Origin of the sequence: Microbacterium sp. USTB-Y (assembly GCF_023703415.1) — a bacterium.
In the GTDB taxonomy this organism is placed as follows: domain Bacteria; phylum Actinomycetota; class Actinomycetes; order Actinomycetales; family Microbacteriaceae; genus Microbacterium.
The window spans coordinates 507,171-563,595 of sequence record NZ_JAGMTU010000002.1; the positions used below are offsets into that span (position 1 = coordinate 507,171).

The following is a 56,425-nucleotide window of genomic DNA, read 5'->3' on the forward strand; positions in this document are numbered from 1 at the left end:
CCACCCCCGGCACGTGGGACGAGGCCCTCGTGGAGATCGGCACGTCCCCGGTGCTCGCCGACAACGGACTGCTCGTCATGCTCACGAACGGTGCGACCCGCCTGGTGCACGAGGACGGCACGGTCGACGTCGACTACCGCTGCGGGCAGATCGCCATCGACCCCGACGATCCCACGACCGTGATCGCCCGCATGCAGGAACCCTGGCTGCAGCCGCAGACCTTCGAGGACACGCACGGACTCGTGTCGAACGTGACGTTCGTGGAGGGGCTGGTGAAGTTCCGGGGCACGTGGTTCGCCTACTACGGGCAGTCCGACACGACCCTCGCCGTGGCCGTGCACGATCCGCGGAAGGCCTGGGGGCGAGCGCTGCGGGAGGTCTGAAGGGAGAGAGGCCGTGCCCGTCCGACCACCGGATACGCTGATCCCACTCCCTCTCCCGCGAACGACCGGAGCCCTCCATGCGCCTGCACGACTTCCTCCCGCCGGACACCGCAGCCACCCGGGGCGCCCGGGAGCTGGTCGCGCAGTTCCATTCGCCGGGGCTGGGAAACCACGTGCAGCGCAGCTGGCTCTGGGCGGAGGCCTTCGCGGTGATCGAGGGACGCACGGGCATCGACCACGAGCTGCTCTACACCGCCGCGCTGCTGCACGACATCGGACTCGCGCCGGCGTACGACAACCACCTGCTCGGGTACGAGGAGGCCGGCGGCTTCGTCGGCGAGGCCCTGACCGCCGGCGCCGGCTGGCCCGCCGCACGCCGCCTGCGCGTGAACGAGGTCATCGTCCGGCACAACTGGCCGTCGGTGGATCCGGCCGTGGATCCGGAGGGCTATCTGCTGGAGACGGCGACCGGGCTGGACATCTCCGGACGCCGCGACGAGGAGATCCCCGTGGACTTCCGCCGGGAGGTGCTCGCGGCGTATCCCCGCCTCGACCTCGCCGAGGAGTTCGGCGCCTGCGTGAGCGCGCAGTCGCAGCGCAAGCCGCACAGCCACGCCCGGCGGCTCGTCGACGGCGGGCTGATCGGGAAGCTCGCGGCGAACCCCCTCGAGTGCCTCTGATCCGAGCCCGGCCTCCGGCTCAGCGCCCGAGCGCCGCGCGCAGCGCCTCGGCGTAGTGCGGGGCGATCTTGTCGTGCCCCGCAGGGGTGAGATGCACGGTGTCCGCCTGCGGGGCCGAGTAGTCGCTGACCCACCCGGCGACCGAGACGGCGTACACCCCGGCGCGCCGGGCCTGCTCGGTCACGGCGGCGTCCATCGCCCGGCGTGCGGCATGGGCCGCATCGCTGCGGCTCATGACGCCGTTCACGACGATCGCCGCATTCGGGTAGGCCTGGCGGAGCAGCCCGATCAGCTGCTCCTCGGCCGCGGTCACCTCCGCGACCGGTCGTCTCTGCGCGGCGTCGTTGCCCCCGAGGGTGATGATCACCGCGCCGGGATCCCCCTCCGGAAGCAGGACACGGTTGCTCGACACGCTCTCGGTGAACCCCGCCCCGATCCCGCTGATGGGGGCGAGATACCCGGACCCGCCGAATCCGAACTTCATGACGTTCGCGAACCCCGCCCCGCGCGCGCCCTGTTCGATCCAGGAGTTGCCGCTGCACTGCGAGTCGCACAGGAGGACCGCGGTCGACGCGTCGACCGGTCTGCTCGGAACGGTGAGAAGCCGCCCCGAGCGCAGCACGGTCTGCCCCTTCTCCCAGACCTGGTGCGTCCCGCGGTCGTCGGCCCACGAGTCCTTCGCCGGCCAGCCGAACCGGGCAGGATCCGCCGACCAGATCGCGAAGCTGTCGGCGTCCAGTCGGAACACGCCGGCGCCCTCGTGCCACAGCAGCACACCGCCCGCGAAGCTCTGGTAGCGCCCGCCGGGCACGTCGACCTTGTCCCCCGTCGGCAGGCCCAGCTCGCCCTCGGGCCCGCCCAACTCCTCGTAGCGGTTCTGGATGTCGCCCGCCGTGGTGGCCCGGATCGCGTCCTCGCCGTCCGTCCGGTACAGCGCACCGCCTTGGAACGACTGCATCGCACCGCCCTCGAGCCGCGACGCCTCCGCGGTCGGCAGGCCCAGCCATCCGCCGGCGCCGCCGCGGTCCCGGTATGCGGCGAGGAAGGCGGCCTGCACCGAGACGGCGCCGGTGCCGGAGGACCACCACACCTCTCCGCCGTCGAACTCCTGCACCAGACGGTCGCCGACCGCGCGCTGAGTACTCTTCGGGTAGCCGAGGGTGCCGAAGGCTCCCCCGGCGCGACGATGGGCCGCCGCGATGTCGGAGATCGTCGGCACGGGAACACCGGAACGGAGGTAGATCCTCCCGTTGATGAAGTCCTGCACGCGGGTACCGCGGCGGTCGGAGTGCGCCGGGCCCTTCGGGAAGCCGAGGCCACCGCGCTCGTGGGCGTACCGCAGCCAGGAGTTCCAGAAGGGGCCGCGGACGAGGGTCGTCGCTCCATCGGCGGCGAAGACCCCGCCCCGCTGGAACGCCTGCCACGGCCGATCCCGCGATCCGCTCTCCGCCGCGATCGGAAGGCCGAGCACCTCGACACCGCCGAGATCGTGGAAGGTCTGGCCCACCGCGTCGTCGTGCACGATCTGCGCGAAGCCCGCGGGACCCGCATAGATCGAGCCGCGCCGGTAGTCCTGCGAGCAGACGCCCTTCGTGCACGTCTCGCGATTCCACGCCGCGCCCAGCTCGTCGCCGTGCCGGTGCCAGAGCGCGCCGACCGGGCTGGTGGTGCTGATCGGGCGCGGCAGCTGCCATGCGAGCAGCAGCCCGGCGCCGGCCAGCACCGCCACCACGACGGCCGTGCCGAGCACGCGCCGCATCACCCGGAGGGCGCGCGCTCCTTTCCCCCCGGAGCGCACGGACTCAGCCCTTGACGGCGAAGTTCACGATCTTCGGGGCGCGCACGATCACGCGCACGATCTCCTTGCCCTCGAGAGCGCGCTGCACCTTCTCGTCCGCCCGCGCGAGCGCCTCGAGCTCGGCCTCGCCGATCCTGGCGGGGACGTCGAGGGTGGTGCGCACCTTGCCGTTGACCTGCACGGCGCAGGTCGCGATGTCCTCGACGAGCAGCAGCGGATCCGCCTGACGCCAGGTGACCAGTCCCACGGAGGGCTCGTGCCCGAGGATCTCCCAGATCTCCTCCGCGGTGTGCGGGGCGACCAGGTCGAGGATCACGGCGACGGTCTCGGCGGCCTCGCGCACGGCGGGGTCCGCCGCGCCGGCACCCGTGTCGATCGTCTTGCGGATCGCGTTGACCAGCTCCATGAGCCGCGCGACCACGACGTTGAACTTGGTCTGCTCGACCAGGGCGGGCGCATCGGCCAGCAGGTGGTGCGTGACCCGTCGCAGGGCGTCGTCGCCGCCGTCGAAGACCACGTCCACCGGACTCGCGACATCATGCGCGACCCGCAGTGCGCGGGCCAGGAACTTCTGCGCACCGGTCGTCGAGACGTCCTTCCAGTCCTTGTCGTCCTCCACCGGACCCGCGAAGGCCAGGGCCACGCGCAGGGCGTCGGCGCCGTAGGCGTCCAGCTCCTCCTGGAAGAGCACCAGGTTGCCCTTGCTCTTGGACATCTTGGCGCCGTCCAGGATCACCATTCCCTGGTTGATCAGGCTCGAGAACGGCTCGGTGAAGTCGATCAGGCCCATGTCGAACAGCACCTTGGTGATGAAGCGCGCGTACAGCAGGTGCAGGATCGCGTGCTCGACACCCCCGATGTAGGCGTCGATCGGAGCCCAGCGGCGTGCCTCGTCCACGTCGAAGGCGACCGTGTCGCTGTTCGGCGAGAGGAACCGCAGGTAGTACCAGGAGCTGTCCACGAACGTGTCCATGGTGTCGGGGTCGCGCAGCGCCGGCTCGCCGGTCGTCGGGTCCACGGTGCGCACCCACGACTCCGCCGCACCCAGCGGGCTCGACCCCTTCGGCGACAGGTCCAGGCCCTCGACGCTCGGCAGCCGCACGGGCAGCTGGTCCTCGGGCACCGGGACGATCTCGCCGTCCTGTGTGTGCAGCATGGGGATCGGGGTGCCCCAGAAGCGCTGACGCGAGATCAGCCAGTCGCGCAGGCGGTAGTTCTTCGCGGCGCGCCCGGTGCCGGCCGCCTCCAGCTGCTCGATCGCACGGGCGATCGCGTTGCGCTTGGAGAGTCCGTTCAGCTCGCCCGAGTTGATCATGCGGCCGTCGCCGGTCAAGGCGATGCCGGTCTTGGCCGGGTGCTGGTCGTCGAGGGAGTCGAGCGATTCGATCGGGACGCCGTCCTCGTCGACCTCGATCACCGGCAGTGCACCCGTGATCGGCGCGGTCGTGTCCACGACGACCTTCACGGGCAGGTCGAAGGCGCGGGCGAAATCGAGGTCGCGCTGGTCGTGCGCGGGCACGGCCATGACGGCGCCGTGGCCGTAGTCGGCCAGCACGTAGTCGGCGGCCCAGATCGGCAGACGCTCGCCGTTCACCGGGTTGATCGCGAAGCGGTCGAGGAACACGCCCGTCTTCGGCCGGTCGGCCGACTGGCGGTCGATCTCGCTCGTCTTCTGCACCTGCGTGAGGTAGTCCTGGAAGCGCATCCGCACGTCCTCGGACGCGCCGGCGGCCAGCTCGGAAGCCAGGTCCGAGTCGGGCGCGACGACCATGAAGGTCGCACCGTGCAGGGTGTCCGGACGCGTGGAGAACACGGTCACCACGCCCTCGCGGCCCTCGATCGCGAAGTCCACGTCGGCGCCGATCGAGCGGCCGATCCAGTTGCGCTGCATCTGCAGCACCTTGTGCGGCCAGAAGCCCTCGAGCTGGTTCAGGTCGTCCAGCAGACGGTCGGCGTAGTCGGTGATCCGGAAGTACCACTGGGTGAGGTTCTTCTTGACGACCTCGGCGCCGCAGCGCTCGCAGCGCCCGTCGACGACCTGCTCGTTCGCGAGCACGGTCTGGTCGTTCGGGCACCAGTTCACCGGGCTCTTCTTGCGGTAGGCCAGGCCCCGCTCGTAGAGCTTCAGGAACAGCCACTGATTCCAGCGGTAGTACTCCTCGTCGGAGGTGTGCAGCTCGCGGGTCCAGTCGAACGAAACCCCGTAGGCCTGGAAGCCCGTCTTCTGCTGGGCGATGTTCTGGTAGGTCCACTCCCGCGGATCCGCTCCGCGCCGGATGGCCGCGTTCTCGGCGGGCAGTCCGAAGGAGTCCCAGCCGATCGGGTTCAGCACGTTGTGCCCGCGGTGACGCCAGAAGCGCGCCACGATGTCGCTGTAGAGGTAGTTCTCGGCGTGGCCCATGTGCAGGTCGCCGGACGGGTACGGGAACATCGCCAGGACGTACTTGCGCGGGCGCACGTCGTCCGCGCCGCCGGCCGTGAACGTCTCGTTCTCCGCCCAGTAGGTCTGCCACTTCCTCTGGAGCTCGTGCACCGACAGCGACTCGTCGTCCTTCGACGGGCTGGCGGGGTGGGACGGGTTCTCAGACAACGCGACGACCATTCTCTGCGGCAGGGGAGAAGAATGCCCGGAACAGGGCAACCTCCAGATTATCCCAGCCTGCGCGAGCCGGGCTCCCGCGGACCCCGTGCACATCCTGCGATCGGCATGAAAGAACCGGACGGGCATGAAAGACTAGGGAAGCTATGCCCTCGTCCTCATCCCGACCGGAGCGGATCCACTGGTTCGCCCGCCTGGAGCACCGCTTCCACGCGTGGCGCGAACGGCGTGCCCGCAAGCGCGGTCGCACCGCGACCGTCGTCCCCTTCCCCGGCTACGGCGGCCCCGGGTGGATCCGCGTCGTCGGACGCGTGCTGATCCTGCCGAAGACGCGGCGCGGCGGCAAGGATGCCAGCGTGCGCGGCTGGCGCAGCTTCGTGGGCATCCCGGTGAGCTTCGCGACCGTCACGATCACCGTCGCCGGCCGCACGCACGAGGTGCCGGCCGACCGCGGCGGCGTGATCGACTGCCGCATCGAGGCCGACCTCCCGAGCGGATGGCAGCAGGTCGACATGGCGGTCGAGGGCCAGGATCCGATCCCCGCCCGCGTCTTCGTCGTCGCCGACGACGTGCGCTTCGGCGTGGTCTCGGACGTCGACGACACGGTCATGGTGACCGCCCTGCCGCGCCCCCTGATCGCCGCATGGAACTCGTTCGTCGTCGACGAGCACGCCCGCACGCCCGTCCCCGGCATGGCGGTGCTGCTGGAGCGGCTCATGCGGGACAACCCCGGCTCGCCGATGATCTACCTCTCCACGGGGGCGTGGAACGTGGCGCCCACGCTCAACCGCTTCCTCTCCCGGCACCTCTTCCCTGCGGGATCCATGCTGCTCACCGACTGGGGGCCGACGCACGAGCGCTGGTTCCGCAGCGGCCGCGAGCACAAGCTGCGGAACCTCTCCCGGCTCGCCGAGGAGTTCCCGCACGTGCGCTGGCTGCTCATCGGCGACGACGGCCAGCACGACGAGGCGATCTACGGGCAGTTCCTCGTCGAGCACCCGGAGAACGTCGCCGCGGTCGCGATCCGCCGCCTCCTCCCCGCCGAGGGCGTGCTCGCCGGGCGCCGCGCAGCGGGACGCGGAGACGGCGACCCGAGCGACGCCGACGACCTCGCCCCCTGGGTGAGCGCCGAGGACGGCGCGGGCATCCTCGACGAGCTCATCGACGCCGGCGTCGTCCGCTCCGAGCCATGACGCCCGCCGTCGGTGCGCCGGCCGCCACCCGGACGGACGCGCCGGGGACGGTGCTCGACCGTGCGACCTGGAGCGCGCGTGCCGACGCCCACGCCGAACGCGCCGATGCCCTGACCGCCGCGCATCGCGCCCGGCAGGCCCGCCGCGAGAAGCACCCCGTTCACGACTTCCTCTTCACCTACTACGGCTACAAGCCGGCCCAGCTGCGCCGATGGCATCCCGGCGTCGGTGTCGTGCTTCAGGATGCGCCCGAGCGCGCGGGATGGCGCTGGTACTCCCCTGCACCGGGCTCCGGGGACGCGGCATACGCACCCGACTCGGCCGCCTATGCCGCGGACAAACCGGAGCTCGCCCGGCTGGTACGGCTGATGCTCGCCCGCACCGCCGCGCGCCCCGGGCAGTTCGGCTGCTTCGGGCTGCACGAGTGGGCCATGGTCTACCGCACCCCGGAGCATCGCCACGCGGTGCCGCTGCGGCTCGGCCAGGCAGGAACCGACGCCGTGGTGGAGCAGGGCGAGCTGCGCTGCACGCACATCGACGCCTTCCGCTTCTTCACCCCGGAGGCCGTGCCGCGCAACCGCCTGCACCCGACGCGGGAGACCCAGCCGCAGCTGGAGCAGCCGGGCTGTCTGCACGCCGGGATGGACGTGTACAAGTGGGCGATGAAGCTCGGCCCGCTCGTGCCGGGCGAACTGCTGCTGGATGCGTTCGAGCTCGCCCGCGACATCCGCGTCCTCGACATGGAGGCCGCGCCCTACGATCTGTCGGACTGGGGCGTGGAACCGGTGCGGATCGAGACGGCCGAGGGCAAGGCCGAGTATGTGCGCCGGCAGCGCGGCTTCGCCGAGCGCGGGAACGCGCTCCGGGCGAGGATCCTCGAGGCCTGGCAGGAGCCCGCGGGCTGATCCGCCCCGCGCTCGCCCCGGACGCCGGCGCGCGAGCGCGGGAGGACGGCCGCAGGTTCTACGATTTCTGATGATGTCTCCCACCGACCCCGTCTCCCCCGACGTCGCGCTCGGCGACCTCGGTGCGCTGCTGCTCGATGCGGGAGTGTCCGTCACCGATGTGCGCGGCACCCTCGAACGCGCACGCGACGCCGTCGTCCCCGGCACGGAACTCGCGTTCGCCGTGCTGCCGGAGCACGTCTTCGTCAGCCGCCCCGGGGTTCCGCGCGCGACCACCATCGCCGCGGGGGGCGGGCCGGGACTCACGTTCCGGCAGACCGCGCATGCGTCGCGCCTGGCGAGGCGGCTCGAGGCCGGCCGTGTCGCCCTGGATCAGGTCCCGGCGCACGTCTCCCACATCCGTGGTCTGGAACGCCGCCATCCTGCGCTGCAGACCGCACTCGGCGGCGCCCTCCTGTCCGCCGGACTCGCGGTGCTGTTCCGGTGCCCCTGGTGGGCGGTGGTGCTGGCGCTGCTCGTGGGAGCGCTCGTGGCGTCGATCGTCCTCCTCACCGAGCGCATCCGGGCGGCGGCCGCCGTCGTCCCCTTCGTGGCGGCGCTGATCTCGACGCTCGTCGTCGGGGTCGTGGCCGACCGGCTCGACTTCGGCGCGGTACCGCTGTTCGCCGTGTGCGCCCCGGTGGCCCTGCTCGTTCCCGGGGCGCTCATCACGAATGCGCTGCTCGAGCTCACCGCGGCCGACATCGTGACCGGAGCCTCCCGTCTCGTGTACGGGCTCATCATGCTGACGTTCATGGCGGCGGGGATCTTCGCGGGCGCGGCCGCGACCGGATTGCGGGTGGATCCGCGGTCCGCGGCCCTCGTCGGCGAGACCTCGCTCGTCACCGGGCACAGCGGCTGGGAGGCGGTGCCGCCCCTGGCCTGGAGCTGGGTCGGCGTCGTCGTGCTCGCGGTCGGGATCGGCCTGAGCTTCGGATCCGGGTTCCGGCTCACCATCGCCACCGTCGTGATCATGATCTGCACCTACGCGGCGCTGATGCTGCTGAGCCCGTTCACGGGCAGCACCATCGCCACCGGGATCACGGCGGGGCTGCTCTTCCTCGCCGCCCGCGTGCTGGAGCGGGTCACGCTGGCGGTGCCGGCGACGGTCTCCTTCCAGCCGGCGTTCCTGCTCCTCGTCCCCGGGACCGTCGGCCTCGTCGCGCTCGCATCCTTCGACGCCGCGGCTCTCGCGGCGGCGCCGATGGTCTTCATCAGCCTGTGCATCGGGACGAAGGTCGGCGCGCTCCTGGCGGACGCGCTGCGGATCACCCGGCCTGCGTCCCCTTCGACCGCGACCGGATCGATCCGCATCATCCGCTGAGCGCCCGCTCCGGCGCTCGACGCTTGCGCGGGGAGCGTCTCCCCCGCCAGGATGAGTCAACCGTTCCTCCTGCGAACGTTCCCTCCCCCGAAGGGCGCCCGTATGCCCGGTCTCAGCCGACGGCACTTCCTCGCGCATGCGACGATGCTGGCCGCCGCCTCCCGACTGCCCCTGGACGCGCTCGGGCCGCGGCTCGCGACGGCGGATCCGTCTGCCGTCCGCTCTGCCCCGGGACTGTCCGGTCCGCCTCAGGAGGCACCCAGCACGCTGCTGCAGACCATCCTGCGCGGCCCCGTCGTGCAGGGCAGCTACCGCCGGCTCTCGACGGGGCCCGGCGAACCGCACCTCCCCCGCTTCGACGTGCTGCGCCGGGTCGCGGACGACGCGCGGAAGACCTCCCGGCGCTCGCTGCTCTATCTCGGGCACCTCTCCGACCTGCACGTGATCGACGCGCAGTCCCCGGGCCGCATCGAGCCCATGATCACGCAGGACCACTCGGCCTGGGGATCCGCGTTCCACCCGCAGGATCCGCTCAGCCCGCACACCGTGGCCGCCATGGTGCGCGCGTTCTCCGATGCGCGCTACAGCGCCGTGACCGGGGCCCCGATGGGCGCCGCCGTGGTCACGGGCGACAGCGCCGACATGCACTCCCACCTCGAGCTGCGCTGGTACATCGATCTCATGGACGGGCTCGCCGTCGATCCCGCGACGGCGGGTGCGACCTACCGCGGCGTGCAGGCGTGGTCGGAGGCGACCTGGGCGTACCGGCCCGGCGACCCCCGCGGAGGCGCGTTCGGCGACTACGGGTTCCCTCGCCTCCCGACGCTCCTCGCCGATGCGATCGCCTCGAAGGTGCCGTCTCCCGGGCTTCCCGCGCCCTGGTACGCGGTGTACGGCAACCACGACACCCTGCTCCTGGGCACCTTCGGGCTGACGCCCCAGTTGCGGGCGCTCGCCACCGGAGGGCAGAAGGCGTACACGCTCGAGGCGACGGCGGGCACCGCGCTCGGCGGATACGCCTCGTCGAGCGGACTGCTGCAGCAGATGATCGACGGCCTCGGCCTCGCGCTCGGCAGGCCGGGGTTCCGCACGGTGCCGCCCAATCCGGAGCGCTTCCTGTTCGAGCAGCGCGAGTTCATGGCCGAGCACTTCCGTACGGAGAAGAACCCGGGGCCGGTCGGCCATGGGTTCACCCAGCACAACCTCGACACCGGGGAGACCTGGTGGAAGGCCGACCTCAGCCCGCGCGTGCGCGCCCTGGGCCTCGACACCTGCAACGCGGTCGCCGGACCCGACGGCGCCGTGCCCGACGTGCAGTTGCGCTGGCTGGAGCAGGAGCTCGCACGCGCCGAGCGCGAGAACGTCCTGGTCCTGGTGATGAGCCACCACAACAGCCTGACCCTGGAGAACCGCGCCCAGCGCCCCGGCGACACGAGCGTACTGCACGGCGCGGATGCGCTCATCGACGTGATGCTGCGCCATCCGGTCGCGGTCGGCTGGCTCAACGGGCACACCCATCTCAATCAGGTCCTCGCGCACACCTCGGCCACGGGCGGGTTCTGGGAGATCACCACCGCCTCCTGCATCGACTTCCCGCAGCAGCAGCAGGTGATCGAGATCGTCGACAACCGCGACGGCACGCTCTCCCTGTTCGCGACGGTGCTCGACCACGCGTCGGACGCGAGGCCCGGATCCGGCGGCTCCTCCGACGACCTGGCCTCCCGCGCGCGCGAGTTCTCTTTCAACGACTGGGCCGAGTCGCCGACGATGCGCCGCGGCTCACCGCTGGACCGCAACGTCGAGCTGCTGCTCCCCGCCCCCTTCGATCTGTCCACGATCTCGGACGCGGCGCTCGAGGCGCAGCGCATGACGGAACAGACCCGCATGCTCGCCTACGAGCAGAGGCTCCGCGCATGAGGCGCCGGACGTCGCGCCCGTTCCGCGCCCGCGCCGCCGTGGTGCTGGTGCTGGCGGGCCTGTGCCTGACCGGCTGCTCGCAGGCGCAGGCGCTCGCGCCGGTCGGCGGCGACCGACTCGCGGCGGTGCGCTTCGGCACGCTCGACGCACTCGTGGAGGCGGAGGTGGAGGTCCGCTCGGCGCCGACCTGCGAGCAGAAGCCGGACGACACCGTCTCCTGCACGGGCACCGCGAGCGACGGGCGCGAGATCAGCGCGATCTCGCGCGGTACCTCGGCCGACATCGAGGTCGTCGTCGGCGGGGAGACGGTGTACTCCGGATCCCTGACCGACCTCCTCGATCGCGCGGCGGGAGAAGCCGGATGACCGCGTCCCGCTCCCGAGGCCGGCTGCTGCGGACGGCCCTCGCCGTGGTCGGCGTCGCGGCGATCCAGGCGGCCCTGGTCGCCCTGATCCCCTCTCCGGCCGCTCCGGCGCCCCTGATCGCAGGAGCCGTCGCGTCCTTCGCGGCCTGCGTGCTGGGCCTGGCCGTCGCCGTGCGCGAGGCGGGACCCGGCGCTGCCGTACCGACGGTCGGTTTCGGACGCGCCGTGCTGTTCTCGCTGCTCGCGACGGCCGCCGTCAGCGCGGCCGCGATCGTCTCGGTCTTCGTCGGCGCGGCGGTCATCGTCCTCGCCCTCGGCCTCGTCCCGCTGCTGACCTCGGGAGCCCGCGCCACGGCGCTGGCCTGGCGACGACGACCTGTTCGCGGAGCGCTGCGCGTGCTGACCACCCTCCTCGCGATCGGGCTCGCCGCCACGGTGTCCCTGCTCCTCGGGCTCTTCGTCACCGGCTGGCCGGCGAGCGCCCTGTCATGGCTGTGGTTCGGGACCACGGCGGCCGCCCTCGTGCTGTGGTGGGCGGCATCGGCGCATCCGCGCTCCGTGCGGACAGCGGTCTGAACCTCCGCTCCCTCGCCTCGCCCTACGCCGTCGCGTCGAGCGCCGGGGCCGGCGTCCTCAGGTACTGCTGCACGCCGCGCGCGGCCGTGCGCCCGGCCCGGTTGGCGCCGATCGTGCTGGCGGACGGACCGTAGCCCACGAGCTGGATCCGCGGATCCTTCACCGCCGTCGTGCCGCGTCCGTCGTGATCGAGCTGGATCCCGCCCAGCGCGCTGCGCAGGTGCAGCGGCGCGAGGTGGCCGATCGCCGGCCGGAAGCCGGTCGCCCACAGGATCGCGTCGACCCGCTCGAACGAGCCGTCGGCCCAGCGCACGCCGTCGGGCTCGATGCGCTGGAACATCGGTCGCCGCGCGTCGTACACGCCCCGCCGGGCCGCCTCCTGCTCCTGCGGACGCAGCATGAGCCCGGTGACGCTCACCACGCTCTGCGGTGCGAGCCCGCGCGCCACGCGCTGCTCGACCAGGGCGACCGCGGCCGCGCCCGCCTCCGGGGTGAAGTCGTCGGTGCGCCAGACCGGCGGCCGGCGGGTCGCCCACAGCACGTCGGCGATCGGGGCGAGTGCTCCGAGGAACTGCACGGCCGAGGCTCCACCCCCGACGACCAGTACGCGCCTGCCGCGGAAGTGCTCGGGCCCGGGGTAGTCGACGGTGTGGAACTGCTCGCCGAGGAAGGTCTCCATGCCCGGGTAGTGCGGGAGGAACGGCTGCGTCCAGGTGCCGGTCGCGTTCACCAGCGTGCGCGCCCGCCACGTGCCCTCGGCCGCGTGCACGACGAGGATCCCGTCCTCGTCCGTCACGCGGTCCACGTGCACGGGACGCCGCACCGGAAGCTCGTGCTCGCGCTCGTAGGCGGCGAACGTGGCGGGCACCGCGGTGTTCGCCCGCGCGCTGGTGCGCGGGGGCGGCACGGATCCGGGCAGTTCGGCGACGCCGTGCACGTCCTGCATCGTCAACGCATCCCACCGGTGCTGCCAGGCTCCGCCCGGAGCGTCGTCGGCGTCGAGCACCAGGTGCGGGATGCCCAGGCGGCGCAGATGGTACGAGCTCGAGAGCCCGGCCTGGCCGGCGCCGATCACGATGCTGTCGAGGAGGTCCACGGCGGGTGCAACATCGGCGGCCCGGGCGCTGTTCCCCGGGACGGCCGCCGGCGACGCGGTCCGAGCCCTGCTACGTCGTCAGCAGAGCGTGCCCGGACGAGGCGTCGACCGGGCGGGCATCCGACTCCGCGACGTCACACGCGTACGACCGGCGATACGCGGTCGGGGCGATCCCGACCTCGCGGGTGAAGTGGTGGCGGAACAGCGTGGCGCTGCCGAAGCCGCAGGACGCGGCGATCTCCTCGATCGAGGCGTCGGTCGTCTCCAGCGCCAGGCGCGCCTGCAGGACCCGCTGAGCGGCGAGCCACTGCATCGGCGTCACCCCCGTCTCCGCGACGAACCGGCGCGCGAACGTGCGGCTGGACATGTGCGCGCGCTGCGCGAGCGAGGCGACGGAGTGGGCGTCGGCGAGGTTGTCGTCCATGTGCGCGAGCACGTCGCTCAGCGCGTCGCTGGACACCTGCGGCACCGGGCGCTCGATGTACTGACGCTGGCCCCCGTCGCGCTGCGGCGGCACCACCATGTTGCGCGCGATGACGTTCGCGATCGCACTGCCGAGCTCGCGGCGCACCAGGTGCAGGCTCGCGTCGATGCCGGCGGCGGTCCCGGCGCTGGTGATGAGGTCCCCGTCGTCGACGAAGAGCACGTCGGGGTCGATGCGCGCGCTCGGGTACCGGCGCTGCAGCTCTTCGGCGTAGCGCCAGTGCGTCGTGCAGGGCCGCCCGTCGAGCAGGCCCGCCGCGCCGAGGACGAATGCTCCCGAGCAGGCGCTGAGCAGGATCGCACCCCGATCGGCGGCGCGCCGGAGCGCGTCCAGCAGCTCCGCCGGGTACTCGTCGGCCGGCCGCACGCGAGCCGCCGGCACGGCGATCACATCGGCGTGCTCCATCGCCTCGAGGCCGTGCGCCGGGATCACCTGGGCCCCCACTTCGGTGCTCACGGGCCGGCCTGCCTCGATGCCGCAGACGCGGAAGTCGAACGCGGGCACATCGGAGTAGACGCTGCGATCCAGCCCGAACACCTCGCTGAGCAGGCCGAATTCGAAGACGGCGAGCCCGTCGATGACGGGAAGAGTGACGCTGCGGATCATGCCCTCATGGTACTGGCTGAATCTTTATGAGGAAAGGCTTTCCGCCATCTAGTGGCAGGAATCATCCGATCGTAGCTTTAGAGCCATGACCGAGACCGCAGCATCCCACCCCTCCCTTCCGCTCCTGCCCCGCGCCAGATCCGCGGCGCGCCCCGTCCCGCCGCGGGAGGCGCCGCGTCGCGCACGGCTCCCCCTCCCCGCCTGGCTCCCCCGTCGGATCCTGCAGCGCGGCGGCATCGCCACCCGTGACGACGTACGCGCCCTGCGCGACCTGGAGGCCGCCCGCGATCGCAGCGAGTGGTGAGGCGGGCGCCCGCGGCTGCCCAGGACCGGCTAGCCCCGCGCGAAGATCCGCCCCGTCACCGCCGTGGGCCGGATCCGCACCCAGCGGTCCTTGGGCTCCGGCGCCCACGGTGTCACCCCCGTGCGCTCCGCGGCCAGCGTGTCCGCATCACGGTCGAACTCCTCGGCGAGGCCCTTCACCACGACGCTGAAGGCCTCGGCGTCGTCGGCCCCGTCGATCTCGAACACGACCCGCTGCCGGATCGTCAGCTCGAGCAGCTTCGTGCCCGCCGCGGTGCGGAACACGATCGTCCCGTCGAGCACGGCGTGGTTGACCGGGAACACGTCGATCTCGTCCGCCGCGGCGACGGCGATCCGCCCGTAGGGCGCCCGGCGGATCCGCTCCCAGCATTCGCTCTCCTCGAGGGGCCGTGTCGGCTCCCTCTCCACTTCGGTGTCCATGTCCCGATCGTGCGCCGTGCCGCGACGACGGCCCGGGCCGAAAGTCCCGCCGGCATCCGCCGGACGGCCCGGACGGCGTCCCTCCGCTCAGCGTCCTGATCGCGCGGTGAACCGGGCGGCCCGGCGGAGCACGCGCCGCGCCGGACGCCGGGGCGCGCGAGCCCTGGGAGGGCGCGCGCCCACCCGCCGGAAGTACCCGCGCTTCGCGAGCTCGACGAGCACGAGATACAGGATCAGCATGCCGACGAGGGCGAGGAAGAAGGGCGCCGGAAGCGGCGTGAACCCGAGCAGCCCGTTCAGAGGCGAGTAGGGAAGCCACGCTCCGACCGCGATCGCCGCGAGCACGGTGACGACCAGCACCGGCGCCGGCCGACTGCGGAAGAACGGCACCCGATGGGTGCGGATCGCGAACACGATGAGCGTCTGCGTGGCGATCGACTCGATGAACCATCCGGAGCGGAACTCGGGCGGTGCGGCATGGAAGACGAACAGCATCAGGCCGAACGTGGCGAAGTCGAAGAGCGAGGAGATCGGGCCGAACAGGAGCATGAAACGGCGGACTGCCGCGATGTCCCAGTGCGAGGGTGCGCGCAGCTGCTCCGGATCCACCCGGTCGGCGGGGATCACGAGCTGGCTCGCGTCGTAGAGCAGGTTGTTGAGCAGGATCTGACCGGGCAGCATCGGCAGGAACGGCAGCACGATCGAGGCGGCCGAGGCGCTGAACATGTTGCCGAAGTTGCTGGACGTGCCCATCATCACGTACTTGATCGTGTTCGCGAAGATGCGCCGCCCCTCGGTCACGCCGTCGGCGAGCACGTCGAGGTCCTTGTCGAGCAGCAGGACATCGGCCGCATCCTTCGCGACGTCGACCGCCGAGTCCACGGAGATGCCGACGTCGGCTCCGTGCAGCGCGAGGGCGTCGTTGACGCCGTCGCCGAGGAAGCCCACTGCCCGGCCCTGGTGACGCAGCGCCCGCACCACGCGCGCCTTCTGCTCGGGCGACACCCGGGCGAAGACGGTCGTGCGCTCGGCGAGCTCGATGAGCCGCCCGTCGTCGAGCTCGTCGATCTGATCCCCGGTGAGCGTGCCCTGGATGGTCATGCCGAGGTCGGCGCAGGTGCGGGTCGCGACCACCGCGCCGTCGCCGGTGCAGACCTTGACCGAGATGCCGAGGTCTGCGAGTCGCAGCAGGGATGCTCTCGCGCCGGGCTTGATCTCGTCCGTGAACACCAGGAACCCGTCGAGGGTCAGCCTCCCGTCGGCCCCCTCCGCTGCGACGGCGAGCGTCTCCGCACCGGGAGCCCGGCGCCCTGCCACCGCCACGACCCGGAATCCCTCCCGGTACAGGTCGTCCAGTCGAGCCGACGCAGCGACCGGCACCCCCTCGCACCGCGGCAGGACCGACTCGGCCGCGCCCTTCACGATGATCGTCGGATCCTCGCCGTCCCGCCGGGCGAGCACGGTCGTCGTGCGGCGCTCATGATCGAACGGGATCGCGTCCAGCCGGCGCCAGCCGACCAGCCCGCTGCGATCGGCGACCCCGGCGAGCAGCGCGGCATCGAGCGCGTTCAGGCCGATGCCGGAGAGAGCGGCGAGGTCCGCGTCCGAGGCCAGCAGGCCGCGCTCCGCGAGCGCCTGAGCCGTGCCGCCGGACACCGGGACGGCCTCGCGGAACGTGATCTCGCCGCTCGTGAGCGTGCCGGTCTTGTCGGTGACGAGCAGGTCGAGGTCGCCGAGGTCCTCGATGCACACCATGCGCTTGACCAGCACGCGACGCCGGGCCATCGCGCGCGAGCCTGCCGCGAGGCTCGTGCTCACGACGGCCGGCAGGAGCTGCGGCGTGATTCCGACTGCGATGGCCAGCGAGAACAGCAGCGATTCGATCAGGGGCCGCCCGAGCGCGACGGCCACCGCGAAGATGCTCGTGGTGAGCACCAGGGCGACGATCAGCAGGAAGGACGAGAACCTGCCCAGGCCGCGCTGGAACTCGGTCTGCGGCTCCTGCGCCGCGAGCCCCGCGGCGATCCGCCCGAACTCGGCGTCGCGCCCCGTCGCGACCACCACGCCCAGCGCGGTGCCGGCATGCACGACGGTGCCCATGAGCGCGCAGCAGGAGAGCTCGCCGACCCCGGTCCCCGCCGGCACCGGCGCCACGCCTTTGACCGCGGGGACGGACTCGCCGGTGAGGATGCTCTCGTCGCATTCGAGGCCTTCCGCGCGGACGAGGCGCAGATCGGCCGGCACCACGGATCCCACGGACAGGGCGACGAGATCCCCCACGACGAGTTCGGTCACATCCACCCGCAGGGTCGCCCCGGAGCGGTGCACGATCGCCACGTGCCGCATCCGATCGTGCATCGCATCGGCGGCGCGCTCGGCGCGGAACTCGTTGACGAAGCCGAGTCCGACGCTGAGCAGCAGGATCGCGCCGATCACCCCGGCGTCGGTCGCGTCCCCCACGAGACCCGCGACGAACGCCGTGCCGAACAGCATCAGCACGATCGGGCTGCGCAGTTGTCTTCCCAGCACCCGCCAGGGGCGGGCGCGGTGCATGCGGATCGCATTCGGCCCGTCCGCGGCGAGACGCGCCGCCGCGCCGGCGGGATCCAGGCCCGAGAGTCCGGATCCGAGCTCGTGCAGCACCTGGTCCGCCTCCTGTGCCGCGACTCGACGGACCGGGCTCGGCGCCTCGGCGCCGGAAACCCGCGCTCCGCGGTCGACCGGTACGGCTGAGCTGCTCGCCGGGTCCTCAGCGACCACGATCCCAGGCCCACTCGGCCACTTCGGGGATGTCCTCGCCGTGCGCGCGCGTGTAGGCGCGAGCGCGCAGCCGGGCGTCCTGCAGGTCCTGACGCAGTCCGGCGCAGCGCTGGGCGAGGCCGGGGACCCGGTCGATCGCGTCGATCGCGAGCTGATAGCGGTCGAGGTCGTTGAGCATGACCATGTCGAAGGGCGTCGTGGTGGTGCCGTTCTCCTTGTAGCCGCGCACGTGCAGGTTGTCGTGGCCGTGCCGCTTGTACGCGAGGCGGTGGATGAGCCAGGGATAGCCGTGGTACGCGAACACGACGGGGCGGTCGACGGTGAAGATCGCGTCGTACTCGCGGTCGGAGAGCCCGTGCGGATGCTCGCTCTCCGACTGCAGCCGCATCAGATCGACCACATTGACCACCCGGACCCGCAGGTCGGGAAGGGCCGAGCGCAGGATCTGCGCGGCGGCGAGCACTTCGAGCGTCGGGATGTCCCCCGCCGCGGCCAGGACCACGTCCGGGTCCTCCCCCGTCACCTCCGTGCCCGCCCATTCCAGGATCCCGAGCCCGCGCGTGCAGTGCTGCACGGCCTCGTCCATGGTGAGCCAGTTCGCGGCCGGCTGCTTCCCGGCGACGACGACGTTGACGTAGTCCACGGAGCGCAGGCAGTGATCGTAGGTCGACAGCAGCGTGTTCGCGTCGAACGGGAGGTAGACCCGCACCACCTCGGCGCTCTTGTTGACGACATGGTCGATGAATCCCGGATCCTGGTGGCTGAACCCGTTGTGGTCCTGCCTCCAGACATGGCTGGTGAGCAGGTAGTTCAGGCTCGAGATCGGACGCCGCCACGGGATCTCCCTGGTGACCTTGAGCCACTTCGCATGCTGGTTGAACATCGAGTCGACGATGTGGATGAAGGCCTCGTAACAGGTGAACAGACCGTGCCGGCCGGTGAGCAGATACCCTTCCAGCCAGCCCTGGCACTGGTGCTCGCTGAGCATCTCCATGACCCGGCCGACGCGGGCGAGGTGGTCGTCCGTGGCCAGGATCTGGGCGGTCCACTGCTTGTCCGTGGCCTCGTAGACCGCGGGCGCGAGGCGATTCGACGCCGTCTCGTCCGGCCCGAAGATCCGGAAGTCCTCGGGATTGCGCCGGATCACCTCCGCCAGCCAGGTGCCCAGGACCCGGGTCGCCTCGGCCGTGGTGGCACCGGGCGCCGGCACGTCCACGGCGAAGTCGCGGAAGTCGGGCAGCGACAGCGGCGTGCGCAGCAGCCCGCCGTTCGCGACGGGGTTCGCGCTCATCCGGTGCTCTCCGCGAGGGGCGAGCCGCTCGATGAGGGCGACGGGTGCGCCCGCATCGTCGAAGAGCTCCTCCGGGCGATACCGGCGCATCCAGTCCTCGAGGATGCGCAGGTGCTCGGGAGTGTCCCGCGCGCTGGCGAGCGGGACCTGGTGGGCGCGATAGGTGCCCTCCACGAGCACGCCGTCGACCTCGTGGGGCCCGGTCCATCCCTTCGGCGAGCGCAGGATGATCATCGGCCACTCCGGGGTCGCCATCACGGGATCGTCCGAGTGGTAACGGCCGGCGCGCGCCTCCGTGCGGATCCGCGCGATCTCGTCGAACACCTCCTCGAGCAGCTCGGCGAAGCGGCGGTGGATGCTGAGCGGATCCTCGCCGTCGAACCCCGCCGTGAACACGTAGGGCGCGTAGCCGTAGCCACGGAAGAGCTCGACGAGGCGACGCTCCGGGATCCGGGCGAGCACGGTGGGGTTGGCGATCTTGTAGCCGTTCAGGTGCAGGATCGGCAGCACCGTGCCGTCCTGCACGGGATCCAGGAACTTGTTCGAGTGCCACCCGGTCGCGGCGGGCCCGGTCTCGGCCTCGCCGTCGCCCACGACGCAGGTCACCACGAGGTCGGGGTTGTCGAACGCGGCGCCGAAGGCATGGCTGAGCGAGTACCCGAGTTCGCCGCCCTCGTGGATGGATCCCGGCGTCTCCGGGGCGACGTGGCTCGGGATCCCGCCCGGGAACGAGAACTGCCGGAACAGCCGGCGCACGCCGTCCTCGTCCCGGGCGATGTCCGGATACACCTCGGAGTAGGTGCCGTCCAGGTAGGCGTTGGCGACCATGCCGGGGCCGCCGTGCCCCGGGCCGGTGACGAAGATCGAGCTGAGCGCACGATCCCGGATGACGCGGTTGAGGTGCGCGTAGAGGAAGTTCAGCCCGGGGGTGGTCCCCCAGTGCCCGAGCAGTCGGGGCTTGACGTCCTCCGGCACGAGCGGCCGGCGCAGCAGGGGGTCGTTCAGGAGGTAGATCTGCCCGACGCTGAGGTAGTTCGCCGCGCGCCACCAGGCGTCGATGCTCGCGAGGTCCGCGTCGCCGACGCTCCCCGGGGTCGTGGCGGGTGTCATCGGGGGCGTCTCGGTCATGCTCACAGCCTGGTCCTCTCCTCGTGATCACGACGGGCCTTTGGTCCCGCCTCGAGATGCTCTGCCGCGATGTCGCTCTCCGGGGTCAGCGGGCCCCGCAGCGCCCGGAGCGCGTAGAGGATCGTCGCGAGATCCACGAGCTCCTGGATCAGAGCGCCTGCGACGGCGGGGATGACACCGGTCATGGCGACGATCATGAGCGCGATGCTCAGTGCGATCCCGATCCAGATCGCCGTCAGCGCCACCCGGACGGTGTGCCGGCCGATCTCGACCGCGTGCACGACCTTGGCCAGGGAGTCGACAAGGATCACCGCGTCCGCCGCCTCACCCGCCGCCGTCGCCCCCTTCGCCCCCATCGCGATCCCCACGTCGGAGGCGGCGAGGACGGGGGCGTCGTTGACCCCGTCGCCGACCATCATCAGGGGGCGCGGCCGCAGATCACGGGCGAGGCGGACCTTGTCGTCCGGCAGGAGCTCGGCATGCACACCGGTGATCCCGACCGTCTGCGCGATCGACGTCGCGGTGGCCTCGGCATCGCCGGTCAGCATGACCACGCGCTCGACCCCGTGGGCGCTCAGCCACGCGACGACGCCAGGGGATTCGGCGCGTGGCGCGTCGGCGAGCACCAGCGCTCCGGCGTGCCGGCCGTCGATGGCGACGTAGGCTGCGGCCTCGCCCGGCGCGAGGTCGGTGCGCGCGAACTCCGGCACGAGCGAGGCGACGTACGCGGGTTTGCCCACGACCACTGTCCGCCCGCCGATGCGCGCCATGACGCCGTTCGTGGCGACCTCGCCCGCGTCCTCCGCCGCGGCGAGCGCGAGACCGCGCTGCCGCGCTGCGGCACGGATCCCTTCCGCGAGCGCATGCGAGGAGTACTGCTCCGCGGAAGCGGCCAGATGCAGCACCTCGTCCGCAGAGAATCCTCCTGCGGGCCGCACGGCGACCAGCGCGGGGCGACCGCGGGTGAGCGTGCCGGTCTTGTCGAACGCGGCCGAGCGCACCCGGGACAGCGTCTCGATCACCGCGCCGCCCTTGAGCACGATGCCCGCCCGCGCCGAGCGCGACAGGCCGCCGAGGAAGGCGACGGGGGCCGCGATCAGCAGGGGGCACGGCGTCGCGAGCACGAGCACCTCGGCGAACCGCACGGCTTCGCCGGAGAGCGCCCAGGCCAGGCCCGCGAGCAGCAACGACACCGCGGTGAACGGGATCGCGAACCGGTCGGCGAGCCTCACCACGGGCGCACGCGACTCCTGCGCCTGACGCACCAGCAGCAGGATCTGCTGGTACTGGCTGTCGGCACTGCGGCGCAGAGCCCGCATCCGCACGACACGGCTGCCGTTGACGGCGCCGGAGAGCACGGCGTCGCCGGCGCTGCGTGCCACGGGCAGGCTCTCACCGGTGAGCGACGACTCGTCGAAGGAGGCCTCGTCGGTGAGGAGTGCGCCGTCGACCGGCACGATCTCCGAGGGACGCACGAGCAGGAGATCGCCCACGGCGACGTCGTCGACGGGAACGTCGCGCACCCGCTCCCCTTCGACGTCATCGGCCTCGACGATGTGAGCGGTCTGCGGCGAGCGCTCCAGCAGCGCGGTGAGCTCGCGCTTGGCGCGTCGCGCGGCGAAGTCCTCCAGCGCCTCTCCGCCGGACAGCATCAGCACGATGATGAGCGCCGCGACGTACTCCCCCACGGCGAGGGTCGCCACCATGGCCACGATCGCGAGGACATCGAGCCCGAACCGGCCGTGCAGCATCTCGCGGATCATCTGCACGAGCGTCCAGACCACGAACGCCCCGACGACGACCGTGGCGAGCCAGCGCGCCGCGAGATGCTGGCCGGTCGTGTCGAGCACGAGGACCACGACGAGGGTGAGGAGGGCGAGGGGGATCGTCGGCTGGCGTCTCATCGCCTTCAGCACTGCCATGTCCTCGGGGATCTCCTCTCCGGTGGCGCGCGGATCCGCTCCTGCTCTCACCCTTCCGCGCGCTCCCGTCGTGCGCAAGTGACTTTCGTCCCGGTCGCGGCCGCGCTGCCGGAGGAGGCTGAGCGCATGAACACCTCTGCGAACGCCCCCATCCTCGTCGGCGTCGACGGCTCCGACTCGTCGCTCGACGCCCTCCGCTATGCGGCGAAGCTCTCCGCCGCCCTCGGCATCCCGCTGCGTGCGGTGACGACGTGGGACTACCCGGCCCTCATCGACCTGTATCCGAGCGCGGGCTGGACGCCGGACAAGGACGCGGCGGTCGTCCTCGACGCCGCGATCAAGGACGTGTTCGCCGGGGACCCGCCGGCGGATCTCTCGGCGTCGGTGCTGGCCGGCCCCGCCGCGCCCGTGCTCATCGAGCAGAGCCGTGGCGCGGAGATGCTGGTGATGGGCAGCCGGGGCCGCGGAGGATTCACCGGACTGCTGCTCGGATCCGTGAGTGCGACCTGCGCGTCGCACGCGCACTGCCCCGTCCTCATCGTGCGGCACGAGAGGCACGAGGAGAAGCACGACAAGCAGGAGGACTGAGCGCCGGGGTGGTGCCGTCGAACCGGCGGCGACAGGCCGGCGGACCAGGACATCCGCGCGCCGGGAACGACGAAGCCCCCGATCTCTCGGGGGCTTCGTCGTGTTGAAGTGTGGACCTGAGGGGACTCGAACCCCTGACCCCCTGCATGCCATGCAGGTGCGCTACCAGCTGCGCCACAGGCCCAGACGCTGTTCGCGGCTTCCCGCGACAACTCACTCAGCTTACAACACCGTTTCGATCGGATGCGAATCGGTGCGGCGAATCCCGGACGCCGGGCGTGTCCCTCGGCGAACCGCGGAAGCCCTCAGTCGAAGGACAGCGCGGCGAAGCCGTCGCGGATCGCCAGGACCAGCTGCCGCACCGCGGTCGACGGGCCGCGCGGCGAGCCCTCGGCCGAGGTCGCCACGAGCACCGAGCGCGCGAACGCCGGATCCTCGATCGGGCGCAGGACGATGCCCGGATGCGCATTGCCGACCGCGAGCCTCGGGAGCAGTCCGACGGCCAGGCGCGCCGCGATCATCCCGAGCATGACCTGGAAGTCGTCCGTCCTGATCGCGACCTCGAGCGCGCGCCCCTCGGCGGCGAACGCGTCGACCACGATCGTGTCCATCGGATCGTCCCCCGCCGCGGCGAAGAGCCAGCGCTCCTGCCACAGCGTGAGCATCGTCGGCAGGTCGATCGGGCCGGGCGTGGCGAGCGGGTGGCCGGACGGCAGCGCCAGCAGGAGCGGATCCCGATGGACCTCGACCGCCGCCACGTGCGGCCGGAACGGCAGCTCGTACCCGGGCACGGTGTAGACGAGGGCGGCATCCAGCCCACCGCGGTTGATCCGTTCGACGAGCGTGGGCACCTCTTCGAGCACCGCGTCGATCTCGATCCCGAAGTCGTTCACGCGGGAGACGACCGCCGGCAGGATCTTCGCCGCGGCTGTCGGGAACGTCCCGAACCGCAGCCTCACCCGGCCCATCTGGGTGAGCTCCCTCGCGTCGCGGATCGCGCGTTCGCTCAGGGTCAGGATCTCCTGGGCCCTGTCGAGCAGGAGCATTCCGACGGGCGTGAGCCGGCTGCCCCGCGGCGAGCGCAGCAGCACCGGGGATCCGACCAGGCGCTCGAGGTTCTTCAGGTGGTAGTCGACGGTCGGCTGCCCCCAGCCGAGACGGCGCGCGGCCGCGGTCACGGAACCCTCGGCATGCACCGCTCGGAGCGCCTCGAGCTGCCGCAGATCGACCATGACACCAACCTCCTATGTGGGATCAGGCCGTTTCGGACCGTCCAGTCACATACAGGATATGTGAGGCGGATGAAGTTCGAGGGATTCCTTCCCGCCGGCTCCGCCCTCACCATGGGGGAATGCCTTTCACCGAGTCCCTCGTCGCGGCCGCACCCGTCGCGTCCAGCGGGTCCTCGATCACCCGAGACCTCCGCCACGCAGCGACCCCCTACGCCGACGCGCTCGAGCGCCACGCGAGCCGATCGCCGATCCAGCTCATGGTGCCCGGCCACAGCGGCAACGGCCGCGGCATCAGCGCCCGCCTGGCGGAGTACTTCGGCGAGCGCGTGCTGCAGCTCGACGTGCCGATGCTCCTCGACGACATCGACCTGGGCGAGGACTCCCCCCTCTCCCAGGCCCTCGAACTCGCCGCTGACGCCTGGGGCGCGCGGCGCACCTGGTTCCTCGCCGGCGGCGCCTCTCAGGCCAACCGGATCGCCGCGCTCGCCGTGCGCGGCCTCGGCGCGAACATCCTGTCGCAGCGCAGCGCGCACTCGAGCTTCAGCGACGGCGTGCTCACGGCCGGTCTCACGCCGTCGTTCGTGCTGCCCTCGGTCGACCGCCGTCACGGCGTCGCACACGGCGTCTCCCCCGCAGCTCTCGACGACGCGCTGACCGCGGCGGCCGCACGGGGCCAGGCGGCGAGCGCCGTCTACATCGTCTCGCCGAGTTACTTCGGATCCGTGGCCGATGTCGCCGGACTCGCCAAGGTCGCGCATGCGCACGGCGCCCCGCTGATCGTGGACGGGGCCTGGGGGCCGCACTTCGGCTTCCACCCCGACCTCCCGGAGTCGCCCGCCCGCCTCGGCGCGGACCTCGTGGTCTCGAGCACGCACAAGCTCGCCGGGTCCCTCACCCAGTCCGCGATGCTGCACCTCGGCGACGGCCCGTTCGCCGACCGCCTGGAGCCCCTGATCGAGCGCGCCGTGTCCACGACGTCATCGACGTCCTCCTCGGCTCTGCTCACCGCCTCGCTCGACATCGCGCGGCACTCGCTCATGACGGGCGCCGAGGAGATCGGCCGCTCGATCGTCGCCGCGAACGCGTTCCGCGCCGCACTGCGCGAGGATCCCCGCTTCGCCGTCCTCGACGACGGCTTCGGCGCCTTCGACGACATCGTCGCGACCGACCCGCTCCGCGTGCCGATCGACGTCTCGGCCACCGGGGTGAGCGGCCATTGGCTGCGCCAGCACCTGCTCGAGGTCGAGGGCATCTACTTCGAGATCTCGACGGCGACCGCACTCGTCGCGCTCATCGGCGCCGGCAAGACGCCGGACCTCGAGCACGTGCACCGCGTGCTGTCCGCGGCGGTCGACTCCGATGAGGCGCACGCTGAGCGCGCGCAGGCCGACACCGCCGACTTCCCCGCGCTGCCGCCCTCCGGCGCGCTGCGCATGCTCCCCCGCGACGCCTACTTCGCGGGCACAGAGCTCGTCCCCGCCGCGCAGGCGGTCGGCCGCGTCTCGGCCGACACCCTCGCCGCGTACCCTCCGGGGATCCCGAACGTCATCCCGGGCGAGGAGATCACGGCGCAGACCGTGGCGTTCCTCCAGGCCGTGGCCGCGTCACCGAGCGGATACGTCCGCGGTGCGGTCGATCCCGACGTAGCGCGATTCCGGGTGACGAGAGAAGACTGACACCCGATCCTGCCGGATCCGGACCGCGCAGGATCACACATCCAATCGAAGGAGACTGGAATGACCACCATCGCCCAGCAGCTGCTGCGCCGGAAGCCGACCACACCGGTCGGCGCCGGCGAGGTGCACCTGAAACGCAGCATCGGACTGTTCTCGCTGACCATGATCGGCGTGGGCGGCACGCTCGGCACGGGAATCTTCTTCATCCTCTCGCAGGCCGTACCCGTCGCCGGCCCGGCCGTGATCTGGTCGTTCGTGATCGGAGGCGTCGTGGCCGGGCTGACCGCCCTCTGCTACGCCGAGATGGCGGGCGCCGTGCCGGTGTCCGGATCCACCTACTCCTACGCCTACGCCACACTCGGCGAAGGGACCGCGATGGCGGTCGGCGCGTGTCTGCTCCTCGAGTACGGCGTCTCCACGGCAGCGGTCGCGGTCGGCTGGTCGCAGTACGTCAACCAGCTGCTGCAGAACCTGTTCGGCTGGCAGATCCCGGTGCAGTTGTCGCAGGCTCCGGAGCAGGGCGGCATCATCAACGTCCCCGCCGTCATCGTGATCGTGCTCTGCGGCCTGCTCCTGATGCGGGGCGCCCGCGAGTCGACCCTCGTCAACAGCATCATGGTCGTGATCAAGATCTCGGTCGTGCTGTTCTTCTGCGCGGTCGCCTTCACCGGCTGGAACGCCGACCACTTCCAGAACTTCGCCCCCGCGGGCTTCGCCGGCATCGTCGGCGGCGCGGGGATCATCTTCTTCTCGTTCGTCGGTCTGGATGCCGTCTCGACCGCCGGCGACGAGGCGAAGAACCCGAAGCGCAACCTGCCGCTCGCGATCATCTTCGCCCTCGGCATCATCATCACCCTCTACGTGCTCACCTGCCTCGCCGCGCTCGGCGCGCAGGCCCCGGAGAAGTTCGAGAACCAGGATGCGGGCCTGTCCGCGATCCTGCAGAACATCATCGGATCCACCTGGCCGGGCACGGTCGTGGCGATCGGCGCGATCATCTCGATCTTCTCGGTGACCCTGGTCTGCCTCTACGGCCAGACCCGGATCCTCTTCGCGATGTCGCGCGACGGCATGATCCCGCCGGTGTTCGCGAAGGTCGACCCGCGCACCCTCTCACCCGTGAACAACACGATCATCGTGGTCATCGCGACGAGCGTCCTCGCCGCCGTCGTGCCGATCAACTTCCTCGCCGAGATGACCAGCATCGGCACCCTCGTCGCCTTCCTCGTGGTGTCGATCGGCGTGATCATCCTGCGCGTGCGCGAACCCGAGCTGGAGCGCGGCTTCCGTCTGCCGCTCGGCTGGACGATCCCGATCCTCTCGATCATCGGCTGCATCGCGATCATCACCCAGCTGCGTCCGATCACGATCTTCGTGTTCGTCGCCTGGGCGGCCGTGTTCCTCGTCTTCTACTGGTTCTACGGGCGCAAGCACTCGGCGCTGGGGGCCGGCCACCCGGTCGTCGCCGCCCCGGACGTCCCGTACACCACCGCCGTCGCCCAGCCGAGCACCGGCGAGGTGCGCCGGGCCGCGGCCGAACGCCGGACGGACGGCGAGCGATGAGCCTGCTCGTCGGCCTGAACCCCGCCAGCCGCTCGGCGTCGGTGCTGCACCTCGCGGCGATGCTGGCGCGCTCCGCGGACACCGATCTGATCGTCACGACGGTGATCCCGGAGACCTGGCCGCGCGCGGCCGCCGCCCGAGACGACGCCGAGTGGCAGGCCTACACCCACGAGACCGCGAACGCCGTGCTCGACCACGCCGCCGCAGTGCTGGGCGGGTCCGTGCGGGCGGAGTTCGTGCTGCACGAGGCGGCCTCCGCCCGGCGCGGGCTGCTCGAGCTCGCCGAGCTGCGCGATGTCGGCATGATCGTGATCGGATCCTCCTCCGCCGCCCCGCTCGGGCGGATCGCCCTGGGATCCGAGAGCGACGCACTGCTGCACGCCTCCCCCGTCCCTGTGGCGATCGCGCCCCGCGGCTTCCGCACGAAGGGCGACGCCAGGGTCGGCCGGGTCACCGCCGCGTACCGGGGCACGGACTCGTCCTCGACCCTCGTGCTCGATGCGGCCACGGTCGCGGCCGCGGTGGGAGCGTCCTTGCGGATCGCGTCCTTCGCCGTGGTCCCGCGCACCTCCGGCACGGCGGGCGCCGGGCTCGACGCGGAGCAGGGCATCGCCGAGAAGTGGGCAGAGGACATCCAGGCGGACGTGGCCCGACTCCTCTCTGAGGTGTCCACCCTGCCCGACCCGCCCGAGCTCGCGGGCACGGTGATCGGCCTGGCCGACACCTGGGAAGCCGCGGTCGACGACGTGGAGTGGGACGCGGACGAGGTCCTGGTCGTAGGATCGAGCAGTCTCGGGCCCCTCGCCCGGGTCTTCCTCGGCTCGAACGCGACCAAGGTCGTCCGGCACTCCCCCGTGCCCGTCGTGGTCGTCCCGCGCCGCGCCCTGTGAGACGCTGACCGCACCCCCGAAGTGACCGCACCGACCCGAAGGATGTGACCATGCCGCACCCGATCCTCGACCTGTTCCCCGCCGGGACCACCGTCGACCCCGACGGCACGCTGCGGTTCGGCGGCTGCCGCGTCGACGACCTGGCGCGGGAGTTCGGCACTCCGGCGATCGTCGTCGACGAGACCGCTCTGCGGGCGCGGGCCAGGGAGTACCGCACCGAGCTGACCTCGCGGTGGCCGAACGCGCGCGTCGTGTTCGCGTCCAAGTCGTTCCCGGCGACCGCGGTGCAGCGCGTGATGGTCGAGGAGGGCCTGGGGCTCGACGTCGCGGGCGGCGGCGAGATCCTCAGCGCCCTCCGCGCGGGGGTGGATCCGGCTCTGCTCGTGCTGCACGGCAACGCCAAGTCGACCGAGGAGCTGCAGATCGCGGTGGACGCCGGCCTCGGCCTGGTCGTGGTCGACAACGCGGACGACGTGGACCGGCTCGAGCAGCTCGTGCCGGAGGGCCGCACGCAGGACGTGCTCGTGCGGATCATCCCCGAGGTCGAGTCGTCGACCCACCCGCACGTGCAGACCGGGCAGGTCGGATCCAAGTTCGGCCTCACCATCCCGGTCGCGAAGGAGCTCATCGCACGGATCGAGGCGAGCCCGAAGCTCTCGATGCGCGGCGTGCACGCCCACGTCGGATCGCAGATCATGGATCCGTCCGAGCTGGCGGCCGCCGTCGCCCCGCTCGCCGAGCTCGGCACCTTCCCGGTGTACGACCTCGGCGGCGGGCTCGGCGCGCGCTACACCTACGACGAGCACCCGGCGAGCGTCGCCGAGTACGTCGAGGCGCTGCTCGCCGCCGCGCGGGAGCACCTCCCCGCGGAGGCGGAGCTCATCATCGAGCCCGGCCGCAGCATGGTGAACGGCTCGGCGATGACGCTCTACACCGTGACGACCGTCAAGCGCGATGCGCGGACCTTCGTCGCGGTGGACGGCGGGATGGGCGACAACCTCGAGGTGGCGCTGTTCGCGCAGCGCTACGAGGCGGCTCTCGCAGCCCGCATGAACGAGGAGCCCGAGGAGGACGTGCTCGTCGTCGGGCGGCACTGCGAGTCCGGCGATGTGCTGATCGACCCGCTGCGGGTGCCCGCGCCGCGGGTCGGCGACCTCCTCGCCGTCCCCGCGACGGGCGCGTACACGCACACCATGGCGAACAATTACAACGGCTACCGGCGCCCGCCCGTGGTCTTCGTGCGCGACGGCGAGGCCCGCGCCGTCATCCGCCGCGAGACCTGGGACGACCTCTTCGACCGCGATCTCTGAGCCCGCCGCAGCGGTCGCTCGATTCACCGTGCGCCTCGCTCGGTTCACCGTGCGCCTCGCTCGGTTCACCGTGCGCCTCGCTCGGAGATGTGCGCTTGCTTCGGACGCGATGAGCGAAGACGTCCGATCGAAGCGCACATCTCCGAGCAAGATGCACAGCATCACGCCAGGCAGACCGCGCCGTGGGGGCCTCAGGCCGCGGAGCGGCTCACCGTCACCTGGATGCTCTTCATGAGCGGCTGATCGCTCTGGACACTGAAGTCGGCGTGCCCGATGAGCACGTTGAGCTCGGGCATGTACCCCGCGGCGTTGCCTCGGGGCAGGTCGTACGGCACCGCGCGGAAGGCGCGCGCGATCCGCGTCGACCCGTCCTTCGACGTCGAGCGGATGTCGACCAGGTCGCCCTCGACGATCCCTCTGGCACGCATGTCGTCGGTGTGCAGGAAGATCAGCTCGCGCAGGTTCTTGACGCCCCGATAGCGATCGTTGTTGGAGTAGATCGTGGTGTTCCACTGGTCGTGCGAGCGCATCGTCTGCAGCACCAGGGTCTCGTCCGACGCCGGGATGACGTCGGGCATCGGCGCCAGCGAGAACTCCGCGAGACCCGACTCGGTCTCGAACACGCGCTCGCGCGCGGGCTGCGGGATGCGGAAGCCGTGCCGGCTCTGGATCCGCTGGTTGAAGCCCTCGAATCCGGGCAGCACCTGGGCCATCACGTCGCGGATGCGGTCGTAGTCGGCGATGTAGTCGTCCCACGGCGTCTGCGTCTGCGGGAGCGTCGCCTTCGCGATGCCGGCGATGATCGCGGGCTCCGAGCGCAGGTAGGCCGATGCCGGCCTCTTGCGGCCGATCGAGAGATGCACCATGCTCATCGCGTCCTCGACGGTGACGCCCTGCGGCCCGGCCTCCTGCTGATCCCGCTCGGTGCGCCCGAGGCACGGCAGGATCACCGCCTTCTCGCCGTGCACGAGGTGGCTGCGGTTGAGCTTGGTGCTCACCTGCACCGTGAGGCGGCAGCGACTGAGCCCTTCGGCGGTGTACGGGGTGTCCGGTGCGGCGAGCACGAAGTTGCCGCCCATGCCGACGAACACCTTCACGGTGCCGTCGTGCATGCCGCGGATCGTCTTCACCGTGTCCAGGCCCTCCCGGCGGGGCGGGTCGATGCGGCAGACCTCGGCCAGCCGGTCGGTCCACGCCGGCGGCCGGTGATCGATGCCGCAGGTGCGGTTGCCCTGCACGTTGCTGTGCCCGCGCACGGGCGACGGTCCGGTGCCCGGCCGCCCGATGTTGCCACGCAGCAGCAGCAGGTTCACGATCTCGCGCACCGTGTCGACGCCGTGCTCGTGTTGGCTGACGCCGAGGCACCAGCTGATGATGGTGCGCTCCGAGCCGAGGTAGATCGCCGCAGCCCTGCGGATCTGCTCCTCGGTGAGGCCGGACTGGCGCACCAGCTCGGCCCAGGGCGTCGCCTCGACGAGCGTCCGGTACTCCTCGACCCCGTTCGTGTATCCGCGGAGGAAGGCGGTGTCCAGCACCGTCGGATCCGTCCGGGCCTCCTCGAACACGACCTTGGCCATACCGCGGATCAGTGCGAGGTCGCCGCCGATGCGCACCTGCAGGTTCATGGTGCTCGTGTCGGTGCTCTTGAACAGCGCCATGTCCACGAACTCGTGCGGCACGATCGTGCGAGTCGCTCCGGCCTCGACCAGCGGGTTCACATGCACGACCTGGGCTCCGCGGCGGACCGCGTCCGACAGCGCCGTCAGCATCCGGGGTGCGTTCGAGGCCGCGTTCACGCCGAGGATGAACAGTGCGTCGCACTCCTCCCAGTCGCGCAGGTCGGCTGTGCCCTTGCCCGTGGCCAGGGACGCCTTCAGGGCTCGTCCGGAGGCCTCGTGGCACATGTTGGAGCAGTCCGGGAGGTTGTTCGTCCCGTACTCGCGCACCATCAGCTGGTACAGGAAGGTGGCCTCGTTGCTCAAGCGTCCCGAGGTGTAGAAGCTCGCCTCGTCGGGGCTGTCCAGCGCCTGCAGCTCCGCGCCGATGAGGGCGAACGCGTCATCCCACGAGATGGGCACATAGCGGTCGGTGACGGGGTCGTAGCTCATCGGCTCGGTGAGCCGGCCCTGGTCCTCGAGGTCGAAGTCGGTCCACTGCGCGAGCTCGGCGACGGTGTGCTGGGCGAAGAACTGGCGGTCGACGCGCTTGTGCGTCATCTCCCAGGTGACGTGCTTGATGCCGTTCTCGCAGATGTCGAGCCGCAGATTGCCGAGGTCGTCCGGCCACGCGCAGCCGGGGCAGTCGAAACCCGAACGCCCGTGGTTCATGATGAGCATCGCCTCGGATCCGGCGATCGGCTCGCGCTCGCGCAGCAGCACCTTCCCCACCGACATCGCCGCTCCCCAGCCGGCTGCCGGGTGATGGTACGGCTTGCGCGACCAGGCCGCCGTCGTGCGCGGCCCGTAGCCGCCCTGGCGGGGCTCCTCGGGCATCAGGCCGAAGGCCGTGCCTCCGCGTGCGTCCACGTCGTCGCTCATCGTCGTGCTCGTCCTTCCTGCACGGGAGCATCGCCCCGCGTCCCCGCATCGATCAGCACACGATGCTCGTGCGCGTACACGTTCATGGTTCGGCCCCGGACGAAGCCGAGCAGGGTGAGCCCGGACTCCTCGGCGAGCTCCGCCGCCAGCGACGACGGCGCCGACACCGCGGAGAGGATCGGGATCCCCGCCATCACGGCCTTCTGCACGAGCTCAAAACTGGCGCGTCCGGAGACCTGCAGCACGGTCCCGCGCAGCGGCAGCCGTCCCTCCTGCAGCGCCCAGCCGACCACCTTGTCGACGGCGTTGTGCCTGCCGACGTCCTCTCGGATCACGAGCTGCTCGCCGGTCGCGACGTCGAAGAGGCCGGCCGCATGCAGTCCCCCGGTCTTGGCGAATGCCGCCTGCCCGGCGCGGAGACGATCCGGCAGCTCGGAGATCCACTCCGCGTCGACGGTGACGTCGTCGTGCGTCACGTCATGATGCGAGGTCGTCCGCACCGCGTCGATGCTGGCCTTGCCGCAGACCCCGCACGAGCTCGTCGTGTAGAAGCGCCGCGTCTCATCGGCACCGGGGATCCGGACCCCTGGTGCGAGCGTGGCGTCGAGCACGTTGTACGTGTTCTCCGCGCCGCCGGTGCCGGGCCCGCCGCAGTGGATGGCGGACCGGAAGTCGGAGCGGTCTGTGATCACGCCTTCGGAGACGAGGAATCCGATCGCCAGCTCGACGTCGTGCCCCGGCGTGCGCATCGTGACGGCCAGCGGGGTTCCGCCGATGCGGATCTCCAGCGGCTCCTCGACCGAGAGGGTGTCGGCGCGGCGACGAACGCCCTCGCCCAGGGCGATCCGAGTGACCGGCCGCAGAGTCGTGATCCGTCCCACGGCTCGACCCTACCCGTCGATCACCCGCGGACAGGTCGACCCGACCGTCTTTGTCAGCGAGGACAAAGAACGCGTTCGCGCGGCACCGCCGCGAGCCGGATGTCAGCTGCGTCGATCGAACAGCGCGACGATCGCCGCAGTCCGGTCGTCCTCGAGCGCCGCGTCCAGACGAGCATGCGCGTCCAGCTGGCTCAGGCCGTGCAACGTGCTCCAGAGGAGCTCCGCGCGCACCGCGCGGTCCCGGGCGTCCGTCCCGCCGACGGCGAGCTCCAGCATCCGGAATCCGCGACGGAGCTCTTCGGGTGTCTCCTCGGCGGCGAAGACGACACTGCTGCGCGCCGACGCCATGGCCTCGTACACGGCCGGATGTTCACGTGCGAAGTCGAGATAGGCCGAGACCAGGGCCGGAAGGGTGCTCCCCCGGTCGTCCGGGACATCCATCGCCGCCGCCAGCTCGGCGTATCCCTCGACGACGACCCGGCCGACGATGTCCTCGCGTCCACCCGGGAAATGCCGGTACAGGATCGGCTGGCTGACGCCGACCGCGGCGGCGAGGCGGCGCACCGTGACCGCCGGCCATCCCTCGCTCTCGGCGATCTCCCGGGCGCTGCGGATGATCCGCGACTCGCGTTCGCGGACTCTTTCGGCATCTTGCGCTGATCGGGCCATGGGGTTACCTTAGCAGTGCTAACAGTTAGCGTCGCTAACACGTGCATTCCCGATCGGAGAAGCAATGTCCCTCATCATCGGCATCACCGCCGTCCTCGCCGTGCTCGGACTCGCCGGCATCTTCGGCACCGATCTGAGCGTCGCCGTCGTGCAGCGCGCCGTCTACGCGGAACTGGACGACCGCACCCTGGTGCGGATCATCGGCCGCGGCCACTATTACGGCGACCGCCGGTTCCCCGTGATCGGCATCGGCGGCACCGTCGCCACGGCGGCGACCGCGCTGCTGGCGTTCCTCGGGGGCGCCCCGCTCGCCGGACCGCTCGCTGCCGCGGCGCTCATCCTGGTCATCGTGTGGCTGCTGTTGTTCGTCCGGGTCGCGAAGCCCATCAACGCCCGCTTCACCGCGGCAGCAGCGGCCGGCGAGGTCCCTGAGGACGCGCGGGCCCTGCAGGCGCGGTGGGAGTCGATCATCCCGTTGCGCGCAGGCCTGCTGGCGGTCGCGATCGCCCTGCTGTGCGCGACGCTGTTCCTGCTCTGAGGCCTCCTGCCCCGAGGCGGGGCTCAGTCCTGGTCGGCGGCCACGCGCAGCGGCGCCGGCTCGGCGATGGGGACGACCGGGCAGTCCTTCCACAGGCGCTCGAGACCGTAGTACGTGCGCTCCTCCTCGTGGAAGACGTGCACGATGAGGTCGCCGAAGTCGAGCAGCACCCAGCGGGCCTCGCTGCGGCCCTCGCGGCGCACGCGCTTGTATCCCGCCTCGATCATGCGGTCCTCGATCTCGTCGGCGATCGCGGCGACGTTGCGCTCGCTGTTACCGGTGACGAGCAGGAAGATGTCGACGAGCGGAAGGGGCTCCGACACGTTCAGCGCCAGCAGATCCTCCCCGCCCTTGGCACGGGCCGCGTCGGCGGCGATCTGCAGCATCTCTGCGGCGGAGGGTGACTGCATCATGAAGAGAACGCTCCTGTGGCGATGGCGACGATGAGTGCCCCGACCAGTGCGACGGCGAGAGCGCCGGCGGTGATGGTGAGGGCGAGCATGAGCTTGTTGCCCTTCTCGGGCTCCGGCGGTCGGATGACCTCGCCGGCGGGCTTGATGGTGCCGATGGCGGCGCTGGCCGCGATCGGAGTGGGCGACGACGACGGCGCGAGCTCTCCGTCGAGCAGGACCGCATCGATCTCCTTGCCGTCGGCGACGCCGTCGGCGTGGCCGCGCGAGCCGAGCCCCGCGGGCAGCTCGTAGCTGCCGGTGACGAGGATCTCGCCGGTCGAGGCGACCGGGCCGGAGAGCGAGGGCCCCGCAGGAGCCTGCTGGAAGATCAGGGCGTTCGGCGCCGCGTGGTGCGATCCGGTGGAATCCCCGATCAGCGTGTCGAAGGAGTCGATCCCCGGCGCGGTCGGGACCGACTGCTCCGAGAGCACCCGGGCGCCGAAGGCCGGGTTGACGGAGGATCCGGCCGGGGCGGCGGGCGCGGCCGGGGCGGGCTCGGGCGTCGCGTCGGACTCGGCGACGAGCTCCGACCACAGCGCGGACTGTCCGGGCTCCTCGACCGCATCGGACATCGGCGCGGCGGGCCGCAGGGGCGCTACGGCGGGCGCAGCGGCCGGATCCGACGACGGCGCGGCCGGAGCGGCCGCGGGAGTCGTCGGCGCGGCGGCATGCCAGGTGCGCCCGGTCTCCTCCTCGGCGCGCATGACGGCCGAGACCGACACCGGCGCGACGGCCTGCTCGGCGTCGTCGACGCCTTCCTGCTCCTCGTCGGACCCGGACGGTGCCGGTGCCGCGTCGACGGCCGGCTCGTACGACCGACGGCGGCTCGGGTAGGCCGGACGCGGGACGTCGGTGATCATCCCTTCCGCCGCGGGAGCCGGCGCGGCGGGCCGCTCCGGGATCGTCATCGGGGCGGCGGCGGACGGCGCGACCGGGGCGGTCGGTGCCGGGGCGACCGACGCTGCAGGGTCGTGCACCGGGACGGAGCCCGTGCGGATCCGCTCCTGCTCGCGGATCTGACGGCGGGTCAGCGGCTCCTCGGCGTCGTCCTCTGCGACGGGGTCGGGGCTCGTCTCGGGCGCTGCGACCGGAGGCACGCTCACGGCATCCTGGAGACGCGCGGCCGCGGCCTCCTCCTCCGTGACGATCGGGGTCGAGCCGGTGAGGCGGGACTCCCGCAGCTGCTTCCGGGTCAGCTGACCGCCACCCGATGACGGGTCAGCACCGTGCGTGCTGCTGTCGGCCGACTGATCAGCGGGGCGCTGATCCCATGTGCTCATGACGTGCTCCGATAAAGATGATGCTTCGCGATGTACTGAACCACCCCATCCGGTACGAGATACCAGACCGGGTCTCCCTCGCGGACGCGGGAACGGCAATCGGTCGAGGAGATCGCAAGGGCGGGGACCTCCAGCTGGCTGACGTCGCCGGGCGGCAGACCGTCCGTGCTCAGCACGTGACCGGGTCGGGATACCGCGACGAAGTGGGCCAGATCCCACAGTTCATCATGATCCCTCCAGCTGAGAATCTGCGCCACGGCGTCCGCACCGGTGATGAAGAAGAACTCGGCGTCAGGGCGCTGCGCCTTCAGATCCCGGAGCGTGTCGATCGTGTACGTCGGACCGTGCCGATCGATGTCGACGCGGCTGACCGTGAACGACGGGTTCGAGGCCGTGGCGATCACCGTCATGAGGTAGCGGTGCTCGCTCGGCGTGACGCCGCTCTTCTGCCACGGCTCCCCCGTGGGCACGAAGACCACCTCGTCGAGCCCGAAGGAGTGCGCGACCTCGCTCGCGGCCACGAGGTGCCCGTGATGGATGGGGTCGAACGTCCCGCCCATCACGCCGATCCGCGGCGCCGGAGTGGTCGTCATCGGCTCAGCTCAGTGACCGTGGCCGGCCCCGTGTCCCTCGTGACCGTGCTCCGCGGCCCAGGCGTCCGCCTTCGCGGCGTGGCGGTTGGCGACGTTGCGGTAGGAGAGCGCGACGAGCCCGAGAAGCGCGAACACGCCGCCGGCGATGAAGAAGAACGGGAGCGTCTCCAGCATCACGTTGCCGCTCTGCTCGGTGTTCTCAGCGGCGGCCTGCACGAGCTGTGCGACGAGGTTCATCGATTCTCCAGAGTGATCAGGGTGGAACTCAGCTCCTCAGTCTAGCCCTCAGCCGCGCGTCTGCCCCGCTCCGCGCGCGAGCCACTTGGTGCTGGTCAGCTCCGCGAGGCCCATCGGGCCCCGCGCGTGCAGCTTCTGCGTCGAGATGCCCACCTCGGCGCCGAAGCCGAACTCGCCGCCGTCGGTGAAACGCGTCGATGCGTTCGCCATCACCACCGCGGAATCGACCTCGGCGAGGAAGCGCTCGATCGCGAGCGCGTCGGTGCTGATGATCGACTCGGTGTGACCCGTGCTGTACCGCCGGATGTGCGCGAGCGCCTCATCGAGGTCGTCCACGACGCGCATCGAGAGGTCGAGGCTCATGTGCTCCAGCCCCCAGTCCTCCTCGGTGGCAGGGACGGCGTCCGGGACGAGACGGCGGATGTCGTCGTCGCCGTGGATGGTGACCCCCTGCGCGATGAGCGCCTCCGCGACGTCGGGCACGAGGCGGTCGGCCGCACCGCGCAGCACGAGCACCGTCTCCACCGCATTGCAGACGCTCGGGCGCTGCACCTTGGCGTTCACGACGATGTCCCGCGCCCAGTCCCGCGGCGCCGACTCGTCGAGCACGATGTGCACGACGCCCGCACCGGTCTCGATCACGGGCACCGTCGACTCGGTGACGACGGTCTCGATCAGCCCGGCGCTCCCCCGCGGGACGAGCACATCGATGAGTCCGCGGCCGTGCATCATCGCGGTGGCGCCGGCCCGTCCGAAGTCGTCGACCGTCTGGATCGCCTCGGCGCTCACCCCGGCCGAGGCCAGCGCGTCGCGCATCACCTGCACGAGCACCGTGTTGCTCTCGCGCGCGGCGCTGCCTCCGCGCAGCACGGCCGCGTTGCCCGACCGCAGGGCCAGGGCGGCGATGTCGACCGTGACGTTCGGCCGCGCCTCGTAGATCGCCCCGACCACCCCGAATGGCACGCGCACCTGCTCCAGAGCGACGCCGTTGGGCATCCGATGCCCGCCGACCACGCGCCCGACCGGATCCGGCAGCGCTGCAACCTCGCGCACGGCGGCGGCCAGCGCCTGGATCCGCTTGTCGTCCAGGCGCAGCCGATCCAGCAGCCCGTCGCCGATCCCCTCCTCGGCGCCTCGCTCGAGATCCCGTGCGTTCGCGGCGATGATGTCTTCCGACGCCGCCGTGAGCGCAGCGGCGATCGCCTCGAGCGCCTTCGCCTTGCCGTCGCTGGTGAGCCGCGCGGTCTCGCGCGAGGCGTCCTTCGCCGCGCGCATGCGCGTTTCCGGGGAGTCGTGACCGGCGGAGACGTCGGCGGGCGCGGTCGTATCGGCGATCATCGTGGACATGCGGTCAGTGTACCCACGCCGCGCGCCACCCGGACGCGGGATGACGGATCAGACCGCGGGTTCGAACCAGGTGCCGATCTCGGCTCCGGAGAGCGCCTCGGCGACGAGATCAGCACTGGTCACCAGCACGCCGATCCCGCTGGCCGCGGCGAGGCGTGCCGCCGAGACCTTCGTCGCGGCGCCGCCGGTGCCCACGCCGTTGACGACCGTCGCACCGAACTCCAGACCCGAGAGATCCGCACCGGCGGCCACCACGTCGAGCGGCTCGGCGGCCGGATCGGACGGCGGCCGCGTGTACAGCGACTCGACGTCGCTGAGCAGCACGAGCGCATCGGCCCCGACGAGCTGCGCGACGAGGGCGCCGAGCCGGTCGTTGTCGCCGAAGCGGATCTCCTGCGTGGCCACGGTGTCGTTCTCGTTGACGATCGGCAGCACCCGCAGTCCGAGCAGCCGCTCCATCGCCCGTCGCGCGTTGCTGCGCGACGTGGGGTGCTCGAGGTCGCCGGTCGTCAGCAGCACCTGTCCTGCCACGATGCCGTGCGGGCGCAGCGCCTCCTGATAGCGGTAGACGAGCACGTTCTGGCCGACCGCGGCCGCCGCCTGCTGCGTCGCGAGGTCGGTGGGGCGGGCCTCCAGCTGTAGGAACGGGATGCCGGTGGCGATGGCCCCCGAGGAGACCAGCACGATCTCCGCACCGCGCGCGTGCGCAGATGCCAGCGCCTCGACCAGCAGGGGGATCCGCCAGGCGGCGTCGCCGCTGATCGACGAGGATCCGACCTTGACGACGATGCGCGCGGCTCCGGGCAGGTCCGCCCGGGTGAGTGCCGTCACCGCGCGTCCTCGCCGGACTCCTCGACGTCCTCCCCCGCGGCGGCGCGGGTCGCGAGGCGCTGCTCCTCGAGCTCGGCGCGTGCTGCGGCCTTCGCGTCCATGCGCTCGTGGTACCGCTCGCGACGCTCGCTCGTGGTGCGGCGCGTGTTCGGGTCGAAGCGGGAGTCGAGGCCGCGCGGCGACGTGATCAGCTCGGCCGCGGAGCTCAGCTGCGGCTCCCAGTCGAACACGATGCTCTCGCCCGGGCCGATGACGACGGTGGATCCGCGCACCGCACCGAGGCGGAACAGCTCGTCCTCGACGCCCAGCTTCTCCAGACGGTCGGCGAGGTAGCCCACGGCCTCCTCGTTCTGGAAGTCGGTCTGCTGCACCCAGCGCACGGGCTTCTCGCCCAGGATCCGGTAGATGTTGCCGTAGCTGCCGCCCTCGACCCGGATCTCGAAGTCGCGCTTCGCGCCCTTCGGGCGGATGACCACGCGCTCCTTGGGCGCTTCGGCGGCCGCGGCGAGCTCGGCGCGGTGGGCGTCGACGATCTCGCCGAGCGCGAAGGTCAGCGGGCGCAGCCCCTCGTGGGCGACCGTGGAGATCTCGAACACGCGGAAGCCGCGCGCCTCGAGCTCAGGGCGCACGAAGTCGGCGAGCTCGCGCGCCTCGGGAACGTCGATCTTGTTCAGGGCGATCAGCTGGGGACGCTCGAGCAGCGGCACCTGCCCCTCGGGCACCTCGTAGGCGGCGAGCTCGGCGAGGATCACGTCGAGGTCGCTGATCGGATCGCGGCCCGGCTCGAGGGTCGCGCAGTCGAGCACGTGCAGCAGCGCGGAGCAGCGCTCCACGTGCCGGAGGAACTGGAGGCCGAGTCCGCGGCCCTCGCTCGCGCCCTCGATGAGTCCGGGGACGTCGGCGACGGTGTACCGCGAGTCCCCGGCCTGCACGACGCCGAGGTTCGGGTGCAGCGTGGTGAACGGGTAGTCGGCGATCTTGGGACGGGCCGAGGAGATCGCGGCGATCAGGCTCGACTTGCCGGCCGACGGGAAGCCGACCAGCGCGACGTCGGCGACCGTCTTGAGCTCGAGCACGACATCGCCCTCGAAGCCGGGCGTGCCGAGCAGCGCGAAGCCGGGCGCCTTGCGCTTCGGAGTCGCCAGTGCGGCGTTGCCGAGGCCCCCGTGGCCGCCCGCGGCGACGATGTACCGCTCGCCGGGCGTGACCATGTCGGCGAGGATCTGGCCGTCCGTGGTCTTCACGACGGTGCCCACCGGCACCGGGAGCTCGAGGTCCTCGCCGTCGTAGCCGGAGCGGTGGTCGCCCATGCCGAAGCCGCCGTTCTGCGACGTCCGGTGCGGCGAGTGGTGGTACGAGAGCAGGGTGCCGGTCTGCGGGTCGGCGACGAGCACGATGTCGCCGCCGTCACCGCCCTTGCCGCCGTCGGGCCCGCCCAGGGGCTTGAACTTCTCCCGGTGCACGGACACGCAGCCGTTGCCGCCCTTGCCCGCGCGCAGGTGCAGCGTCACCCTGTCGACGAACGTGACCATGCGGGGATCCTCCTGGGTTGGCGGGCGGTGGGCCCTGTTGATCGTGCCGGGAATAGGGAAACGGGGCGAGCCGAAGCCCGCCCCGTTTCCGAACGCTCAGCCGATGGCCGAGCCGTCGAAGCCTTACTCGGCAGCTGCGACGATGTTGATGACCTTGCGGCCGCCCTTCGCGCCGAACTCGACCGCACCGGCGGCGAGGGCGAACAGCGTGTCGTCGCCGCCACGGCCGACGTTCACGCCGGGGTGGAAGTGCGTGCCGCGCTGGCGGACGAGGATCTCGCCGGCGTTGACGGTCTGGCCGCCGAAGCGCTTCACGCCGAGTCGCTGTGCGTTGGAGTCACGACCGTTGCGGGTCGAGCTCGCACCCTTTTTGTGTGCCATTTCTCAGCTCCTCTTCGTGCTTACTTGATGCCGGTGATCTTGACGCGCGTGAGGTCCTGACGGTGCCCCTGGCGCTTCTTGTAGCCGGTCTTGTTCTTGAACTTCTGGATGACGATCTTCGGGCCGCGGAGGTGGCTCACGACCTCTGCCGTGACCTTGACCTTCGCGAGCTTGTCGGCGTCGGTGGTGATCTTGTCACCGTCGACGAGGAGCACCGCGGCGAGCTCGACCTTGTCGCCCTGGGCCGCCTTCAGACGGTCGAGCTGAACGATCGTGCCGACCTCGACCTTCTCCTGGCGTCCACCGGCGCGCACTACTGCGTAAACCACTTCATACCTGTTTCGTTGGGGAGCGGGACCGCTCCGTAATCTCACGGGAAGACTGTGCGTGCATCGCGCCACAGCAGAGGGATCCGCAGTGGCGGGCGCGAGTTGCATGATCCCGCGGCGGCCGAGTGGGGCGTCCGGCGCGGTGCACCAAGGAGCTACTTTACCGGATGCGCCGTCCCCTCGCAAAGCGAGCGCGGCCGTGTCGGGATCCCGGATCCGATCCGCTCCGATTCGGCCGCGCGGCCGGCACGGCGTCCTAGGATCGCGGAATGGCGATCCTCGTGGACGATCCGATCTGGCCGGCGCACGGCCGGCTCTGGGCGCATCTGGTCAGCGACTCCGACGTCGACGAGCTGCACGCCTTCGCCGCCGCGCACGAGATCCCGCCGCGGGCCTTCGACCTCGACCACTACGACGTGCCGGAGGACGCGCTCCCCCGGCTCATCGCCGGCGGTGCGGAGCACGTCGGCGGCAAGGAGCTCACCCGCCGTCTCATCGCCTCGGGGCTGCGCGTCCCTGCCCGCGACCGCTGATCGGCCCGCCCCTCCGCACTCCCCGAAGGATCGTCGCTCTCCGACGGTCGTCGCGACGATCAGCACATCATGTGACGATCAGCACAGGATCCCGCAGGATCCGTGTGCCGATCGTGACACTGTGTGCCGATCGCGACATGCGTCTCCCGACGACGCGTGCGGGTCTCAGGCCTGCTCGCCCCGCGGCGCCGCCTCGGTCGTGTGCACGACGGCCGTCCCCGCGGAGAGCGCCGCCGTCGTCACCCGACGACGATTGCGGCCCTGACCCGGGGCCTTGGGCTCGGGCAGCGCGTCCAGCACCGAGTCGAGCAGCTGCTCGGCCTCGGTCTTCGGGCCCTTGCCGCGGTCGGATCCGCGCTTCTTGCGCTGCTTCTTGGGCCGCTCGGCGACGGGCGCCTCGGCAGCGGCGTCGACCGGTGTCTCCGCGGAGACCGGGGCCTCTCCCGCGGGCCGGCTGGAGGCGGCGATCTGCGCGAGCGCCGACTTGGCGCCCTCGGGGATGCTGTGCGTGCCGCCGTTGGCGGCGGCGGGCGCGGGCGCACCGTTCGCCGCGCCGTTGGACGGCGAACCGCCGTTCCCGCCGCCGCGCTGGCGCCGGTTGGACGTCTGCTGCGGCGCGGCCGCGCGGTGCTTGACGACGGGATCGTGATGCACGATCACGCCACGGCCCGCGCACACCTCGCAGGGCTCGCTGAAGGTCTCGAGCAGGCCGAGACCCAGCTTCTTGCGGGTCATCTGCACGAGCCCGAGCGAGGTGACCTCGGCGACCTGGTGCTTGGTGCGGTCGCGGCTCAGGCACTCCACGAGTCGGCGCAGCACGAGATCGCGGTTGGACTCGAGCACCATGTCGATGAAGTCGACGACGATGATGCCGCCGATGTCGCGCAGACGCAGCTGGCGGACGATCTCCTCCGCGGCCTCGAGGTTGTTCTTGGTGACGGTCTCCTCGAGGTTCCCGCCCGAGCCCACGAACTTCCCGGTGTTGACGTCGACGACCGTCATGGCCTCGGTGCGGTCGATCACGAGGGATCCGCCCGACGGCAGCCAGACCTTGCGGTCCAGGGCCTTCTCGATCTGCTCGGTGACCCGGTAGGCGTCGAACGGGTCGCGCTCGTCCTCGTACGCCTCGACCCGGTCGAGCAGGTCGGGGGCGACGCTTTCCAGGTAGGAGCGGATCGTGCGGCCGGCGTCGGCGCCCTGGATCCGCATCCGGGTGAAGTCCTCGTTGAAGACGTCACGGACGATCTTGACGAGCAGGTCGGGCTCGGCGTGCAGCAGCGCGGGCGCCTGCTGGGTCTCGACCTGCTTCTGGATGTAGCTCCACTGCGCCGTGAGGCGCTGCACGTCGTTGGTCAGCTGCTCCTCGGTCGCGCCCTCGGCCGCCGTGCGCACGATCACGCCGCTGGACTCCGGGAGCACCTCCTTGAGGATCCGCTTCAGGCGCGCGCGCTCGGTGTCGGGCAGCTTGCGCGAGATGCCGTTCATGGATCCGTTCGGCACGTACACGAGGTAGCGGCCGGGCAGCGAGATCTGGCTGGTCAGGCGGGCGCCCTTGTGGCCCACCGGGTCCTTGGTGACCTGCACGAGCACGCGGTCGCCGGCCTTGAGCGCGAGCTCGATGCGCCGGGGCTGGTTGCCGGTCTCGACGCCGTCCCAGTCCACCTCACCGGAGTACAGGACGGCGTTGCGGCCGCGGCCGATGTCGACGAACGCGGCCTCCATGCTGGGGAGCACGTTCTGCACGCGCCCCAGGTACACGTTGCCGATGAGCGACGCGTCCTGGTTGCGGGCGACGTAGTGCTCGACGAGGACGTTGTCCTCGAGCACCGCGATCTGGGTGCGGCCGTTCTTCGAGCGCACGATCATCTCGCGGTCGACCGCCTCGCGACGGGCGAGGAACTCGGCCTCGGTGACCACGGGGCGGCGGCGGCCGGCGTCGCGGCCGTCGCGGCGGCGCTGCTTCTTGGCCTCGAGCCGCGTGGATCCCTTGATCGCCTTCGGCTCGGTGATGTACTCGACGACGCGCTGGCGCTGGCGCGGCTGCTCGGCGTCGCCGCCGCGCCCGCGGGTGCGGCGGCCGTCCTCGGCGTCGCGGCCGGTGTCGCGCGTGCGCGCCGGAAGCGGGACGAACGCGGGGGCGTGGAAATGCAGCTGCGTCGAGACGCGCGACACGAAGATCTCCGGCAGCAGCCCCAGGCTCACGGCGGTGGCCGCCACGGGCTCCGCCTCGGGAGCGGACTCGGCTGCGGTCTCCGCGGCCGGCTCGCTCTCCGGGGCCGCCTCGGCCTCAGACTCCGCGGGGACCTCGGCCTCGACGACGGGCTCGGCCGACTCACGCTCGGCAGCGACGGGCTCGGGCTCGACGGCGCGCGCCGGCTCGGCCTCGGCCGTGGGCTCGGCCTCGACGGCGGGCTCGATCTCAGCCGCGGGATCGCCGATGCTCTCGTCCTCGGCGGATGCCGCAGCGTCCTCGACGGGGGCATCGGGAGTCTCGACGGGCGCCTCCGGGGCGTCCTGGACCTCGGCGGGTGCCGTGTCCTCGACCGCCGGGGGCTCCGCGGAACCCGGCGCTACCGGCAGCAGCGCGTCGATGTCGAGGGTAGGGGCGTTGTCATTGTTCTCGTCGGCCATCTCTGGCGTACTCCCTGCACGACGGGCGAGCCGTCGTGAATTCTCTCGTGCGATGCGCTCGGCACCGCGAACTCAATCGGTCTGCGATCGGCGTGTGCTCTGATCGCTGGGGGCCGGAGCCCCCGAAGTCTGTATCCGTCGTCCGTCGTCATGGCGGTGCGACCCGTCCATTATCGCACCATCGGGGCAGGATGCCCGCCTCGACGCGTTCCGATGCGCGCGGATGGATCCCGCGCAGAAGCGCGACTGCGATAATCGCGGCATGTCTGCACAGCGCAACCTCGCGGGAACCAGGCCCGTCGGCTACGCCATCTGGCTCATCGTGGCGAGCGTCGTCGGGTGGTGGGCGGCCTTCCAGCTCACACTCGACAAGTTCGCCACCCTGGAGAACCCGACCGCGGATCTCAGCTGCAACGTCAGCGTGTTCGTGCAGTGCGGCAAGAACCTGGACTCCTGGCAGGGCTCGGTGTTCGGCTTCCCGAACCCGCTGATCGGCCTCACCGGCTGGATGGCGCCGCTCGTCGTCGGCGTGGCGATCCTCGCCGGTGCGCGCTTCCCGCGCTGGTTCTGGGCGCTCTTCGGCCTCGGGATCACCGGCGCGTTCGTCTTCATCGCCTGGCTGATCTGGCAGAGCTTCTTCGACCTGCACACGCTGTGCCCCTGGTGCGGGCTGACCTACCTCGTCGTCATCCCGACATTCCTGGCGACCGTGCAGCAGCTGTTCGCGAACGGGACGTTCCCCGTGGGCAAGGGCGCCCAGCAGGCGGCGCGCCGCCTCGGCGCGTGGGTGCCGCTCGCGTCGATCCTGGGGTTCGCGATCGTGGTGATGCTCGCCCAGATCGCCGGCGTCGACCTGATCGGCGAGGTCGTGCGGATGTTCTGAGGCGGATCCGGGACGCCGGCCTCAGTCCGTCGCCCAGAGCGTCTCGATGCCGATCGCCGCGCCGAGAATGCGCTCCGCCGCGCGGTGGCCGGAGAGCAGGGCGGCGGTGACGGTGGCCGGATCGTCCGTCCAGGTCGCTTCCCCCGCGATGTGGAGCCGGTCGCCGACCGGGGTGGCGAGATCGTCGTGGTCGGACGTCGTCGATCCGAGGGCCATGTAGGCGTAGGCCCCGCGCGAGAAGGGATCGTCCTGCCAGGCCGTGCGGTGCACCTGAGCCGGCGGGACCGCACGATCGCCGTAGAGGCGTCGCAGCTGCGCCATCACCGACTCGACGACCCGGTCGTCGTCCCAGGTCCGTGTGGCATGGGCCGCGCGCCCCGCCGCGAAGGTCAGCAGGGTCGGCTCGCCGTGCAGGCCGGTGAGGTCGTACCAGGAGTGCCACCAGTCCCCCGCGGAGCCCTGCTGCCGGATGGCGTAGACGTCGTCCTCCCAGAACCGCACCGGGAACCGGAGGAACACCTTCTCGAACGCGTTCATGCGGAGCCGGCTCAGGGCGTCCCGGTTGACCGCGGGCAGGGGCGGCGTGAACCTCACGGTCCCGCTGCGGAGCACGCCCACCGGCAGCGTGACGACGGCCTCCTGTGCGAGGAAGTCGTCCCGCTCGGTCGTGACGCGGACGCCGTCCGACCAGTCGATCCCGGTGGCCACCTGGTTCAGACGGACGTCGAGCCCCTCTGCCAGCCGCATCGGGAGCACGTCGTACCCGTCGGGGAAGACGACCTCGTCGCCGTCGATCGCGTCGTCGTCGAGGCCGTGCGCTGCGAGCTCGCCGATGACCGCGCCGTACTGCTCCTCTGAGCGATGGGCGAGGTACTCGCGGACCCGCTGCGTGCGCTCCGGATCCCACCCCTGCCTCTCCAGCACCGCCTCGGTGACATCGCGGTAGGAGGCGTCCGGCGCCGAGCCCGCGATCTCCTCAGCCAGAAGGTCGTCCACCCGGTGGATGTCTGCGACGAACGCGGCGGCGGCCCCGTCCGGCAAGCGGCGTCCGTCCAGCCCGTAGTACGCGATCGGCCGGCTGTCGGCCTGGTAGCCGCCGACAGTGAACTCGTGCATGCGCATGCCGAAGGCCGTCGCGGCCGCTGCGACGGCGCTGCCGTCGATCCCGTGGATCCAGGATGCGCCGAGATCGGTGGGCGACCCGGTGCGATCCGTGTGCACCCGCCCGCCGACGCGATCGCGTGCTTCGAGGACGATGACCTTCCTGCCGGACCGGGCGAGCAGCCGGGCCGCCGTCAGGCCCGCCACTCCGGCCCCGACCACCACGACATCGCAGCGCTCCGTCACGACGACCTCGCTCACATTCCGCCGTCGATGGAGCGCGGGAAGTCGGCGGGCTCCTCGGGCACCATGACCTCGGTCTCGCGGTTCAGGCTCTCCCCGCGGAAGAACCTCTTGGACCGCGGGAAGAGGTACCAGAGGAACATCAGCACCAGTCCGATCCCGAGAGAGCCGATGCCCACGACGAACGTCCCGCCGATGCCCCAGATCACGGTGTTGCCGTAGTCGGGCTGCCACATGTCCATCGCCGACTGCACGAACGCCGCCGCGAGCATGATGCCGCCCAGGAGCGGGAAGAGACCCTTGAAGAAGAAGTCCCGGGCGGAGCGGGTGAGCTCCGCGCGGAAGTACCACACGCACGCGAATCCGGTGATGGCGTAGTAGAAGGCGATGGCGAGGCCGAGCGACAGGATCGAGTCCTGCAGGATGTTGTCGCTGATCAGCGTCATCCCCACGTAGTACGCGATCGCCACCACGCCCATGACGAGGGTCGAGAACGACGGGGTCTTGTACACGGGGTGCACGTCCTTGAACCGGGCCGGCAGCGCGCGGTAGACGCCCATCGCGAGCGTGCCCCGCGCGGTCGGCAGGATCGTCGTCTGCGTCGAGGAGATCGCGGAGATGACGACGGCGACGACGAGCACCCATCCGAACGGACCCAGCAGCCCGTCCTTGATCGCGAGGAAGAAGTCGTCGGCGTGGGCCTCGTTCCCCAGCCCCGTCCCCTCGGTCCCGAGGCCCGCGTACATCATCGCCGCGATGGTCACCGACACGTAGGTGACGAGCAGGATGACCGTGGTCAGCAGCGCCGCGCGACCGGGGATCCGCTTCGGATCCTTCGTCTCCTCGTTCAGTGCGAGACACGTGTCCCAGCCCCAGTAGATGAAGAGCGCGAGCAGGATCGCCTGGGTGAACCCGGACCAGGAGGTGAACGCGAACGGGTTCAGCCACTCCCAGGAGAACGGCGTCGCCCCGGGTGCGGTTCCCGTGGCGAACTGCCATACGGCCGCGACGAGGAAGACGGCGAGGGCCAGGTACTGGATGCCCAGGAGCACGTTCTGGACGCGCTCGCCGATCTCGACGCCGCGCCAGCTCACCCACGTCATCGCGGCGATGAAGAGCACGGCGACGAGGATGACCCGCAGGTCGTTGTTGGTCACGTCCTGGCCGAGCAGGGACCAGAAGTAGACGGAGGCGATCTGGGCGAGGTTCGCGAGCACCACCATGCCGGCGACCGCGACGCCCCATCCGCCCATCCACCCGACGACGGGTCCGAACGCCTTGGTCCCCCAGGTGAAGGTCGTGCCGCAGTCGGGCACGGCGTTGTTCAGCTCGCGATAGGCGAACGCGATCAGCAGCATCGGCACGAAGGCGAGGACGAACGCGATCGGAGCCTGCGCCCCGACGGCGATCACCACCCACCCCAGCGACGCGACCAGCGAGTACACCGGTGCGGTGGACGCGAGCCCGATGACCGTCGACCCCCACAGTCCCAGCGTCCCCGCTGCCAGTCCCTTGCCCTCGGGGTTGCCCAGATGGATCGGCGTCGTCGACATGCAAGCGACAGTAGGGGCATTGCGCCGGAGCGCACAACTCCACGCAGAAGGCCCCGTGCTCCCTCGGGAGCACGGGGCCTCGTGGCGCGCTTCAGCTCAGCCGAACCAGATGCCGAGCTCGCGCGCGGCGGACTCGGGCGAGTCCGAGCCGTGCACGAGGTTCTGCTGCACCTTCAGCCCCCAGTCGCGGCCGAAGTCGCCGCGGATCGTGCCGGGTGCGGCCGTGGTCGGGTCGGTGGTGCCGGCCAGCGAGCGGAAGCCCTCGATGACGCGGTTGCCCGCCAGGCGGATCGCCACGGACGGGCCCGAGAGCATGAACTCGAGGAGCGGCTCGTAGAACGGCTTGCCCTCGTGCTCGGCGTAGTGCGCGGCGAGGAGGTCGCGGTCGGGGTCGACGAGACGGATGTCGACCAGCGCATAGCCCTTGGCCTCGATGCGGGCGAGGATCGCGCCGGTGAGGCCGCGTGCGACTCCGTCGGGCTTGACCAGGACGAGGGTCTCTTCGGTGGGCATGTCAGTCACTCTCTGTCGTTTCCAGCGGGGTCGGTGGAGCTGTGCGCGGCGGGGTCTGCCGGACGGGTCGCGGAGCCTGCCGCGCGAGCGGCGCGATCCGCGCGTCCGCCGACGATCATCGCATAGGCCCACATGCCGCCGAAGACGATCACGACCAGCAGGATCGCGGGCACCAGGATGGCGGACAGCAGGACGATGACCTGCAGGATCCATCCCATCACGATTCCCGCCCTGCTGCCCATGAGACCCGCGGCGACGAGCATGGCCACGCCGACGACGGCGCCGCCGACGATGCCCCACCACGGCTCGATGTCGGGCCCCAGCGCCTTCAGGCCGAAGATCGTGAGGCCCGCGAGGCCGACCACGATCGCTTCGAAGGCGAGGATGATCGACCCGAGCTTCTGGGCGAGGCCCCGCGGCGGACGGGCCCGGCGAGGCTTCACCGCGGCGGATCCGGGGGCGGTCTCGTCGGTCACGCGCGCCATCCGCTCTTCCAGTCCTCATCCGCCGCCAGCGAGATCGCCTCGCCCGCGAGCACGACGGATCCGGCGATGATCACCGCGCGGCGCTCGGCGGATGCGGCCCATTCGCGTGCCGCGTCCGCGGCGTCGGCCAGGGTCGGGTGCACCGTGGCACGGCCGCCGGCGCGCTCCACGAGATCCGCGATCGCGTCGGGATCGCTCGCGCGATCGGAGTCCGGGGCGGTCGCGAACACGTGCTCGACCGACGGCAGCAGCGTCTCGACGATGCCGGCCGCGTCCTTGTCGCCGAGCACACCGAGCACGAGGCCCCACTCGTCGAAGTCGAAGCTGTCCTTCAGGGCAGCGGCGAGGGCGCGCGCGCCGTGCGGGTTGTGGGCCGCGTCCACGACCACGGTCGGGGCGATGCCGAGCAGCTGCAGACGGCCCGGCGAGGTCGCGCCCTGCAGTCCCTCGGCGAGGACGTCGCCCACGATCGCGTGCTGCGCACCGCCGATGAGCGACTCGACGGCGGCGATCGCGAGCGCGGCATTGAAGCCCTGGTGCTCGCCGTACAGCGGCAGGTACTCCTCGGAGTACTGCCCGGCAAGACCCCGTACGGTGATCTGCTGGCCGCCGACGGCGAGCCGCTGCTCGACGAGGGCGAAGTCCTGGCCTTCGAACGCGATGCTCGCCCCGCGTTCCGCCGCGACCCGGCGCAGCACGGCTTCGGCCTCGGGCGTCTGCCGCGAGGAGACCACGGCGGCGCCGTCCTTGATGATCCCGGCCTTCACCTCCGCGATCTTCGCGATCGTGTCGCCCAGGCGATCGGAGTGGTCGAGGTCGATCGGGGTGAACACCGCGACGTCGCCGTCCGCCGTGTTCGTGGAGTCCCAGGATCCGCCCATCCCGACCTCGAGCACGAGGACGTCGATGGGGGCGTCGGCGCAGGCCACGAAGGCTAGCACGGTGAGCAGCTCGAAGAAGGTGAGCGGCGCATCGCCCGCGGCCTCGAGCTCGGCGTCCACGATCCCGACGAAGGGCTCCACCTCCTCCCAGGCGTCGGCCACGGCGGCGTCGGCGATCGACTCGCCGTCGATCATGATCCGCTCGGTGAAGCGCTCCAGATGCGGGCTCGTGAACAGGCCGGTGCGCAGCCCGTGCGCCCGCAGCAGGCTCTCGATCATCCGTGCGGTCGAGGTCTTGCCGTTCGTGCCGGTGAGGTGCACGACCCGGTACGTCTTCTGCGGGTCGTCCATGAGCTCGAGGAGGCGGGCCGTGCGCTCCTTGCGGGGCTGGACCCACCGCTCCCCCGCGCGCTCCAGCAGCGCGGAGTACACGGCGTCGGCGCGCTCACGGTCATCGGTCATGATGCATCTCCGATCCGGCTCACGGCGACGGCGAAGGCGCCGCGGTTCGCGTAGGTGCCCTTCTCGATGTCCGCCACGAACTCGGCCGTGGCGAACTCGGCCCCCGCGTCGAGCACGTCCGCCTCGACCGCGAGCGTCTCCTCGGCCACCGCGGCCACGGCGAACGCCGAGCGGACCGCCGCGGCGTCGTCCGGGTCGGCGAAGCGCAGCTGCAGGCGGATGCGGTCGCTCACATCGAAGCCGGCGTTCTTGCGGGTGTCCTGCACGGCGCGGATCACGTCGCGCGCGAGGCCCTCCGCCTCCAGCTCGGGCGTGGTCGCGGTGTCGAGCAGCACGAACCCGCCGGTGGGGACGACGGCGAGCGCCTCCCCTTCCGGGCGTCCCGTGGTCTCCAGGGCGAGCTCGTACTCGTGCGGCTCCAGGGCGATGCCGTCGGCCGTCACCACCCCGTCCTCCTCGGTCCAGAAGCCGTCCTTCGCGGCGCGGATCACGCGCTGCACGTCCTTGCCGAGCCGCGGTCCGGCTGCGCGGGCGTTGACGCTGAGGCGGTGGCTGATGCCGTACTCCGCCGCCGTGCCCTCGCCCTGGGCGACGAGCTCGACCGCCTTGACGTTGAGCTCGTCGCGGAGGATCTCCTCGAAGGGCGCGAGCGTCGCCGCGTTCGGGGACACGACGGTGAACCGGGCCAGGGGCAGGCGCACCCGCAGCTTCTCCTTCTTGCGCAGCGCGTTGCCGACGCTGGACAGCTCGCGCACGGCGTCCATCGCATCGCGCACGTCGTCGGCGTGCGGGAACAGCTCGGCATCGGGCCAGTCGGTCAGGTGCACGCTGCGCCCGCCGGTGAGGCCCTGCCACACGCGCTCGCCGATGAGCGGCACGAGCGGGGCCGCGACGCGGGTCAGCGTCTCGAGCACGGTGTAGAGCGTGTCGAAGGCCTCGGTCGTCGCGGGGTCGGACGGATCGACGCCCACCCAGAACCGGTCGCGGGAGCGCCGGATGTACCAGTTCGTGAGCACCTCGGCGAAGTCGCGCAGGCGCGACGCCGCAGTGGTCGAGTCGAGCCCCTCCAGGTCCTCCTGCACGCCGCGGACGAGGTCGCCCGTGCGCGCCAGGATGTACCGGTCCAGCACGTCGGTCGAGTCCGTGCGCCAGCGCGCCTCGTAGCCGGAGCCGTCGGGCCCGGCGGCGGCGTTCGCGTAGGTGGCGAAGAAGTACCACGAGTTCCACAGCGGCAGGATGAACTCGCGCACGCCGGCCCGGATCCCCTCCTCCGTCACGGACAGGTTGCCGCCGCGCAGCACCGAGCTCGACATGAGGAACCAGCGCATCGCGTCGGATCCGTCGCGGTCGAAGACCTCGGAGACGTCCGGGTAGTTGCGCAGCGACTTCGACATCTTGTAGCCGTCGGATCCGAGCACGATGCCGTGGCAGCTCACGCCGGTGAACGCGGGGCGGTCGAAGAGCGCGGTCGACAGCACGTGCATGAGGTAGAACCAGCCGCGGGTCTGCCCGATGTACTCGACGATGAAGTCGGCCGGCGAGTGCGAGTCGAACCACTCCTGGTTCTCGAAGGGATAGTGCACCTGCGCGAACGGCATGGATCCGGAGTCGAACCACACGTCGAAGACGTCCTCGATGCGGCGCATCGTGCTCTTGCCGGTGGGGTCGTCGGGGTTCGGGCGGGTGAGCTCGTCGATGAACGGGCGGTGCAGATCCACCTCGCCCTCGGCGTTGCGCGGGAGGCGGCCGAAGTCGCGCTCCAGCTCGGCGAGGGATCCGTAGGCGTCGACGCGCGGGTGCTCCGGGTCGTCGCTCTTCCAGATCGGGATCGGGGATCCCCAGTACCGGTTGCGGCTGATCGACCAGTCGCGCGCGCCCTCGAGCCACTTGCCGAACTGGCCGTGCTTGACGTTCTCCGGCACCCAGGTGATCTGCTCGTTGTTCGCGAGCATGTCGTCCTTGAAGTCCGTGACGCGCACGAACCAGCTGGAGACCGCCTTGTAGATGAGGGGGTTCCGGCAGCGCCAGCAGTGCGGGTAGGAGTGCAGGTAGCTCTGCAGGCGCAGCAGGCGGCCGTTCCCGCGCAGCAGGCGCACGAGCGGCGTGTTCGCGTCCATCCAGAGCTCGCCCGCGACGTCCGTCACGTTCGGCAGGAAGCGCCCGCCCTCGTCGAGCGACAGGATCGTGGGGATCCCCGCGGCGCCGGCGACGCGCTGGTCGTCCTCACCATAGGCGGGGGCCTGGTGCACGATGCCCGTGCCGTCGCTGGTCGTGACGTAGTCGTCGACGAGGATCTGCCAGGCGTTCTCGGTGCCCCAGGTCTCGGCATCGGCGTAGTAGTCGAAGAGGCGGTCGTACGTCACGCCGCCGAGCTCGGCCCCGGTCACCGTCGCGGAGACCGCGGCGAGCGCGTCCTCCGCGCTGTCGTAGCCGAGGTCCTTCGCGTAGCCGCTGAGCAGGTCCCGCGCGAGCAGGAAGCGGTCGCCCTGGGCGCCCTCGGACGCGCCGTTCGGCCCGACCGGCAGCACGGCGTAGACGATCTCGGGCCCCACGGCGAGCGCGAGGTTGGTCGGCAGGGTCCAGGGGGTCGTGGTCCAGGCCAGCGCCCGGACGCCCTCGAGGCCCAGGGCCGCCGCCTTCTCCCCGGAGAGCGGGAAGCTCACCGTGACCGAGGGATCCTGACGCTCCTTGTAGACGTCGTCGTCCATGCGCAGCTCGTGCGCGCTCAGCGGCGTCTCATCGCGCCAGCAGTACGGGAGCACACGGTACCCCTCGTAGGCGAGGCCCTTGTCGTGCAGGGTCTTGAAGGCCCAGAGCACGCTCTCCATGTAGCTCAGGTCGAGCGTCTTGTAGCCGCGCTCGAAGTCGACCCAGCGCGCCTGGCGGGTGACGTAGTCCTGCCACTCGTGCGTGTAAGCGAGCACGGACTCCCGCGCCTTCGCGTTGAAGACGTCGATCCCCATCTGCTCGATCTCGTCCTTCTCGGTGATCCCGAGCTGCTTCATTGCCTCGAGCTCGGCGGGAAGGCCGTGCGTGTCCCACCCGAACACACGGTCGACCTTCTTGCCGAGCATGGTCTGGAAGCGCGGGAACAGGTCCTTCGCGTAGCCCGTGAGCAGGTGACCGTAGTGCGGCAGGCCGTTGGCGAACGGCGGGCCGTCGTAGAAGACCCACTCCTCGGCGCCCTCGCGCTGCGCGATCGACGCACGGAAGGTGTCGTCGGCCTCCCAGAACGCGAGCACCTCGCGCTCGATCTCGGGGAAGCGCGGGCTCGGCGTGACGGCGGCCGGACCGAAGGAGGATCCGGTGGGAGAGGTGCGCGGGTAGGTCATCGTGTCTCGCAGTGTCGGTGGCGGGCGGGAGCTGCGCGCCGGGACGATCCTGCGGACCGCGGTACCACCCTGCATTGCCGTCCGGTCCTCCGAGCCTGCCGAAGGGCCGAACCGCCACTCTCACTGCGGCTGTTACGGGCCTGCCCCGCTCGGTTCTACTGACCCCGTCTCCGGCGCTTCGACTGGCTCAGCGACCGCAGGGCGGGACGTTCTTCCGAGAGCTCCCCGGTGATTGCCGGATCGATGCTCGTGCCGACCAGTCTAACGCCGCCGTGGCCGGTGCCGCGCCTCGGCCCCCTTCCCCGCCCGCACCGCGGGCGCTTCGCGCGGAGATGTGCGCGTTCCTCGGAGGAATCCGACGGATCCGTCCGAACTTGGCGTCCATCTCCGTGGATGTCGCCCGCACCGAGACAGCCGGCCCTGCCGGCCGGGTAGGGCATCACGCGATGAGCCGCTGTCGGCGACGGGCCCTAGGGTCGTGACATGGCCCGCAGCACCGAACGCCCTCAGCCGCCCCGCGTCTCGCCGCCCGATCTGCCGGACAATCTCGACGATGCCGTCGGTCGCCGTCACGGCGACCACGTGGGCCAGCGGATCCCGCTCTCCGCGGATCTCGCGCACGCGCAGTTCGAGCAGTGCTCGCTGTCCGGCACCGCGGAGGGCGTCGACCTGACCGGAGCGACCCTTCTGGACGTCGAGATCGTGGATGCCCGCACGCCGGTCCTCTCACTCAAGGACGCCACGATCCGCAGGCTGCGCATCTCCGGCGGGCGGATCGGCACGCTGGATCTCTCCGGCGCCCACGTGGCGGAGCTGATCCTCGAGCACGCCAGGGTCGACTACCTGTCCCTCGCCGCCGCCAAGATCCAGGATTCGCTCATCACGGACTGCACCCTCGCGACGGTCGACCTGCCCGCCGCCACGGCCACCCGGGTGCGGTTCGAGCGCTGCAGCGCGGACGAGGTCGACACCCGCGGACTGCGCGCGGACGGCCTCGACCTGCGCGGACTGGATGCGCTCGCGTTCCTCGACGTGACGGCGCTGCGCGGCGCCACCCTCACCGCGCGGCAGGTCGAGCTCCTCGCGCCCGTCTTCGCCCGCGCCGCCGGCATCGACGTCCAGGACTGACCGCCCCGCGCAGCGGCGACGTCCAGAACCGACCGCTCCGCGCAGCACCCCCGGAGAACCGCCCTCCGCACAGCCCCCCGGAGAACCGCCCTCCGCACAGCACCCCGGAGAACCGCCCTCTTCACGCATCACCGCCGGAGAACCGACCCCTCGCGCAGCACCCCCGGAGAACCGCCCCCCTCGCGCAACACCCGCGGAGAACCGAACCTTCCGTGCAGCATCCGCGGAGAAGAGCAGGATCCTCGGAGTTCTCGGCCTAATCCCTCCGAAATACGCGTACTTCTCCGCGCGAGACGCCTGTGAGCGCGGGAGGTCCGAGGGCTCGGGGCGTCCGCGCGGTCGGGAGGTCCGGAGGCTCGGGATGTCCGGGGGCTCGAGATGTCCGGGGCCCGAGAAGTCCGGGGCCCGAGATGTCCGGGGCCCGGGGTGTCCGGGGCCCGGGATGTCCGCGGGGAGGTCCGGCGCCGGGTGGGCGGCCTGGCACGCCGGGATCACGCGGCACGGTGCAACCCCTGTGCGACGGCGCGCATGACGAGATCCTGCACGACGGGCCACGCGTGCATCATCTGCGCGTAGCTCACGCGGATCACGTGATAGCCCATGAGGCGCAATTCGGCGTCGTGCCGGATATCCTCGCTGCGCTGCGCGCCGACGTGATGCGCGCCGTCGATCTGCAGGACGAGACGGTCGCCGATGAGCACATCCACGCGATGGCCCGCGATCCAGCTCTGGATCCGGATCGGCAGCCGCAGCCAGGCGAGCCGAGGCCGCAGATAGGTCTCCAGGCCGGCGTCGGCGAACGGCGTCGCCTCTGCGAGGATGCGGCGCGCCGTCGGCTTCCAGGAGTAGCCGGCGAGACCTTCGAGAGTCACGAGTCCCTTGTTCAACGCCGACTCCCAGGTCGCGAGGGCCCGCTCGAACGGCTCGCAGGAGGCCACGGCGGCCAGCACGTTCTCGATCGGATCCTCGAGCAGGTCGGGAGGACGCGGCACGATCGGCGTGAACCAGTGCACGTGCGCGCGTCTCGTCTTCCGGCCCGCAGACTTCGGATCCGCTCCGACATGCTGCCGCGAGTCGGCCTCATGCACCCAGAGGCCGAGCCGCGACGCCTGTGAGATGCAGGTGATCACCACTCCCTCGCGCGCCGCCGCCACCAGCACCGGATCCGCATCGTTCGTCGCCACCCAGCCCCGGCGCACGCGGAGCAGCCGACCGGACCGCAGCGCGCGCTCAAGCGCACGCCGTCCGATGCCCGCCTCCGTCAGTACGGCGACGCGCACGACGCCGCCGCGGTCGGCGACGAGGTCGATCGGATCCGGGATGCGATGGGGGCTCATGCGTCCACTCTTGTCCGGACGAAAGCGATGGAGAGTGCGATCCACGGTTCCGGTGGACAACTCCCCCGCCGATGCTCCTGTGCAGGACGATTGCACGCGGCTCCTCGGGCCTTCGGCAGCCCCGTGGCGTACGTCTGAATCGGAGATGTCCCCGAACTTCGGACGAATCCCCCGGATCCCTCCGAAGATCTCGCACATCTCCGCGGCTGGCGAACGGCCGCGTGGTGCCGCGCACGCGCGCAAGCAGAGCACAGCACGCGCGCCCGCACCGCACGCACCACGCGCACCGCACGCACCGCCCGCACCGCACCGCGCGCGCAGCGCCGCGCTACGGAGCGGACGCGGCGAGCAGATCGCGGGTGAACGGATGCCGGGGCGACTCCAGCACTCCCGCGGCGGGACCCTGTTCGACGATCGCGCCGTCCTGCATCACGATCAGGTCGTCGGCCACCGACGCGATCACGCCGAGATCGTGCGAGACGAGGAGCATCGTCAGCCCGCGCTCGCGTTGCAGGCGATCCAGCAGCGCCAGGATCCGCGCCCGCACGGTCGCGTCCAGCGCCGACACCGGCTCGTCGAGCACGAGCACCTCGGGCTCCGCCGCGAGGGCGCGCGCGATCGCCGCGCGCTGGCGCTGCCCTCCCGAGAGCGCGGCCGGACGCCGTGCC

General features: G+C 71.4%; 48 protein-coding genes and 1 tRNA gene (2 of these 49 only partly in view). 18 read left to right on the forward strand and 31 right to left on the reverse strand.

What is annotated here, in order from left to right; all coding sequences use genetic code 11:
• Together J8G10_RS06105 and J8G10_RS06110 are read left to right on the forward strand one after the other, a co-directional pair.
• Positions 1 to 383, forward strand: partial view of a glycoside hydrolase family 130 protein gene (locus J8G10_RS06105; RefSeq protein WP_251441633.1) — the final stretch only. Its footprint begins 592 nt before the window's first position; the window shows 383 of its 975 coding nt (coding positions 593-975); the start codon falls outside the window, past its left edge; it ends in the stop codon at positions 381 to 383.
• 77 nt (positions 384 to 460) lie between these two features.
• Positions 461 to 1,063: an HD domain-containing protein gene (locus tag J8G10_RS06110; protein WP_251441635.1), complete on the forward strand. Its 603-nt coding sequence runs from the start codon at positions 461 to 463 to the stop codon at positions 1,061 to 1,063.
• A gap of 19 nt (positions 1,064 to 1,082) precedes the next feature.
• Here the strand turns inward: J8G10_RS06110 and J8G10_RS06115 are convergent, their stop codons facing one another.
• Positions 1,083 to 2,822, reverse strand: coding sequence for a GDSL-type esterase/lipase family protein (locus J8G10_RS06115; RefSeq protein ID WP_251442387.1), 1,740 nt, complete (start codon positions 2,820 to 2,822; stop codon positions 1,083 to 1,085).
• A gap of 43 nt (positions 2,823 to 2,865) precedes the next feature.
• Complete coding sequence (leuS, locus tag J8G10_RS06120) at positions 2,866 to 5,463, reverse strand: leucine--tRNA ligase (protein ID WP_251441637.1); 2,598 nt, start codon at positions 5,461 to 5,463, stop codon at positions 2,866 to 2,868.
• Positions 5,464 to 5,606: 143 nt separating this feature from the next.
• On the opposite strand from leuS, the gene J8G10_RS06125 reads away from it, so the two are divergent.
• The 6 genes from J8G10_RS06125 to J8G10_RS06150 all read left to right on the forward strand — a co-directional run bounded on the left by J8G10_RS06125 (position 5,607) and on the right by J8G10_RS06150 (position 11,778).
• Positions 5,607 to 6,653 (forward strand): App1 family protein, encoded by a 1,047-nt coding sequence (locus J8G10_RS06125; RefSeq protein ID WP_251441639.1) that lies wholly within the window; start codon positions 5,607 to 5,609, stop codon positions 6,651 to 6,653.
• Positions 6,650 to 7,558, forward strand: coding sequence for a 3-methyladenine DNA glycosylase (locus J8G10_RS06130; RefSeq protein ID WP_251441642.1), 909 nt, complete (start codon positions 6,650 to 6,652; stop codon positions 7,556 to 7,558). Before J8G10_RS06125 ends, J8G10_RS06130 begins: the two co-directional genes overlap by 4 nt.
• Positions 7,559 to 7,628: 70 nt before the next feature.
• The gene (locus J8G10_RS06135) at positions 7,629 to 8,921 is read left to right on the forward strand and encodes a threonine/serine exporter family protein (RefSeq protein WP_251441644.1); all 1,293 of its coding nucleotides are present in this window, start codon (positions 7,629 to 7,631) and stop codon (positions 8,919 to 8,921) included.
• A 102-nt stretch (positions 8,922 to 9,023) separates the two neighbouring features.
• Positions 9,024 to 10,838, forward strand: coding sequence for a TIGR03767 family metallophosphoesterase (locus J8G10_RS06140; RefSeq protein ID WP_251441645.1), 1,815 nt, complete (start codon positions 9,024 to 9,026; stop codon positions 10,836 to 10,838).
• On the forward strand, positions 10,835 to 11,203 hold the full coding sequence (locus J8G10_RS06145; protein ID WP_251441647.1) for a hypothetical protein: 369 nt from the start codon (positions 10,835 to 10,837) through the stop codon (positions 11,201 to 11,203). The genes J8G10_RS06140 and J8G10_RS06145 overlap by 4 nt, the downstream gene beginning before the upstream one ends.
• A complete protein-coding gene (locus J8G10_RS06150; protein ID WP_251441649.1) occupies positions 11,200 to 11,778 on the forward strand; it encodes a hypothetical protein in 579 nt (192 codons plus the stop codon). The genes J8G10_RS06145 and J8G10_RS06150 overlap by 4 nt, the downstream gene beginning before the upstream one ends.
• 22 nt (positions 11,779 to 11,800) lie before the next feature.
• On the opposite strand, the gene J8G10_RS06155 is transcribed toward J8G10_RS06150, so the two are convergent.
• A complete protein-coding gene (locus J8G10_RS06155) occupies positions 11,801 to 12,874 on the reverse strand; it encodes an NAD(P)/FAD-dependent oxidoreductase (protein ID WP_251441650.1) in 1,074 nt (357 codons plus the stop codon).
• Between the two features lie 70 nt (positions 12,875 to 12,944).
• The gene (locus J8G10_RS06160; protein ID WP_251441651.1) at positions 12,945 to 13,964 is read right to left on the reverse strand and encodes a helix-turn-helix domain-containing protein; all 1,020 of its coding nucleotides are present in this window, start codon (positions 13,962 to 13,964) and stop codon (positions 12,945 to 12,947) included.
• A gap of 85 nt (positions 13,965 to 14,049) precedes the next feature.
• Between J8G10_RS06160 and J8G10_RS06165 the strand changes: the two genes are divergently transcribed.
• Complete coding sequence (locus tag J8G10_RS06165) at positions 14,050 to 14,268, forward strand: hypothetical protein (RefSeq protein ID WP_251441652.1); 219 nt, start codon at positions 14,050 to 14,052, stop codon at positions 14,266 to 14,268.
• A 29-nt stretch (positions 14,269 to 14,297) separates the two neighbouring features.
• On the opposite strand, the gene J8G10_RS06170 is transcribed toward J8G10_RS06165, so the two are convergent.
• The 4 genes from J8G10_RS06170 to J8G10_RS06185 form a co-directional block, all read right to left on the reverse strand.
• Positions 14,298 to 14,708: a pyridoxamine 5'-phosphate oxidase family protein gene (locus J8G10_RS06170; protein ID WP_251441655.1), complete on the reverse strand. Its 411-nt coding sequence runs from the start codon at positions 14,706 to 14,708 to the stop codon at positions 14,298 to 14,300.
• A gap of 87 nt (positions 14,709 to 14,795) precedes the next feature.
• A complete protein-coding gene (gene mgtA, locus J8G10_RS06175) occupies positions 14,796 to 17,468 on the reverse strand; it encodes a magnesium-translocating P-type ATPase (RefSeq protein ID WP_308220678.1) in 2,673 nt (890 codons plus the stop codon).
• On the reverse strand, positions 17,458 to 19,887 hold the full coding sequence (locus tag J8G10_RS06180) for a phosphoketolase (protein ID WP_374208761.1): 2,430 nt from the start codon (positions 19,885 to 19,887) through the stop codon (positions 17,458 to 17,460). The genes mgtA and J8G10_RS06180 overlap by 11 nt, the downstream gene beginning before the upstream one ends.
• 2 nt (positions 19,888 to 19,889) lie before the next feature.
• Complete coding sequence (locus J8G10_RS06185; protein ID WP_251441665.1) at positions 19,890 to 21,809, reverse strand: heavy metal translocating P-type ATPase; 1,920 nt, start codon at positions 21,807 to 21,809, stop codon at positions 19,890 to 19,892.
• A 126-nt stretch (positions 21,810 to 21,935) separates the two neighbouring features.
• Here J8G10_RS06185 and J8G10_RS06190 point away from each other — a divergent pair, with 126 nt between their 5' ends.
• Positions 21,936 to 22,397, forward strand: a complete 462-nt coding sequence (locus J8G10_RS06190) for a universal stress protein (RefSeq protein WP_251441666.1) — start codon at positions 21,936 to 21,938, stop codon at positions 22,395 to 22,397.
• A 111-nt stretch (positions 22,398 to 22,508) separates the two neighbouring features.
• Here J8G10_RS06190 and J8G10_RS06195 read toward each other — a convergent pair.
• Positions 22,509 to 22,581, reverse strand: a tRNA-Ala gene (locus J8G10_RS06195).
• A gap of 121 nt (positions 22,582 to 22,702) precedes the next feature.
• Positions 22,703 to 23,629, reverse strand: a complete 927-nt coding sequence (locus J8G10_RS06200) for a LysR family transcriptional regulator (protein WP_251441668.1) — start codon at positions 23,627 to 23,629, stop codon at positions 22,703 to 22,705.
• 119 nt (positions 23,630 to 23,748) lie between these two features.
• On the opposite strand from J8G10_RS06200, the gene J8G10_RS06205 reads away from it, so the two are divergent.
• From J8G10_RS06205 to lysA, 4 genes are read left to right on the forward strand one after another with little or no spacing between them, the layout of a single operon-like run.
• Positions 23,749 to 25,305, forward strand: coding sequence for an aminotransferase class I/II-fold pyridoxal phosphate-dependent enzyme (locus tag J8G10_RS06205; protein WP_251441679.1), 1,557 nt, complete (start codon positions 23,749 to 23,751; stop codon positions 25,303 to 25,305).
• Positions 25,306 to 25,365: 60 nt separating this feature from the next.
• The gene (locus J8G10_RS06210; protein WP_251441680.1) at positions 25,366 to 26,868 is read left to right on the forward strand and encodes an amino acid permease; all 1,503 of its coding nucleotides are present in this window, start codon (positions 25,366 to 25,368) and stop codon (positions 26,866 to 26,868) included.
• A complete protein-coding gene (locus J8G10_RS06215; RefSeq protein ID WP_251441684.1) occupies positions 26,865 to 27,758 on the forward strand; it encodes a universal stress protein in 894 nt (297 codons plus the stop codon). The genes J8G10_RS06210 and J8G10_RS06215 overlap by 4 nt, the downstream gene beginning before the upstream one ends.
• A gap of 50 nt (positions 27,759 to 27,808) precedes the next feature.
• The gene (gene lysA, locus J8G10_RS06220) at positions 27,809 to 29,068 is read left to right on the forward strand and encodes a diaminopimelate decarboxylase (RefSeq protein ID WP_251441686.1); all 1,260 of its coding nucleotides are present in this window, start codon (positions 27,809 to 27,811) and stop codon (positions 29,066 to 29,068) included.
• A gap of 191 nt (positions 29,069 to 29,259) precedes the next feature.
• Here the strand turns inward: lysA and J8G10_RS06225 are convergent, their stop codons facing one another.
• From J8G10_RS06225 to J8G10_RS06235, 3 genes are all read right to left on the reverse strand, one after another.
• The gene (locus J8G10_RS06225; RefSeq protein ID WP_251441691.1) at positions 29,260 to 31,605 is read right to left on the reverse strand and encodes an FdhF/YdeP family oxidoreductase; all 2,346 of its coding nucleotides are present in this window, start codon (positions 31,603 to 31,605) and stop codon (positions 29,260 to 29,262) included.
• Complete coding sequence (gene fdhD, locus J8G10_RS06230) at positions 31,602 to 32,486, reverse strand: formate dehydrogenase accessory sulfurtransferase FdhD (RefSeq protein WP_251441696.1); 885 nt, start codon at positions 32,484 to 32,486, stop codon at positions 31,602 to 31,604. The genes J8G10_RS06225 and fdhD overlap by 4 nt, the downstream gene beginning before the upstream one ends.
• Positions 32,487 to 32,588: 102 nt before the next feature.
• Positions 32,589 to 33,155, reverse strand: a complete 567-nt coding sequence (locus J8G10_RS06235) for a TetR/AcrR family transcriptional regulator (RefSeq protein WP_251441697.1) — start codon at positions 33,153 to 33,155, stop codon at positions 32,589 to 32,591.
• A 64-nt stretch (positions 33,156 to 33,219) separates the two neighbouring features.
• Here J8G10_RS06235 and J8G10_RS06240 point away from each other — a divergent pair, with 64 nt between their 5' ends.
• Complete coding sequence (locus J8G10_RS06240) at positions 33,220 to 33,693, forward strand: DUF1772 domain-containing protein (RefSeq protein ID WP_251441699.1); 474 nt, start codon at positions 33,220 to 33,222, stop codon at positions 33,691 to 33,693.
• A gap of 23 nt (positions 33,694 to 33,716) precedes the next feature.
• Here J8G10_RS06240 and rsfS read toward each other — a convergent pair whose 3' ends face one another.
• From rsfS to rplU, 9 genes are all read right to left on the reverse strand, one after another.
• Positions 33,717 to 34,103, reverse strand: coding sequence for a ribosome silencing factor (gene rsfS, locus J8G10_RS06245; RefSeq protein ID WP_374208766.1), 387 nt, complete (start codon positions 34,101 to 34,103; stop codon positions 33,717 to 33,719).
• Positions 34,103 to 35,425 (reverse strand): hypothetical protein, encoded by a 1,323-nt coding sequence (locus J8G10_RS06250; protein ID WP_251441702.1) that lies wholly within the window; start codon positions 35,423 to 35,425, stop codon positions 34,103 to 34,105. Before J8G10_RS06250 ends, rsfS begins: the two co-directional genes overlap by 1 nt.
• Positions 35,422 to 36,018, reverse strand: coding sequence for a nicotinate-nucleotide adenylyltransferase (nadD, locus tag J8G10_RS06255; RefSeq protein ID WP_251441704.1), 597 nt, complete (start codon positions 36,016 to 36,018; stop codon positions 35,422 to 35,424). The genes J8G10_RS06250 and nadD overlap by 4 nt, the downstream gene beginning before the upstream one ends.
• Positions 36,019 to 36,027: 9 nt before the next feature.
• Positions 36,028 to 36,255 carry a hypothetical protein gene (locus tag J8G10_RS06260; protein WP_251441706.1) on the reverse strand — a complete coding sequence of 76 codons (228 nt, stop codon included), beginning with the start codon at positions 36,253 to 36,255 and terminating at the stop codon, positions 36,028 to 36,030.
• 48 nt (positions 36,256 to 36,303) lie between these two features.
• Positions 36,304 to 37,530, reverse strand: coding sequence for a glutamate-5-semialdehyde dehydrogenase (locus tag J8G10_RS06265; RefSeq protein ID WP_251442394.1), 1,227 nt, complete (start codon positions 37,528 to 37,530; stop codon positions 36,304 to 36,306).
• A gap of 120 nt (positions 37,531 to 37,650) precedes the next feature.
• Positions 37,651 to 38,433: a glutamate 5-kinase gene (proB, locus tag J8G10_RS06270; protein WP_251441708.1), complete on the reverse strand. Its 783-nt coding sequence runs from the start codon at positions 38,431 to 38,433 to the stop codon at positions 37,651 to 37,653.
• Positions 38,430 to 39,965, reverse strand: coding sequence for a GTPase ObgE (gene obgE / locus J8G10_RS06275; protein WP_251441713.1), 1,536 nt, complete (start codon positions 39,963 to 39,965; stop codon positions 38,430 to 38,432). The genes proB and obgE overlap by 4 nt, the downstream gene beginning before the upstream one ends.
• A 123-nt stretch (positions 39,966 to 40,088) precedes the next feature.
• Complete coding sequence (rpmA, locus tag J8G10_RS06280; RefSeq protein WP_251441714.1) at positions 40,089 to 40,346, reverse strand: 50S ribosomal protein L27; 258 nt, start codon at positions 40,344 to 40,346, stop codon at positions 40,089 to 40,091.
• 20 nt (positions 40,347 to 40,366) lie between these two features.
• Entirely contained in the window at positions 40,367 to 40,675 is a 309-nt protein-coding gene (rplU, locus tag J8G10_RS06285; protein ID WP_233309240.1) for a 50S ribosomal protein L21, read from the reverse strand.
• A gap of 269 nt (positions 40,676 to 40,944) precedes the next feature.
• Here rplU and J8G10_RS06290 point away from each other — a divergent pair, with 269 nt between their 5' ends.
• A complete protein-coding gene (locus tag J8G10_RS06290; RefSeq protein WP_251441715.1) occupies positions 40,945 to 41,208 on the forward strand; it encodes a DUF4031 domain-containing protein in 264 nt (87 codons plus the stop codon).
• A gap of 165 nt (positions 41,209 to 41,373) precedes the next feature.
• On the opposite strand, the gene J8G10_RS06295 is transcribed toward J8G10_RS06290, so the two are convergent.
• The gene (locus J8G10_RS06295) at positions 41,374 to 43,839 is read right to left on the reverse strand and encodes a ribonuclease E/G (protein ID WP_251441716.1); all 2,466 of its coding nucleotides are present in this window, start codon (positions 43,837 to 43,839) and stop codon (positions 41,374 to 41,376) included.
• 262 nt (positions 43,840 to 44,101) lie between these two features.
• Here J8G10_RS06295 and J8G10_RS06300 point away from each other — a divergent pair, with 262 nt between their 5' ends.
• Complete coding sequence (locus J8G10_RS06300; RefSeq protein ID WP_251441718.1) at positions 44,102 to 44,722, forward strand: vitamin K epoxide reductase family protein; 621 nt, start codon at positions 44,102 to 44,104, stop codon at positions 44,720 to 44,722.
• A gap of 21 nt (positions 44,723 to 44,743) precedes the next feature.
• Here the strand turns inward: J8G10_RS06300 and J8G10_RS06305 are convergent, their stop codons facing one another.
• The 6 genes from J8G10_RS06305 to ileS all read right to left on the reverse strand — a co-directional run bounded on the left by J8G10_RS06305 (position 44,744) and on the right by ileS (position 53,292).
• Complete coding sequence (locus J8G10_RS06305; protein WP_251441720.1) at positions 44,744 to 46,084, reverse strand: NAD(P)/FAD-dependent oxidoreductase; 1,341 nt, start codon at positions 46,082 to 46,084, stop codon at positions 44,744 to 44,746.
• The gene (locus tag J8G10_RS06310) at positions 46,081 to 47,619 is read right to left on the reverse strand and encodes an APC family permease (protein WP_251441722.1); all 1,539 of its coding nucleotides are present in this window, start codon (positions 47,617 to 47,619) and stop codon (positions 46,081 to 46,083) included. Before J8G10_RS06310 ends, J8G10_RS06305 begins: the two co-directional genes overlap by 4 nt.
• Before the next feature lie 96 nt (positions 47,620 to 47,715).
• A complete protein-coding gene (gene ndk / locus J8G10_RS06315) occupies positions 47,716 to 48,132 on the reverse strand; it encodes a nucleoside-diphosphate kinase (protein ID WP_045272553.1) in 417 nt (138 codons plus the stop codon).
• Between the two features lie 5 nt (positions 48,133 to 48,137).
• Positions 48,138 to 48,617, reverse strand: a complete 480-nt coding sequence (locus J8G10_RS06320) for a DUF4233 domain-containing protein (RefSeq protein ID WP_251441724.1) — start codon at positions 48,615 to 48,617, stop codon at positions 48,138 to 48,140.
• Complete coding sequence (locus tag J8G10_RS06325; RefSeq protein ID WP_251441725.1) at positions 48,605 to 49,960, reverse strand: folylpolyglutamate synthase/dihydrofolate synthase family protein; 1,356 nt, start codon at positions 49,958 to 49,960, stop codon at positions 48,605 to 48,607. The genes J8G10_RS06320 and J8G10_RS06325 overlap by 13 nt, the downstream gene beginning before the upstream one ends.
• Entirely contained in the window at positions 49,957 to 53,292 is a 3,336-nt protein-coding gene (ileS, locus tag J8G10_RS06330) for an isoleucine--tRNA ligase (RefSeq protein WP_251441726.1), read from the reverse strand. Before ileS ends, J8G10_RS06325 begins: the two co-directional genes overlap by 4 nt.
• A gap of 483 nt (positions 53,293 to 53,775) precedes the next feature.
• Here ileS and J8G10_RS06335 point away from each other — a divergent pair, with 483 nt between their 5' ends.
• Positions 53,776 to 54,420 (forward strand): pentapeptide repeat-containing protein, encoded by a 645-nt coding sequence (locus tag J8G10_RS06335; RefSeq protein WP_251441727.1) that lies wholly within the window; start codon positions 53,776 to 53,778, stop codon positions 54,418 to 54,420.
• A gap of 491 nt (positions 54,421 to 54,911) precedes the next feature.
• On the opposite strand, the gene J8G10_RS06345 is transcribed toward J8G10_RS06335, so the two are convergent.
• Both J8G10_RS06345 and J8G10_RS06350 read right to left on the reverse strand, forming a co-directional pair.
• Positions 54,912 to 55,757, reverse strand: coding sequence for a type IV toxin-antitoxin system AbiEi family antitoxin domain-containing protein (locus J8G10_RS06345; RefSeq protein WP_251441728.1), 846 nt, complete (start codon positions 55,755 to 55,757; stop codon positions 54,912 to 54,914).
• Positions 55,758 to 56,085: 328 nt separating this feature from the next.
• A protein-coding gene (locus J8G10_RS06350) for an ABC transporter ATP-binding protein (protein ID WP_251441729.1) crosses the window boundary here: on the reverse strand, positions 56,086 to 56,425 show its final stretch. Its footprint extends 1,187 nt past the window's final position; the window shows 340 of its 1,527 coding nt (coding positions 1,188-1,527); its start codon lies beyond the right edge, outside the window — the gene reads right to left on this strand; the stop codon is at positions 56,086 to 56,088.

Excerpts from the sequence above, each read along its gene's own strand:
- J8G10_RS06200 (WP_251441668.1), bottom strand. The coding sequence starts at position 23,629 with ATGGTCGATCTGCGGCAGCTCGAGGCGCTCCGAGCGGTGCATGCCGAG.
- ileS (WP_251441726.1), bottom strand. The coding sequence starts at position 53,292 with ATGACCTACCCGCGCACCTCTCCCACCGGATCCTCCTTCGGTCCGGCC.
- J8G10_RS06145 (WP_251441647.1), top strand. The coding sequence starts at position 10,835 with ATGAGGCGCCGGACGTCGCGCCCGTTCCGCGCCCGCGCCGCCGTGGTG.
- J8G10_RS06240 (WP_251441699.1), top strand. The coding sequence starts at position 33,220 with ATGTCCCTCATCATCGGCATCACCGCCGTCCTCGCCGTGCTCGGACTC.
- rsfS (WP_374208766.1), bottom strand. The coding sequence starts at position 34,103 with ATGCAGTCACCCTCCGCCGCAGAGATGCTGCAGATCGCCGCCGACGCG.
- J8G10_RS06190 (WP_251441666.1), top strand. The coding sequence starts at position 21,936 with ATGAACACCTCTGCGAACGCCCCCATCCTCGTCGGCGTCGACGGCTCC.
- J8G10_RS06345 (WP_251441728.1), bottom strand. The coding sequence starts at position 55,757 with ATGAGCCCCCATCGCATCCCGGATCCGATCGACCTCGTCGCCGACCGC.
- J8G10_RS06205 (WP_251441679.1), top strand. The coding sequence starts at position 23,749 with ATGCCTTTCACCGAGTCCCTCGTCGCGGCCGCACCCGTCGCGTCCAGC.
- J8G10_RS06170 (WP_251441655.1), bottom strand. The coding sequence starts at position 14,708 with ATGGACACCGAAGTGGAGAGGGAGCCGACACGGCCCCTCGAGGAGAGC.
- rpmA (WP_251441714.1), bottom strand. The coding sequence starts at position 40,346 with ATGGCACACAAAAAGGGTGCGAGCTCGACCCGCAACGGTCGTGACTCC.
- J8G10_RS06235 (WP_251441697.1), bottom strand. The coding sequence starts at position 33,155 with ATGGCCCGATCAGCGCAAGATGCCGAAAGAGTCCGCGAACGCGAGTCG.
- J8G10_RS06180 (WP_374208761.1), bottom strand. The coding sequence starts at position 19,887 with ATGACCGAGACGCCCCCGATGACACCCGCCACGACCCCGGGGAGCGTC.
- J8G10_RS06265 (WP_251442394.1), bottom strand. The coding sequence starts at position 37,530 with ATGCGCGCGGCGAAGGACGCCTCGCGCGAGACCGCGCGGCTCACCAGC.
- J8G10_RS06140 (WP_251441645.1), top strand. The coding sequence starts at position 9,024 with ATGCCCGGTCTCAGCCGACGGCACTTCCTCGCGCATGCGACGATGCTG.
- J8G10_RS06110 (WP_251441635.1), top strand. The coding sequence starts at position 461 with ATGCGCCTGCACGACTTCCTCCCGCCGGACACCGCAGCCACCCGGGGC.
- J8G10_RS06185 (WP_251441665.1), bottom strand. The coding sequence starts at position 21,809 with ATGGCAGTGCTGAAGGCGATGAGACGCCAGCCGACGATCCCCCTCGCC.
- J8G10_RS06165 (WP_251441652.1), top strand. The coding sequence starts at position 14,050 with ATGACCGAGACCGCAGCATCCCACCCCTCCCTTCCGCTCCTGCCCCGC.
- nadD (WP_251441704.1), bottom strand. The coding sequence starts at position 36,018 with ATGACGACCACTCCGGCGCCGCGGATCGGCGTGATGGGCGGGACGTTC.
- J8G10_RS06295 (WP_251441716.1), bottom strand. The coding sequence starts at position 43,839 with ATGGCCGACGAGAACAATGACAACGCCCCTACCCTCGACATCGACGCG.
- J8G10_RS06130 (WP_251441642.1), top strand. The coding sequence starts at position 6,650 with ATGACGCCCGCCGTCGGTGCGCCGGCCGCCACCCGGACGGACGCGCCG.
- J8G10_RS06150 (WP_251441649.1), top strand. The coding sequence starts at position 11,200 with ATGACCGCGTCCCGCTCCCGAGGCCGGCTGCTGCGGACGGCCCTCGCC.
- J8G10_RS06225 (WP_251441691.1), bottom strand. The coding sequence starts at position 31,605 with ATGAGCGACGACGTGGACGCACGCGGAGGCACGGCCTTCGGCCTGATG.
- J8G10_RS06215 (WP_251441684.1), top strand. The coding sequence starts at position 26,865 with ATGAGCCTGCTCGTCGGCCTGAACCCCGCCAGCCGCTCGGCGTCGGTG.
- J8G10_RS06210 (WP_251441680.1), top strand. The coding sequence starts at position 25,366 with ATGACCACCATCGCCCAGCAGCTGCTGCGCCGGAAGCCGACCACACCG.
- obgE (WP_251441713.1), bottom strand. The coding sequence starts at position 39,965 with ATGGTCACGTTCGTCGACAGGGTGACGCTGCACCTGCGCGCGGGCAAG.
- J8G10_RS06250 (WP_251441702.1), bottom strand. The coding sequence starts at position 35,425 with ATGAGCACATGGGATCAGCGCCCCGCTGATCAGTCGGCCGACAGCAGC.
- J8G10_RS06125 (WP_251441639.1), top strand. The coding sequence starts at position 5,607 with ATGCCCTCGTCCTCATCCCGACCGGAGCGGATCCACTGGTTCGCCCGC.
- J8G10_RS06135 (WP_251441644.1), top strand. The coding sequence starts at position 7,629 with ATGATGTCTCCCACCGACCCCGTCTCCCCCGACGTCGCGCTCGGCGAC.
- J8G10_RS06310 (WP_251441722.1), bottom strand. The coding sequence starts at position 47,619 with ATGTCGACGACGCCGATCCATCTGGGCAACCCCGAGGGCAAGGGACTG.
- J8G10_RS06290 (WP_251441715.1), top strand. The coding sequence starts at position 40,945 with ATGGCGATCCTCGTGGACGATCCGATCTGGCCGGCGCACGGCCGGCTC.
- J8G10_RS06320 (WP_251441724.1), bottom strand. The coding sequence starts at position 48,617 with ATGGCGCGCGTGACCGACGAGACCGCCCCCGGATCCGCCGCGGTGAAG.
- ndk (WP_045272553.1), bottom strand. The coding sequence starts at position 48,132 with ATGCCCACCGAAGAGACCCTCGTCCTGGTCAAGCCCGACGGAGTCGCA.
- J8G10_RS06160 (WP_251441651.1), bottom strand. The coding sequence starts at position 13,964 with ATGATCCGCAGCGTCACTCTTCCCGTCATCGACGGGCTCGCCGTCTTC.
- J8G10_RS06335 (WP_251441727.1), top strand. The coding sequence starts at position 53,776 with ATGGCCCGCAGCACCGAACGCCCTCAGCCGCCCCGCGTCTCGCCGCCC.
- J8G10_RS06300 (WP_251441718.1), top strand. The coding sequence starts at position 44,102 with ATGTCTGCACAGCGCAACCTCGCGGGAACCAGGCCCGTCGGCTACGCC.
- lysA (WP_251441686.1), top strand. The coding sequence starts at position 27,809 with ATGCCGCACCCGATCCTCGACCTGTTCCCCGCCGGGACCACCGTCGAC.
- J8G10_RS06115 (WP_251442387.1), bottom strand. The coding sequence starts at position 2,822 with ATGCGGCGCGTGCTCGGCACGGCCGTCGTGGTGGCGGTGCTGGCCGGC.
- J8G10_RS06325 (WP_251441725.1), bottom strand. The coding sequence starts at position 49,960 with ATGACCGATGACCGTGAGCGCGCCGACGCCGTGTACTCCGCGCTGCTG.
- leuS (WP_251441637.1), bottom strand. The coding sequence starts at position 5,463 with ATGGTCGTCGCGTTGTCTGAGAACCCGTCCCACCCCGCCAGCCCGTCG.
- J8G10_RS06260 (WP_251441706.1), bottom strand. The coding sequence starts at position 36,255 with ATGAACCTCGTCGCACAGCTCGTGCAGGCCGCCGCTGAGAACACCGAG.